The sequence below is a fragment of the Magnetospirillum fulvum MGU-K5 genome (assembly GCF_000442515.1).
Lineage (GTDB): Bacteria > Pseudomonadota > Alphaproteobacteria > Rhodospirillales > Magnetospirillaceae > Phaeospirillum > Phaeospirillum fulvum_B.
Genome location: NZ_AQPH01000010.1, coordinates 1 through 57671, shown reverse-complemented (window position 1 = coordinate 57671; position 57671 = coordinate 1). Strand labels below are relative to the sequence as shown.

Here is a 57671-nt window from a genome sequence, read left to right as displayed (position 1 = left end):
GGCCCGATGGACCAGATTCCGCGTTACATCGCCTGTAAGCACGGCACCGAGACGCCGGATTACATGCATCCGCTGCTTGAACCGATTCTGACCGAAACCTTCGGGATCATGGTCTATCAGGAACAGGTGATGCAGATCGCCCAGGTCCTGTCGGGCTATTCGCTGGGCGGCGCCGATCTGTTGCGCCGAGCGATGGGTAAGAAAATCCGCGAGGAGATGGAAGCCCAGCGCAAGCAATTCGTCGATGGCGCGGTGGCGCGGGGAGTCGACGGAGCTCAGGCCTCGATGATCTTCGACAAGGTCGCGAAGTTCGCCGAATACGGCTTTAACAAATCGCACGCCGCCGCCTATGCCCTGATTGCCTATCAGACCGCGTGGTTGAAGGCCAATTATCCGGCCGAGTTCATGGCCGCGACGATGACCTATGACATGAACAACACCGACAAGCTGAACGGCCTGCGCCAGGAGCTGGATCGGTTAAGCATTCCGCTGTTGCCGCCCGATATCAATACCTCGCGCGCCGATTTCGCGGTCGAGCGGGTTGCCGATGGTCGTTCGGCGGTGCGTTATGCCCTGGCCGCGCTGAAGAATGTCGGCGAAGGGGCGATGAAGGCACTGATCGACGAGCGTGATCGCGGCGAGCGTTTCCGCGATCTGTCCGATTTCGTCGCCCGAATGGATGCCCGCCTGATCAATCGCCGCCAACTCGAAAACCTGATCAAGGCGGGCGTGTTCGATTCGATCGACCGTAATCGGGGACGTCTGTTCCGCAATGCCGACACCCTGGTCCGCACCGCCGCCCAAGCCGCTGAGGACCGCAACAGCAGCCAGATGAGTTTGTTAGGGGGAACCGATCAGCCGACGCTGAAGCTGGAGGCTGGTCCCGACTGGTCGCCGCACGAGAAGCTCAACATGGAGTTCGAGTCGGTCGGATTTTATCTCTCCGCCCATCCGCTCGACGCGTTCGCCAAGAGTCTGAAGCGCCTCAACGTCCTGAAGGTCGCGGAATTGCCGCGTCACCTGATGGCCGGGGGCAAGGGGCGGGTGCGGTTGGCCGGGTCGTTGCTGTCGAAACAGGAGCGGGTCTCGGCCAAGGGGTCGCGCTATGCCTTCCTGCAATTTTCGGATTCCTCAGGCCTGTTCGAGGTCACCTGCTTTTCCGAGACTTTGGCCGCCGCACGCGAGTTGCTTGAGGCGGGCGGAGCCTTGCTGCTGGAGGTTGACGCCAAGCTTGAAGAAGAGCAATTGCGGATGACCTGCCAGCGCATTGCCTCACTCGATCAGGAAGCGGCCAAGGCCGCCGCCGGAATCCGTGTCTTCCTCGAAGACGATGCCGCGATTCCGGCGCTACGCGACCTGATCGACGGTGTGGGACGTGGCCGCAACCGTGTCGCGATCGTCGCCCGGATCGATGGGCGCGAGGTCGAAATGGGGCTGAAATCGACAATCGCGATCACCCCGGCCTTCATGCTGTCGCTGCGTTCGATCGCTGGGATCGCCGAAGTCGAGGAGATTTAGCCGGGCACAGGCAAACGATTACTGGAACAGTAACACCGCCTTGCGCATCGTCATCCATACCCCCCATCCGATCGGAATCCATACCGCTGCCCAGGCCAGCGTCACCTTCCAGGAATGGCGGACCTCTTCGCCCAACGCGGCGACGTCAGTGACGAAATGCTGGTGGGTATCGTCGGCACCTTGTTTCTCGGCGAGTTCCTCCTCCGTCATGTGATGACGATGATGGACCGAGGTGATCATTGCGTTGCAGAGGAAGCCAAGCCCCAGCAGACCGGCCAGGATATACATCGTCACCGTATAGGCTTCGGCGCGGGGGACGCCCTGCTCGAGCTGGTATTCGCGGATATAATTGACCAGCACAGGCCCCAGCACCCCGGCGGTGGCCCAGGCGGTCAGCAGGCGGCCATGGATCGCTCCCACCATTTTGGTGCCGAACATGTCGGCGAGATAGGCCGGAATGGCAGCAAAACCGCCCCCATACATCGACAGGATCAGACAGAAAGCGACGACGAACAGAGCCATACTGCCGCTCTGCGCCGTCCATGGCACCGCACCGTAAAGCAGGATGCCCAGCACGAAGAAGATGGCATAGGTCGGCTTGCGCCCGATCCGGTCGGACAGCGAGGCCCAGAAGAATCGCCCGCCGATGTTGAACAGCGACAACAGCCCGGTGAAGCCGGCCGCGACAGCGGCGATTTGGGCCTTCTGTGCGGTGGACAATTCGGCAAAACCGAGATCGAGGCCGATCAGATGACCGCCGAACACCTCCTGCAACAACGGCGAGGCCATGCCGAGGATGCCGATTCCGGCGGTGACGTTAAGACACAGCACCGCCCATACCAGCCAGAATTGCCGGGTTTTCCAGGCTACGTCGAGATGGACGTGGCGCGTCGTGATTAGCCCGTTCCGGCCGCGATCGGCTGACGGAGACCACCCGGCGGGCGTCCACCCCTCGGCCGGAACGCGATAGCCCAGTGCCCCGGCCATCATGAAGACGAAATAGATCATGGCCAGAGCGACGAAGGTTTCCCACACCCCGACCGAACTCGGGGTGGCGAAGGCGCGCATCAACTGGTCGGCCAGGGGCGCGCCGATCATCGCGCCCCCGCCAAAGCCCATGATCGCCATTCCGGTGGCCATCCCGCGCCGGTCGGGAAACCATTTGATGAGGGTCGAAACCGGCGAGATATAGCCGAGCCCAAGGCCGATTCCGCCGATCACTCCCGATCCCAGCCACATCAGCCAGATCTGGTGGGTCTTGACCCCCAGCGCCGAAATCAACAGACCGCCGCACCAGCAGCAGGCGGAAACGATTCCGGCCATGCGCGGACCGGCCCGTTCGAGCCAGCCGCCCCACAATGCCGCCGACGAGCCAAGGAAGACGAAGAACAGGGTGTACATCCAGCCCAGCAGAGAAATCTTCCAGTCACAGCCAGTGGCGAGCACCTCCTGGAGGAAGCTGTAATCGCGCGGGCAGGCCACCGGTTCGGTGATGCCGACCGCCCGTGACAGCGGCAACCAGAACACCGAAAATCCATAGGCCATGCCGATGCACAGATGAATCGCCAGAGCAGCGGGCGGCACCAGCCAGCGGTTATAGCCCGGGGGCGCGATCGTCCGCTCCCGCGTCAAAAATCCAGGCGGGGCGGTCAACGTCTGTTGGGTCACGGTCTGCTTTCTCCCTTGAGCGACGTCGTATGTGCCCCGACGTTCGGTAAAATCTCAAGAAAACGTTTTTGTGAACTGAAATGTAAAAATTGCTTATCGGCCCGGTCCCGTTCCAGCGGCCCAGGCCAAATGCGGCGCCGCCTCGGCATCGACAGAGGCGTATTATCCCCTGTAAGGCGTGCAAGATCGGCAGACACGCCCCCGCATCTGTCCGTGTTCCATCCGGGTCATCACGGTTTGCGATCCGGTTGGATTATGATTTTCGATTACTGTGCGGGGCGGGTGCCGCGAATGAAAGGGACATGTCCTCGGTCTACCCCGACCGCAGCGTCCGGATCGCGGCATCGCGTTCGAACAGATAGAGCAGAACCCGTAGCGCCTCGCTGCGTTTTCCGGTCAGGTCGGGATCGCGGTCAAGGATCAGGCGGGCATCGTCGCGGGCGACCTCAAGCAGGTCGCCATGACGGTCGAGATCGGCGAGATGGAATTCGGGCAGGCCGCTTTGGCGGGTGCCGAGGATTTCACCACCGCCGCGCAGGCGGAGGTCTTCCTCGGCGATGACGAATCCGTCTTCGGTGGCGCGCAGGATTTCCAGCCGGGCTTTGGCGACCTCACCCAAGGGATGGCCATAGAGCAGCAGGCAACTCGACCGCCCGGTTCCACGGCCCACCCGCCCGCGCAATTGGTGCAACTGGGCGAGGCCAAAGCGCTCGGCGTGTTCGACCACCATCACCGTTGCTTCGGGGACGTTGACGCCGACCTCGATCACGGTGGTGGCGACCAGGATGTCGAGGTCTCCGGCGGCAAAGCGCTCCATCACCGCATCGCGGGCCGGGCCTTTCATCCGTCCGTGGACCAACCCGACCCGGTCGCCGAACCGTTCGGTTAGGGTCAGGTGGCGTTCCTCGGCGGCGGCAAGGTCAAGCTGTTCGGATTCCTCGACCAGCGGGCAGACCCAATAAACCCGCGCCCCACCAGCGACGGCACGGCCAACCGCCGTCACCATCTCGTCAAGCCGGGCCAGCGGCACCACCCGCGTGTCAATCGGTTGACGCCCCGGCGGTTTCTCGTCCAGCCGCGAGGCATCCATGTCGCCATAGGCACTGAGCAGCAGGGTGCGCGGGATCGGGGTCGCGGTCATCACCAGCATATCGACGGCGAAGCCCTTCGCCGCCAGATCGAGACGCTGATGAACCCCAAAGCGGTGTTGCTCGTCGATTACCGCCAGCCCGAGGTCACGGAAGGCGACGTCGTCCTGGAACAAGGCGTGGGTGCCGATCAGCAGATCGATTTCGCCCGCCGCCAGCGCCGCGAGAAGCTTCTCCCGCGCTTTGCCCTTATCGCGGCCGGTCAGCAGTGCAAGCCGAATTCCGGCGGCTTCGGCCAGCGGGGCCAGGGTGGCCAGATGTTGCCGGGCGAGGATTTCGGTCGGGGCCATCAGTGCCGCCTGAGTGCCCGCCTCGATCGCGGTCAGCATCGCCAGCAGGGCCACCACCGTCTTGCCGCTGCCGACATCGCCCTGAAGCAACCTCAGCATCCGCAACGGTTCGGCCATGTCGGCATCGATTTCGGACAATGACCGTTCCTGGGCACCGGTCAGGCGGAAGGGCAGGGCCGCCATCACCTTGGCCCGTAAGACCCCGGCGGGGGCGGCCAGTGAGCGCCCTTTTTGCCGCCGCAGATTGGCGCGGACCAGTGCGAGGGCAAGCTGGGTCGCCAGCAATTCGTCGTAGGCGAGGCGACGACGGGCCGGACCATCCGGGTTCAAGGCTCCGGCATCGTCGGGGCGATGGACCGCCAGCAGCGCCGCCCGCCACGACGGCCAGGTCTGCCGCGCCAGCCAGGCCGGGTCTTGCCATTCCGGCAAATCAGGAGCGCGGGCCAGCGCCGCCGCTGCCGCCTTGGCCAGCGGTCGCTGGGTTAGGCCGGCGGTGAGGGGATAGACCGGCTCGACCACCATCACCTCGGCTTTGCGCTCTGGGAGAACGATGTGGTCGGGATGGGGGAAATTGATTTCGTTGTTGAAATGTTCGACCAGTCCGCTGACGACCCGGATCTCGCCCTCGGGCAACTGGCGGCGCAACCAATCTTCGCGTCCATGGAAGAACACCAGATGGGCAAACCCGGTGTCGTCGGCGACGCGGACCCGATACGGCCGCCTGGGGCCATCGCCGGGAAAATGAGCTTCGACTCGGACCGTCACCGTCGCCACCTGACCGGGTGGGGCGTCGATCAGATTGGGCGAAAAGCGGCGGTCAACCACTGAGGACGGCAGATGCCACAGCAGATCGACGACCTTGGCCCCCACCAGCTTTTCATACAGAGGGGCAAGACGTGGCCCCACTCCTGGCAACGCGGTGATCGGGGCGAACAGCGGAAACAGACATTGAGGGCGCATCGGACGGCTGACAGCGGCGAAGAAGGGTTCTATCCTAACCGGCTCTGATCCCGACGCAATGCCGGAACACGATGTCCGAACCCAGCCAGTCACGATTTAAGCGCCTTTTGTTCCGCGCCCATCACATGGGCTCGAACGAGAACGACATTCTCTTCGGCCGTTTCGCCGCGCGCCGTCTGTCCAGCTTCACGCCGGAACAGCTTGACCGCTTCGAGCTCCTGTTGGGCCAGACCGACAGCGATCTGTTCGATTGGGTCACCGGCAAAAGTCCGGTCCCCGCCGAGTTCGATCACGACGTGATGGCGATGATCCGGACCTTCGTTCAGACCGAAGCGTCAGTCCCTTGACCCTGCCGGAGTCCTTTCTGTCGGGACCGGGGCGGATCACTCTGGCGGGAACGCCCGAGGGCAGCGATGCCCTCGCTTTGGCCGCACTGGCCCGCGCCCACCCCGACCGCGATTTTCTGTTCGTCGCCCGTGATGATGGGCGGTTGGCGCGGATGGTTGAGGCGCTGGCCTTTTTTGCACCCGATCTGACGATCCTTGATTTTCCCGCCTGGGATTGCGTGCCCTATGACCGGGTGTCGCCCCATGTCGATGTGGTGGCCCGGCGGGTCGATACCCTGGCCCGGCTGGCCGAACGGTCGCCAGGGGCGCCGGGTGTGGTGGTATTGACGAATGTCGCTGCCCTGGCGCAGCGGGTGCCGCCTCGCGAATCGCTCTCCCGCGCCAGCCTGACCGCTCGGGCCGGGGCCCGGGTGCCGCTCAGCAAGCTGATCTCGTTTCTCGAACATACCGGCTATGTTCGCTCCGATACCGTGATGGAAGCGGGCGAGTACGCCGTGCGCGGCGGTATCGTCGATCTGTTCCCGCCGGGATCCCCCGAGCCGTTGCGCCTGGATTTTTTTGGCGACGAGATTGAGGCGGTTCGCGCCTTTGATCCGATGAGCCAGCGCACCACCGGCCCGGTCGATGGCTTTGTCTGCCGCCCGGTCAGCGAATTGACCCTGGACGAAACATCGATCGCCCGCTTCCGCGCCGGTTATCGTGAGTTGTTCGGAGTGGTGCAGGGGGCCGATCCGCTGTACGAAAGCATCTCGGCCGGAGTCAAATTCACCGGGATGGAACATTGGCTGCCGCTGTTCCACGACGGTCTCGATACCCTGTTCGCCTATCTGCCCGACGCGGTGGCGGTGCTTGATCCCCAGACCGATCAGGCGTTATCGGCGCGCCAAGAACTGGTGCTGGAATATTACGATGCCCGCCGGACCATTGACGGGTCGGGGCAGGTCGAATCCGGGATGGTCTATCACCCGCTGCCGCCGCCTCTGCTCTATCTTGAAACCGAGGAATGGACCCGGCACTTGGCGGCGTGCCCGGTGTTGCTGCTGTCGCCGTTCGATTCGGTCGAGGCCGAGTCCAGCGCCGTAATCGACATGAAGGGACGGATCGGCCTCGATTTCGGTGAAATCCGGACCCGCCCTGGCACCAATCTCTATGACGGCGTTCGCGAGCGGATCGACGCTGAAATCAAGGGCGGACGCCGAGTGGTGATCGCCGCCTGGACCTCGGGATCACGCGACCGCCTTGGTGCGGTGCTGAAAGATCGCGGCTTAAAGGGAATCGAGACCGTCGAAAGCTGGGCCGAGGCGCAGACGCTTGGGCCGAAGCAGGTTGCCGCCTTGGTGCTGGGGCTCGATCACGGCTTCGTCACTCCCGATCTGGCCCTGATCACCGAACAGGATATCCTGGGCGACCGTCTCGCCCGTCCAGCGCGCAAGAAGAAAAAGGGTGCCCAGTTTATCGCCGAGGCCTCAGCGCTGTCCGAAGGCGATTTGGTCGTCCATGTCGAGCATGGCATCGGCCGTTACGACGGTCTGGTCGCGCTTCAGGTCGCCGGAGCCCCGCACGATTGCCTGCGGGTGATCTATGATGGCGGCGACAAGCTGTTCGTTCCGGTCGAAAATATCGAGGTTCTGACCCGCTTCGGCTCGGATCAGGGCGGGGTCGCGCTCGACAAGCTGGGCGGTACCGCCTGGCAGGCGCGCAAGGCCCGATTGAAAAAGCGGATTCGCGATATCGCCGACCAATTGATCCAGGTCGCCGCGCTGCGTCAACTGCGCCAGAGCGAGAGTCTGGTTCCGGCCGAGGGTCTGTACGACGAATTCTGCGGCCGCTTCCCCTGGGCCGAGACCGAAGACCAGTTACGGGCGATCGAGGAAACCATCGCCGACATGGGATCCGGCCGCCCGATGGATCGCTTGATCTGCGGCGATGTCGGCTTCGGCAAGACCGAGGTGGCGTTGCGGGCCGCCTTCGTCGCCGCGCTCCAGGGCTTGCAGGTGGCGGTGGTGGTGCCGACCACCCTGCTGGCCCGCCAGCATTACCGCACCTTCCGCGACCGCTTCCAGGGGCTGCCGGTGCGGATCGAACAATTGTCCCGGTTGGTCACCGCCAAGCAGGCGTCCGAGACACGGGCGGGACTGGCTCAGGGCACCCTCGACATCGTCGTCGGTACCCATGCCTTGCTGGCGAAGTCGATCAATTTCAAGCGACTGGGGCTGCTGATCATCGACGAAGAGCAGCATTTCGGTGTCGCCCATAAAGAACGGCTGAAGCAGCTCAAGGCCGATATTCACGTCCTGACCCTGAGCGCGACGCCGATCCCGCGCACCCTGCAACTGGCATTGTCGGGGGTGAAGGAAATGAGCGTGATTGCGACGCCCCCGGTCGACCGGCTGGCGGTGCGCACCTTCATCCTGCCTTATGACCCGGTGGTGCTGCGCGAAGCGATCATGCGCGAACGCTATCGCGGCGGACAGGTGTTCTATGTCTGCCCGCGTCTGGCCGACATCGACCATGTCGCCGACCGACTGGCGAAACTGGTCCCTGAAGTCAAGACGGCTGTTGCACATGGCCGCCTGTCGCCCAGTGAACTGGAAGAAGTGATGGTCGCCTTCGGCGATCGGCAGTATGACGTTCTCCTGTCGACCAACATCGTCGAATCCGGTCTCGACATGCCCAGCGTCAATACGTTGATTATCCATCGCGCCGATATGTTCGGCCTTGGCCAGCTTTATCAGTTGCGCGGCCGGGTCGGGCGGGGAAAGGTGCGTGGCTATGCCTATTTCACCCTGCCCAACGACAAGGTGTTGTCGAAGGCGGCGGAGAAGCGGTTGCAGGTGATGCAGACGCTGGATTCGCTGGGGGCGGGGTTCCAGTTGGCCAGCCACGATCTTGATATCCGCGGTGCGGGCAATCTGCTGGGCGACGAGCAATCCGGCCATATCCGCGAGGTCGGAATCGAGCTTTACCAGCAGATGCTCGAAGAAGCGGTGGCAGCGGCAAAGGGCGGTCTGTCCAGCGATGAAGCTGAGGAATGGTCGCCGCAGATCACCTTGGGCAGCCCGGTCCTGATCCCGGAAACCTATGTTGCCGATCTCTCGGTCCGCCTGTCGCTTTATCGCCGGATCGGCCAACTGGATGAACAGGCCGACCTTGACGCGCTGGCCGCCGAATTGATCGACCGCTTCGGCAAGTTGCCGCCCGAGGTAGAAAACCTGCTCGAAGTCGTTGCAATTAAAGCTTTGTGCAAGCAGGCCGGAATCGAAAAAGTCGATTCCGGGCCCAAGGGCGCGGTGGTAACCCTGCGGGGGAACCTCTTCGCCAATCCCGCCGGACTGGTGCAGTATGTCAGCCGTGCCGCCGGGTCCTGCAAAATACGTCCAGACCACAAGCTGGTCTTCCTGCGTGACTGGGACGACCCGGCCAAGCGGGTCAAAGGCTTGCGATCCGTCATCGCCAAACTGGCTGAACTGGCCCGGGCGTAATTTTAGTGAAGTTCAGCCGAACGTCATTCAACCCCAGGACATGAGATGAAATACCCCAAGCCCCCCGGCGTGATCCCGCTCGACAATATCCTGCCCGACGAACCGTTGCTGATGATGGGTGCCGGTCCGGTGCCGATTCCGCACAAGGTCGCCAGCGCAAATTCGGTGGTGATCAATCATCTGGGCGAGACCATGAGTCAGGTGGTCGAGCAGGTCAAGGTGATGTCCCGCTATGTCTTCCAGACCAATTCGGGTCATGTCCTGGGCGTGTCCGGACCGGCTTCGGCGGCGATGGAGATGGCGATCTGTAATCTGGTCGAGCCGGGGACTCAGGTGTTGAGTATCCGTAACGGCCTGTTCAGCGGCCGTCTCGCCGAGATGGCGACCCGGGTCGGTGGCGACGTCACGATCCTTGAGGTTCCTGACAAGCAATCGGTCAGCCCGGAAGCGGTCGAGGCCATGCTGAAGACCGGCGGATTCTCGGTGCTGACGGTGGTGCAGGGCGAGACTTCGAACACGGTGTGGAACCGCGATCTCGCCGAAATCTGTCGGTTGGGCAAGGCCTATGGCTGTCTCAACGTCGTCGATACCGTCTGTACCCTGTCGACGATGCCGATGGAAATGGACGAGTGGGGCGTCGATGCCGTCATCACCGGCGGCCAGAAGGGGCTGTCGTCGATTCCCGGCGTCTCGTTGATTGCCTTTTCCGATGATGCCTGGGCCCGGATCGAAAAGCGCAATGCTCCGATGGCGCATTGGTGTCTCGATGCCCGTCTCGCCGATAAATTCTGGAATCAGAAATCCTATCACTACACCGCCCCGGTTTCGGGTGTTCTGGCGCTGCACGAGGCGCTACGGTTGATCTGCGAAGAAACCCTGCCGGCCCGCTTCCGCCGTCACGCCGTCTGTTCCGCCGCCTTGCAGGCGGGGATCGAGGCGATGGGGCTGGAATTGCTGATCCCGGCTGAAGCGCGGCTGAATTCCGTGGTGGGAATCAGCGTTCCCGACGGGGTCTCCGCCGACCGGATTCGCCACATCATGTCCGAGATGTACCGGGTTGAAATTTCGGGGGCTTTTGGCCTCAACATTCTGCGGATCGGTCAGATGGGCGAACAGAGCCGGACCCATAATCTGTCGCGGACGCTGCATGCGCTGGGGGCGGGGATGCGGGTGGCCGGGGGACGGGTCGACCCGCCCGCTGGTATGGCGGCGATGGAACGGGTTCTTGCCGCGAATATCGAACGGCACTGATCGCTCCAGACGACAAGGGGATGGCCGCCATTGCGATTGAACCCGGATTCGTGGCAAAAGGAAGACCGGATATGACCACATCTTGGGGTATCGCAATGGCGAGACCATCGAAATCTTGGCTGGCAATGTCGGTATCCCTGGGATTGCTGGCGCTGCCCGGTTGTGTCGGTGCCACTGATGGCCAGGCGGCGACCGATGAGACCCAGCCGGCCGCGGTGACGGTCGCCCCGCCGCCGTCCGCTGCCGCCGAAGCGACGGTGGCACCGCCGCCTCGGGCCGAGAGCTTCGACAGCTTTCTTTCGGGCGTACGCACTGATGCCCTCGCCGCCGGGGTGAAGCCAACGACGCTTGACGCCGCACTGGCCGGGGTCACCCATATCGATCGGGTGATAGAACTCGACCGCAAGCAGCCGGAATTTTCTCTCAGCTTTGACACCTATCTCGAGCGGATCGTCACCCCGGCCCGAATCGCCGAAGGAAAGCGCAAGCTGGAGGAAAACCGCGCGCTGCTGACCGCGATCGAACAGCGCTTTGGGGTTCAGCCCCGCTTCGTCGTCGCGCTGTGGGGGATCGAGACCGGGTTCGGTCGCAATACTGGTGGGATGTCGGTGATTTCCTCTCTGGCGACTCTGGCCTATGACGGGCGTCGCTCGGCCTATTTCCGCACTGAATTGATGCAGGCGTTGCGAATTCTCGATCAGGGCCACATCACCCCGTCGGCCATGGTCGGGTCGTGGGCCGGAGCGATGGGGCAATGCCAGTTCATGCCCTCGACCTTCGTCAAATTTGCGGTCGATTGGGACGGCGACGGTCGCCGCGATATCTGGCGCAACCGCGCCGATGCCTTGGCCTCTGCCGCCAATTATCTGTCGTCGGAAGGATGGAAGGACGACCAGACCTGGGGCCGGGCCGTTCAGATTCCAGACGGTTTGTCGCTGGATCTGGCCGGATTGGACAAGACACGGACCCTTGCGGAATGGTCGCGGTTGGGGCTGCGCGCCGCTGACGGCAAGCCACTGCCCCAGCGCGATCTCCGCGCTTCGCTGGTGCTGGCCGAGCCGGGCAAGGGGCCGCCCTTTCTGGTCTATGACAATTTCAGAACGATCATGAAATGGAATCGCTCGACCTTCTTCGCCCTGGCCGTCGGTCATCTTGCAGACCGGATCGGCGACCGTTAAGATTCAAAATTGATGTGTGTGGATGGCCGTGGGAATTGACCAGATGATGCGAAACGCGCGGCAGGCTTCGATACTCGCCCTGCTGATCGCGTCGGGGGTTTCGCTTGGCGGCTGCGCTGAGACGAATTTGTTCGGCCATGCGGCGAAATCGGCGATGTCGTCGGGCGATTCGCCTGCCATCTCATCCTCGGCGGTGCAGAATTACAAAATCGGCAAGCCCTATCAGGTCGCCGGGGTGTGGTATTACCCCCAGGAAGATTTCGATTACGACGAAACCGGCATCGCCTCGTGGTACGGTCCCGACTTCCACGCCAAGCTGACCGCCAACGGCGAGGTGTTCGACCAGAACGCTGTCACCGCCGCCCACAAGACCCTTCAGCTTCCCTGCATCGCCCGGGTCACCAACCTGGAGAACGGCCGCTCGATTATCCTGCGGATCAATGATCGCGGCCCCTTCGTCAATGGCCGCATCATCGACCTGTCGCGCAAATCGGCGCAGTTGCTGGGGATGGAGGGCAAGGGCACCGCGAAAGTGCGGGTTGAGGTCTTAAACGAGGAAAGTCGGGTTCTGGCCGGAAAGTTGAAGCCGGATTCGACCGGAAACGAGCCGAAAGTGGCTACGGCAGCCCCGCGGGGCTCGGTGACCGCCGAAACTCTGCCGCCGCCTCCCGGTGTCGCGGCGCGTCCTGGTGCCGATCAGCCTGCGGCTTCGGCCCCTCCGCCCCGGAGCGAAGTCGCGGCGGCGGAAGCCGATTTGTCCAATCAGGTCGTGAGCACCGTTCCCACTCATCCGACCAGCCTTTATGTCCAGGCTGGCTCGTTTGGTCGTCACGACAATGCGCTCCGCCTGTCTGCCCGCCTTTCTACCGTTGGTAGGTCTCAGATTCAGCAGGCGACGGTGCAGGGACGCACTGTCTATCGTGTTCGCCTCGGCCCGCTCGCCAATGTCGAGGAGGCCGACCGGATGCTTGACGCCGTCGTCGCCGTCGGCCAGACCGACGCCCGGGTGGTGGTCGACTGACGCTGCTTTTGTCCGCATCGGACTGGACAGACCATTCTTCTCCCGCGCATCACGGTTCCGATGCGCTTTGTTCCGTTACCAACTGACAGGTCGAAGACGTTGAAGATGCTCCCGCTTTTCCGCCGGTCGCTGCTTGCGGCCGCAATCGCCGCCGGTCTGGGCCTGGACAATGTCGCGTCCGCCCAGTCCATCGATACCGCCGCCCGTCAGGCGATCATCACTGATTTCGATACCGGAACGGTGATGATGGAAAAGAACGCCGACGAGTTGATGGTGCCGTCGTCGATGAGCAAGCTGATGACCGTATTCATGGTCTTCGAGAAGCTGAAATCGGGGGCTTGGAAGCCCGACGACGCCCTGCCGGTCAGCGAGACCGCCTGGAAACGCCATTACAAATCCGAAGGCTCGATGATGTTTCTGCCGGTCAATTCGACCGCGACCGTCGACGAATTGCTGAAGGGTGTTGTGATCCAGTCGGGCAACGATGCCTGCTCGGTGCTGGCCGAAGCCCATTCCGGCAGCGAGGAAGCATTTGCCGAAGCGATGACCCGCCGGGCCCGTCAGATCGGTCTGACCCGCTCGACCTTCCGCAACGCCAGTGGCTGGCCCGAACCAGACCACATGATGACCGCCCGCGATCTGTCGGTGCTGGCCCGTCATTTGATCGCCGATTTCCCCGATTATTATCCGCTGTTCAGCCAGATGGAGTTCGTCTTCAACGGCATCCGTCAGGGCAACCGCAATCCGCTGCTGTACGGCACCCCCGGCGCCGACGGATTGAAAACCGGCCACACCCAGGCCGCCGGGTTCGGGCTGACCGCGTCGATCAAGCGCGGCGACCGCCGCATCATCATGGTGTTGAACGGCCTGGGCAGCATGCAGCAGCGTGCCGATGAATCCCGCCGTCTGGCCGAATGGGCCTTCCGCGAGTGGGATCGCTATCCGCTGTTCCGCGCTGGCGAAGTGGTGGTTCCCGACGCCCCGGTATGGATGGGCGAGGCCCGGACCATTACCCTGGCGGCGAAATCGGATCTGGCAGTGACGTTGCCGCGTCGGGCGCGAGCGGATATGAAGGTCTCGGTCGTATTCAACGGTCCGATTCCGGCTCCGATCAAGGCCGGAACCGAAATCGGCAAGGTCGTTGTCACTGCGCCCGGCCTCTCGGCGTTGGAAATGCCGCTGGTAGCCGTCGCCGATGTTCCCCGACTCGGCTTTGGCGGCCGTCTGGTCGAAACCATCCGCAGCTTCTTCTCGGGTTCGCAGAGGTAGAATCGTGACTTTGCCGCCGAAACCGGGCCGGTTGATTACCTTTGAAGGCGGCGAGGGGGCTGGCAAGTCGACTCAGGTCGCCTTGCTGGCCGAAGCGCTGCGGTCGCGTGGGGTGACTGTTGTCACCACCCGCGAACCCGGCGGTTCGGAGGGAGCCGAGGCGATCCGCGCCTTGTTGGTTTCGGGAGAAACCAGCCGTTGGGACGGCATTACCGAGGCTTTGCTCCATTTTGCCGCCCGGCGCGACCATTTGCTGCGCACCGTCTGGCCCGCGCTGGAGCGTGGAGAGTGGGTGATTTGCGATCGCTTCGCCGATTCCACTCTGGCCTACCAGGGCTTCGGTCATGGTCTGTCGGCCGAGACGATTGGCAGCCTGTACCGGATCGCCGTTGGTCGTTTCGCGCCCGATCTGACTTTGGTGCTGGACCTGCCGGTCGAGGACGGATTGAAGCGGGCCGGGAGTCGGGGAGGAGCCGAAGACCGTTACGAGCGGATGGGACTGGGCTTTCATCAACGCTTGCGCCAGGGCTTCCTGGGCATTGCCGCCGATAATCCGCGTCGGTGCGCCGTGATCGATGCCGGTCAGGCCCCGGATATCGTGCATCGCGCTATCCTCGCGACGGTCGAAGCGCGGCTGTCTCCACCATGAGCGATGTCCCGCCGCCGCGCGAGTCCGCCGAGCTTTTCGGCCACGAAGCGGCGGAACAGGTCCTGCTTGACGCGTGGTCGTCCGGCCGCTTCCCCCATGCATGGCTGATCTGCGGCCCCAAAGGGATTGGCAAGGCGACCCTGGCCTATCGTCTGGCCCGGTTCGTCCTGGCAGGCGGCGGCGGGCCAAGTCTGTTCGGCGATGCGCCGTCCTCGCTGGCGATTTCTTCCGATCATCCCGTGTTTCGGCGGGTGGCGGCGCGGGGTCATGCTGACCTTGATGTCGTCGAGCGTGGCTGGGCCGACGATCGCCAAACCCGATTGCGCTCCGAGATCGTGGTCGAGGATGCCCGCGGCATCGGATCGTTTCTGTCGCTGACGCCGGCCGAGGGTGGCTGGCGAATCGTCATCATCGATTCAGCCGACGAGATGAACCGCAATGCTGCCAATGCGGTTCTGAAAGTACTTGAGGAACCGCCCCGCAACGCATTGATGATATTGATCTCTCACTCTCCGGGTCGGCTGTTGCCGACGATCCGGTCGCGCTGCCGCCGCCTCACTTTACGGCCGCTTCCCGAAGAGATCGTAACCCAGCTTCTGGCTCACCACCGTCCCGACCTGACCGAGGACGACCGCGCCGCTTTGTCGCGCCTGGGGGAAGGCAGCATCGGCAAGGCGCTGTCGCTGGCCGAGGCGGGTGGTCTCGATCTCTATCGCGAGATCGTCAACCTTCTGTTGACGCTGCCGCGGCTTGATCTGCCTGCGGTTCATGCCTTTGCCGATCGGGTGGCGCGGCCCGAGGCGGGCGAGCTGTTTTCCACCGTCTCCGAATTGCTGTGCTGGTGGCTGGCCCGGATGGTTCGCAATGGGGGCCGGGCCGGTGAGGGCAGGGTAACCGAGGTGGTTTCAGGAGAATCCGCGCTGATCGATCGCTTGCTGGCGGCGGCCTCTCTTGAACAATGGCTGGAGGTATGGGAAAAGATCAGCCTCATGTTCGCCCGAGCAGAGGCCGTTCATCTCGACCGCAAGCAAGTTTTGCTGGGGGCCTTCTTGACCGTGGAGCGTTTGGCGCGCCGCGCGTCTCGCTAGCCGTTAGTCGGGCGTTCACAAGACCAAAGACGGAGGGACCGCCGAATGACCGGGGCCGCAGCCTTTTATGTCACGACACCGATTTATTATGTCAACGACAAGCCCCATATCGGCCACGCCTATACCACTCTGGCCTGCGATGTCATGGCCCGGTTCAAGCGTCTTGACGGGTATGACGTCCACTTCCTGACCGGCACCGACGAGCATGGTCAGAAGGTCGAGAAATCGGCCGAAGTGGCCGGGATCACTCCGCAGGCCCTGGCAGATCTCAATTCGGCCAATTTCCGCGAGTTGGCCCGCCGTCTCGGTTGCTCCAACGACGATTTCATCCGCACCACCGAAGAGCGGCATCATGTCGCCTGCCAGGCCTTGTGGAACGAGCTGATCCGCCGTGACGAGATTTACCTTGGCCATTACGAAGGTTGGTATTCGGTCCGCGACGAAGCATTCTATGCCGAGGATGAACTGATCTCTGGTCCGGGCGGTGCCCGCCTTGCCCCCACCGGCGCGCCGGTCGAATGGGTCAAGGAACCCAGCTATTTCTTCCGTCTGTCGAAGTGGCAACAGCCGCTGCTCGATTGGTACGAGGCCAATCCCGACGCGGTGGCTCCGGCCTCGCGCCTGAACGAGGTCAGAAGCTTCGTTGCTGGTGGCTTGCAGGATCTGTCGGTTTCCCGCACCAGCTTCAAGTGGGGCATCCCGGTTCCCGGCGACGAGAACCACATCATGTATGTCTGGCTCGACGCCCTGACCAATTACATGACGGCGGTTGGCTATCCCAATACGCAAGGTGAGTTCGCCCGTTTCTGGCCCGAAGTGATCCATGTCGTCGGCAAGGATATCGTCCGCTTCCACGCCGTTTATTGGCCTGCGCTGCTGATGGCGGCGCAATTGCCCCCGCCCAAGCGGATTTTCGCTCATGGCTGGTGGACCAACGAAGGCCAGAAGATTTCGAAATCGGTCGGCAATGTGATCGATCCGTTGGGACTGATCGATACCTATGGCCTTGATCAGTTGCGTTTCTTCCTGCTGCGCGAAGTCCCGTTCGGCAATGATGGCGATTTCAGCCACCGCGCCATGATCGGCCGGATGAACAGCGAGTTGGCCAACGATCTTGGCAATCTGGCCCAGCGGGTTTTGTCGATGATCGGCAAGAATTGCGGCGCCAAGGTGCCGACGCCTCAAGCCGAACGGACCGAGGACGATTGCGCGATGCTGGGCGCGGCCGATGGGCTGCTGGCCGCCGTGCGTCCGCTGATCGACCGTCAGGCCTTCAACGAGGTGCTGGAGACGATCTGGGTGGTGATCCGCGCCGCCAACGGCTATGTCGACCGTCAGGCTCCGTGGGCGTTGCGCAAGACCGATCCGGCCCGGATGGAGACCGTTCTGTACGTGCTGGCCGAAACGATCCGGACCGTTGCCACTTTGTTGCATCCGTTCATGCCGACATCAGCCGATCGGATGCTCGACCAGTTGGCGATTGCCGCGGACGGTCGGGTCTTTGCCCGTCTGGGGGAGGCCGGGCGTCTGGTTCCTGGGACTGCCTTGCCCGCGCCACAGGGGGTGTTCCCCCGCTTTGTCGAGGAAACGGCGGACTGACATGCTGGTCGATAGTCACTGCCACTTGGATTTTCCTGATTTTGCCGACGATCTTGATGAGATCGTCGCGCGAGCCGGACGGGCAGATGTCGGGGTGATGCTGAGCATCGGCACCCACATTACCCGCCATCCCCAGGTGCTGGCGATCGCCGAGCGGTTTGAGCAGGTCTATTGCAGCGTCGGCATTCACCCTCACGAAGCGGGGACCGAACCGGCAGCGACGGTCGAGACTCTGCTGGCCTTGGCAGAGCACCCCAAGGTGGTCGCGTTCGGTGAGACCGGGCTCGATTATTACTACGACAAAAGCCCGCGCGACCGGCAGCGAGAGTCGTTTCGGATTCACATCGAAGCTGCCCGCCGCGCTGGTCTGCCGGTGATCATCCATACCCGCGACGCCGATGCCGACATGGCGGCAATTCTCGAAGAGGAGATGGGGCAGGGGGCCTTTACCGGTCTGATCCATTGCTTCAGCGCTGGACCCGACTTTGCCGCCACGGCGTTGCGGTTGGGGCTGTATCTGTCGGCATCAGGGATCATGACCTTCAAGACCGCCGACAGCCTGCGCGAGACCCTGGCATCGGTGCCGCTTGACCGGCTGCTGGTCGAGACGGATTCGCCTTATCTGGCGCCACTGCCGCATCGGGGCAAGCGCAACGAACCGGCCTATGTCGCTCTGACCGCCGCCCGTCTGGCCGAAATCCGGGGAATTTCCCCCGCCGCACTGGCCGAAGCGACCACCGCGAACTTTTTGCGCCTGTTCACAAAGGTCGGGCGATGAAAATCACGATCCTGGGCTGCGGCGGTGCTGCCGGGGTTCCCGGGATTTCAATGGGGTGGGGCAGGTGCGATCCGGCAGAGCCGCGCAATCGTCGCCTGCGCTCCTCGATTTTGGTCGAGAGCGGTCCGACCCGGATTCTGGTCGATACCTCTCCCGACCTGCGCGAGCAATTGCTGTCGGCTCAGGTGCGCAGCCTGGACGCCGTGATCTATACCCACGATCACGCCGACCATCTGCACGGTCTCGACGATCTGCGCGAAATCAACCGTATTATCCGCCGTGCTCTTCCGGTGTGGGCGACTGCCGAAACGCTTGACGCGGTAAGGGGGCGCTTTCCCTATGCCTTCGAGCCGATCGGCGATATCTCCGGACCGATCTTTCGTCCGTTGCTGGATGCCAAACCGATCACCGACCGGTTTCAGGTCGGCTACATCGATGTCCTGCCGCTGGATCAGGATCACGGCTATTGCCGCTCGCTGGGTCTACGCTTTGGTGATATCGCCTATTGCACCGATGTCGTTGCCTTTCCCCCGCAGTCATTTGCCGCGTTGCGTGGCCTCGATCTGCTGATCGTCGGCTGTCTGGTCGATGAGCCTCATCCCACCCACGCCCATGTCGGTCGCGTACTGGAATGGGTTGAAACCCTACGGCCGCGCCGCACCGTGCTGACCCATTTAGGGTCGCGTCTGGATTACCAATCCCTGCGGGCGCGGCTGCCCGAAGGAATCGAACCTGCCTATGACGGCATGATCCTTGAGGTGCCATGCCCGTAACCGACCCCCAGGTGGTGGTGCTGATTCTGCTGCTGGGTGCGGTTCTGGTGGTGCCTTTGTTTCAGCGCCTGGGGATTCCCTCGGTGCTGGGTTATCTGGTCGCCGGGATTGCCCTGGGGCCGTATAACCCCGGCCCGGTTTCGATCAATGCCGAGATTACCCGCCCGCTGGCCGAGCTTGGGGTGGTGTTCTTGTTGTTCGCGATTGGTCTCGACCTGCCATTTGCCCGGCTGCGAACCTTGCGACGGCTGATTTTCGGCCTGGGAATTACGCAGGTCGTCTTGTGTGGAGCAGTGTTTTACGGTCTGGGCCTCGCGTTCGGTCTGTCGCCTCACGCTGCGTTGGTCGTCGGGGTGACGCTGTCTTTTTCCTCGACGGCAACCGTGCTCGCGATCCTGGTCGAACGCAACGAAGCGGTCAGCCATCACGGCCGCATCGCGATCTCGGTTCTGATCCTTCAGGATCTGGCGGTGGTCCCGTTGTTGGTGTTGTTGCCGCTGCTGGCCAGCGCCCCGGACCGGATGGCCTCGGCCCTGGAACTGGCCGGGATCAAGGCTGTGCTGGCAATTCTCGCGATCTATCTGGTTGGGCGGGTGATCCTGCGTCCGGCCTATCGCTACATCGCCAGGATTCGCAATGCCGAGGTGTTCACCGCCGCCAACCTGTTGCTGGTGCTCGCAGTCGGCTGGTTGACCGCCCAGGCCGGAATGTCGATGGCGCTGGGGGCGTTTCTCGCCGGTCTGCTGGTAGCGGATTCACCTTATCGTCATCAGGTCGAAGCCGATATCGAGCCATTTCGCGGTCTGTTACTCGGATTGTTCTTCATGACGGTGGGGATGTCGATCGACTTGCCCTATGTCACCGGTCATCTGATGACGGTCACAGGACTGACGTTTGGCCTCGTTTTCGTGAAGGCGGTTCTGATCGGGCTGTGTGGACTCGCTATCGGGATTGGGAGGATACAGTCCTTTCGGGTTGGGGTTCTGCTGGCTCAAACCGGCGAGTTCGCCTTCGTCGTGTTTTCCCGCGCCGACCAATTGAACCTGCTTGAGCGCGAGCAGTCTCAGACCCTGGTGGCCGCCGTGGTGCTGTCGATGGCGTTGACGCCCGCGCTGGCCGGGCTGGGACGGGCCGTGACGCTGTTCTGGCGCAAGAAAACGGCCCGAGAGATGTTTCCGTCTGCTGCCGAGGGGAAAAGCGGCCACGTCGTCATCGCCGGATATGGGAGAATTGGACGTGCAGTCGCTAGGATTTTGTCGGAACACGATATCGATTACCTCGCGCTCGATCTCGACATCGACCGGGTGGCCAAGGCGCGGGCGAACGGATTGCAGGTTTATTATGGCGATGCGGGGCAGGTCGGCGTACTGCGGTCGGTCGGAATCGAGCGGGCGCGGGCGGCCGTGATCACGGTCAACAAACCTCGGGCCGCCGAACGGGCCGTGGCCCAAATCCGTCAGACGGTCCCCGGTCTGATCATCATTGCCCGGGCGCACGATCTGGCTCAGAAAGAAATTCTGGGCAACGCCGGTGCAACCGCCGTTGTGCCCGAGACAATCGAAGCCAGCTTGCAGCTGGCCGGTCTGGTGTTGCGATCGACCGGTATCGATCCCGACGCTGTGGAGCAGACGTTGCGCCGCCAGCGCCACAGCGTCGATTTGCCATTGGGACCCGTGCCGCGAGACGACAAGACGGTCACTCTGGACTGATCGGTATTGCATATCCTGGCCCCCCTCCTGATTATCGCCATAATATACATTATGCGACAATCGGGTGTTGGCATTTATAGCCTCCCTTCGGGGCAACACCACCCTTCCCGCTCTCTTTTCACGTGATATCAAAGATGTCCGCGCCACGCTGTCCAGGCCAGGGCGAGTGGTCGTGGGTGGCTGCGGACAATCCCTGGCGCGAATGGATTGCCGTTTGCCTGATGCAGCGCGGCCAGATGAGCCTTGGCTTGCACCGCAGCCAACACAGCAGGAAGCGCCGTTCGCGTCACGCGGATGCCTCGCCCTTGAACCAGCCAGTGGTCGGCCCGGTCCATCATTGCTCGGGCTGCGGCAGTCAAATCCTCGCCAGTCGCTCGTCCGGCCAGAATCGCGTCGGCTCCGTCTTCCGGCAACAGCGAGGCCGGTAAAGTCACCCGACCCAGGGCGGCATGATAGGCAATCGAGCGCAGATGCCCCAAAATTCCCCAGGCGGTCGCGATGGCGCGAACGCAATCTCGGTCCGCCTCGCCATCGCTGCCAAGGATCGACAAAGCCAGCATTCCGACACCGACCGGCGCGGCCGCGGCCAGACGTTCCGCCGCGTCGAGATCGGCGGGCGGATCAGGATCGAAATCGTGTTCGCGGGCGATCAGAATCTCGTCGATCTGCTCTGGGTCGAGTTGGTGCCGGGCAATTGCCAGACGCAGCGGCTCGACCAGGGGATGACCGGCCCCACCCTGCCCGGCCAGCAGCGCGTCACGCCACCATTGCAGGCGGATCAGCCCGGCCAGAGGTTCGCGAGCCTGTTCCCGGATTTTCGTTAATTCAACGTTCAGCGCATAGAGTGAGAACAGATCGTCGCGACGGTCCGCCGGTGCGAACAAGGCGGTGACGAAGCGTTCGCGATCATACTGGCGCACCAGAGTGGCGGCATAAGACAGGCCGGTTTTCAGAGGTGGCAAGGGTCTGTCCCTTCCGTGCAAGACGTGTCATATATGCGGCCTCCTCACCGATACGTCTATGGAAGGATTCGCCGTGACCCGCGCCGCAGCCCCTTTGTCTGCCGCTGCCAGCAAGACCGCGAACGAGGAGAATTTCCCGGTCGCGTCGCTTCTGCTGCATAAATCACGCCGCAGTACGGTGATGGCCTATTACCATTTTGCCCGTCATGCCGACGATGTCGCGGATTCTGCCGCCTTGACCGGGGTGCAGAAGGTCGCGGCTCTCGACGCGCTTGAGGCCGCGCTGCGCGGGACGAAGGAGGCGCCAGAGCTGGCGACTGCCCTGACCTACCGCGCCGCCGTGTCCGGCGATCTTGCCCTGATCGACACTGCCGCCGAATTGCTGAACGCGTTTCGTCGCGATGCGCTGCGTAATTACTGCGCTGATTGGGCCGATCTTCTGAGCTATTGCCAGTCTTCGGCGGCTCCGGTCGGCCGTTTCCTGCTGACCCTGCACGGTGAATCGGCCGAGACCTTTCCCGCCAACGATGCGCTGTGCGCCGCTTTGCAGGTGCTGAATCATCTTCAAGATTGCGGCAAGGATCTGCGCGAGCTGGATCGGGTCTATATTCCGCTCGATCTGCTGAACGCTGCCGGCCTGACCCGTGAGGTACTGCGGCAACCCTCCAGCCCGGCCGCATTGCGGACGGTACTCGATCAGATGCTCGACCTGACCGATGGACTGATTGCCGACGCCCGCCCCCTGGTTGGGAAAATCCGCGACGTTCGGCTGCGGCTCCAGACGTCGATCACCGTCCGGGTCGCGGAAGTGCTGTCCAAGCGCCTGCGCAGCGGCGATCCGCTCGCCACCCGGGTCAAGTTGTCTCCGCTCGATTATGCCGGTGTCGTCGTTGTCGGCGTGGCACGCGGTTTAGCGGTCTAAAAGGCGACGGTCTGATGCCCCATCCCACGACTCTTCACGTTGTCGGTGCCGGTCTGGCCGGTCTGGCCGCCGCCACTGCGGCCGCCCGGACCGGAATTCGGGTCTGTCTCTATGAATCTGCCAGCCATGCCGGCGGACGGTGCCGCTCGTTCTTTGACGACAAGCTTGACCGGTTGATCGACAATGGCAGCCACCTCCTGCTGGGCGCGAACAAGATCGCCTTGAGCTATGCCCGCGCCACTGGCGGGATCGAGGCGATGGTCCCTGCCCCGCGCCGGTTCGATTTCTTCGATCTGGCCGACCAATCGCGCTGGACCGTCAGTCCGACCCGTCTGCCCGCCGGATTGGGGGAGATTTTGCGGGCGCTGGGCTTGCCCTGGACTGGGGCTGAGGCCAGTGTCGCCGACCGGTTGGGACAGAGTCCAGGCTTCGCCCGCTTTTGGAAACCGTTGTGCGAAGCGATCTTGAACACCACGCCCGAGGAATCATCGGCGCGGATGTTTTCTTGGACGATGCGCCGCGCGCTGCTGGGCGGTGCGCCCGCCTTATCCCCCTGGACCTTTCCGTTGGGGCTGTCGGCGGCTCTGGTCGCCCCTGCCCTGGCCACGCTAGGCAGTTTCGGTGCTGAAATCCAATTCCGGCATCGCCTGATCGGTGTTACGGCAGGTCGGCTCGATTTTGACGAGGATCGCTCGGTCATCCTCGGCCCGCATGACCGGGTGATCCTGGCCCTGCCGCCGTGGGCGATGGGATCGGTTCTCCCCGGTTGGGATTTGACATTGCCGACCCGCACCATCGTCAATGCTCATTTCCGCCTCGCTCATCCCGCGATTCTGCCCCAGGGCGTTCCATTCCTGGGGCTGGTCAACGGCTATGGTCATTGGCTGTTTCCGCGTGGTGACGTGCTGTCGGTGACGGTATCGGCGGCGGAGGGATTGGTTGATCGCCCGGCTGACGAGATCGCCGCGATCTTGTGGGGCGAAGCCGCCAGTGCGATCGGACTCTCTGCTGCGGATGTCCCTCCTGCGCGGGTGATCAAGGAACGCCGGGCTACCCTCGCCCACGATCCCGCCACCATCCGTCGTCGCCCCGGTCCCGAGACGTCGATCCCCGGCGTTTATCTTGCCGGGGACTGGCTTCGTTCGTCTTGGCCTTGCACGATTGAAGCCGCGATAAGCAGTGGATTATACGCAGCTCAACGGGCATTGGGACAAAAGACCCTATCCTTTGGGCGGTAAGACCCTTCACATCTCTCCAATAAATGCCTATCTTTCCCAGGATGGTTTAGATCCCTTCTAAGCCTAACGAGAACATTCTGAGAGAGCGAGGTATCCCATGGCCTTCGAGCTTCCGCCGCTTCCGTTTGCCATTGATGCGCTGGAGCCGCATATCTCGGCGCGAACCCTTGAGTTTCATCACGGCAAGCATCACGCAGCCTATGTCAACAATCTGAACGGCCTGATCAAGGACACCGATCTGGCGTCCAAATCGCTCGAAGAGTTGATCCATATTGCCGCCGCCGATCTGCCGGCCAAGCAAGGCATCTTCAACAATGCCGCCCAGGTGTGGAACCACACGTTCTTTTGGAACAGCCTGACCAAGGGCGGCGGCGGTCAGCCCAGCCCGAGCCTGCTGGCACGAATCGAGGCTGATTTCGGCAGCTTTGAGGCGTTCAAGACCGAGTTCAAGAATGCTGCGGTGACTCAGTTCGGTTCGGGCTGGGCGTGGCTGGTCGAAGACGGCGGCAAGCTGAAGATCACCAAGACCGCCAATGCCGACCTTCCCCTGGCGCACGGCCAGAAGGCGCTGCTGACCGTCGATGTGTGGGAGCACGCCTATTACCTCGACTGGCAGAACCGCCGCCCGGACTTTGTTCAGGCCTTCCTCGATCACCTCGTCAACTGGTCCTTCGTCGAGGCGAACCTGGGCTGACCGTCCGGTTTTGTTTCGACTGCCCTGCCCCCCTGGAAGTAACCCTTCCAGGGGGTTTTTCATGGGCGACAACATCCCTGAGATTGCCAATCTTTCAGGAATCAGCTTATAAGGGTAAGGAACAAAACGTGATCTTACTAAGATCGTTCGCGGGGGGCTTCCGAGATGAGTGCAACCACGTCGATCCGATCCTGCAATGAAGCGGGAAAGGATATCATTCGCCAGTGCGAGGGATTGCGGCTGAAAGCCTATCTTTGTCCGGCGGGGAAATTGACCATAGGCTATGGCCACACCGGGCCTGACGTCAAAACGGGAATGACGATCACCGAAGAGGACGCCAACACCCTGCTCTCTCGGGATCTGGTCGCCGCCGAGAAAGCGATTGTTGGTGCGGTCAGCGTTACGATCACCGACAACCAGTTTTCCGCGCTGGTATCGTTTGTGTTCAATCTGGGGGCCGGAAATTTTTACGGCTCGACCCTGCTGAAGAAGCTGAACGCAAACGATATCTTTGGTGCTGCTGACGAGTTCCTGCGCTGGAACAAAGTTAATGGACAGGTTCTGGCCGGTCTGACCCGTCGCCGCGAGGCCGAGCGGACGCTGTTTCTCAGCAACACGAATCGGTTGGCATAGACTCGGGGATAAGGTGCCTCGTCGGAAAACGAAAAAGCCCCCAGGAAATCGAAATTTCCTGGGGGCTTTTCATTTGGTGGGCCCGCCGGGACTCGAACCCGGGACCTCTCGATTAAAAGTCGCTTGCTCTACCAACTGAGCTACGGGCCCTCACCAAAGGGCGCTCACCATATTCAGGAGAGCGCCCTTCGTCAATCTCCTGTTTTCATCTTTGGCCGACTATTTCTTAACGTCGGCCAAAATGCGGGCACGGACCAGCTTATCCGGCTTGCTGACGATGCCGTTGTCGCTGGGATCGCCCTTCTTGATCCGGTCGACCAGATCCATTCCCTCCAACACGGTGCCAACGATCGTGTAGCGACCATCCAGGCTGGGGGATGAACCGAGCATGATGAAGAACTGTGAATCGGCGCTGTCCGGGCTGTTGGCGCGGGCCATGCCGACCACGCCGCGCACAAACGGCTCGCCCGAGAATTCGGCCCGCAGCTTGGTGCCAGACCCGCCGGTGCCGGTGCCGGTTGGGTCGCCCCCCTGCGCCATGAAGCCCGCGATCACCCGATGAAAGGGGGTGCCGTCATAGAAACCCTTGCGCACCAATTCCTTGATGCGGGCAACGTGGTTCGGTGCGAGATCGGGGCGTAACTCGACCGTCACCGTTCCGGTGGCGAGGTCAAGCAACAGCGTATCTTCGGGCGTGGCGGCAGAGGCCGACACCAGGGTAGCAAACAGCAGAAATACCGCAGCGGCGGCACCCTTCAAAACAGACATTCTTTCATCACCTCACGGATTGGCGTCTTCGGCGGCATCCGCAGCGACCCGCAGGCTGAGGATCGTGTCCGGATTGTCGACGTTGCCATTGCGCAGAACGCTGCCTTTCTTGATGGCACCAACATGCTCCATCCCTTCGATCACCTGCCCCCAGACGGTATATTGGCCGTCCAGATGCGCAGCCGGTTCAAAGACGATGAAGAATTGCGAATCGGCGCTGTCGGGATTGCTGGCGCGGGCCATCGAGCAGGTGCCGCGGACATGCTTCTCCGCCGAGAATTCGGCCTTCAGCTTGACCCCCGAACCGCCGGTGCCGTTCCCCTTCGGGCACCCGGTCTGCGCCATGAAGCCCTCGATCACCCGATGGAACTTCAGCCCGTCATAAAATTTCTGCCGCACCAGATCCTTAAGACGAGCGACATGATTCGGCGCCAGATCCGGACGCAGTTCGATGACGACCCGTCCCCCCTTAAGCTCCAGGTGCAGAATATTCTCGCTGTCCACGCCTTCCTCCCCTCTTATGGCCGGTCCCCCGAGCCGAACTTGGCATCCAGCCTGGACTTTACAGCCGGGCTGACAAATTGTGAAATATCCCCCCCCAGACGACCGATCTCTTTGACGAAACGCGACGAAATAAACTGGCAGCGTTCCGACGCCATCAGGAAGATGGTTTCGATATCAGGGGCAAGGCGGGCATTCATACCCGCCATCTGAAATTCATATTCAAAATCCGAGACGGCGCGCAGGCCCCGCACGATGAGATTGGCGCCGCATTCCCGGCAAAAATTCATCAGCAGCGAGTCGAACGGCCGCACCTCGATACTGGTGCCAAGTTGGGCGGATAGATCGTCCATTTCGGCGGTGACGATCTCCACCCGCTCTTCCAGAGTGAAGAGCGGTCCCTTTCCGGCGTTTGCCGCCACCGCGACGATCAGGTGATCGACCAGACCGGCGGCTCGGGCGACGATATCAAGGTGACCGTTGGTCACCGGGTCGAACGTGCCGGGATAGAGTCCGACCCGTGTGGTCATGCCGCGTCTCCTCCAGACAGGGGCGGAGCCTCGCCCTCAGCATTTTCGGTGTCGTCGTCGCTTTCCCCTTCGCCGTCGCCGGGTCCCCCCCCAGATCGCACAGCCGGGCCGCCGACACCACCCGTTCGCCCTCGGCCGTGCGCAGCAGCGTCACGCCCTGGGTCTTGCGACCGGCAATCCGAATATCGAAGACCGGCATTCGGATCAATTTACCACCATCGCTGACCAGCATGATTTCATCTTCGTCGGCGATGGGGAACGATGCCACCACCGGCCCGGTCTTGGCGGTCATGTCGATATTGGCGATACCCTGCCCGCCTCGTCCGGTGATGCGGTATTCGAACGCTGAGGTCCGTTTGCCGAAGCCGTTTTCGGTGACGGTCAGGATGAATTGCTCTTCCGCCCGCATCCGCTCGGTCTGCTCGATCGACAATTCGCCCCGCGAGAAGGCATCGCGGGTTTCACTGTCGTAATCGACGTGGGCGAGGATCGACATCGAGATCACCTCGTCGCCCTCTTCCAGCCGCATTCCGCGCACGCCGGTCGAATCGCGTCCCTTGAACTCGCGGACTTCCTGAACGGCGAACCGGATCGCCTTGCCCATCCGGGTGGCGAGCAGCACGTCGTCGCTTTCGGCCGAGCAGGTCTGAACCGAGATCAGCCGTTCGTTCTCGCCCAGCTTCATCGCGATCTTGCCGTTGGCGCGCACTTCGGCGAAATCCGACAGCCGGTTGCGGCGGACGTCGCCGCGCGAGGTCGCGAACATGACATGCAGATCGCCCCACACCGCTTCATCCTCGGGCAACGGCATGATGGTCGAGATCGTCTCGCCTTCGTCAAGGGGAAGCAGATTGACCATCGCCTTGCCCCGCGCCTGAGGCGTGCCGAGCGGCAGACGGTAGACCTTCAGCTTGTAGGCAATACCCGCCGAGGAGAAGAACAGCATCGGCGCATGGGTGTTGGCGACGAACACCTGATTGAGGAAATCCTCTTCCTTGATGTTCATCCCCGAGCGGCCCTTGCCGCCTCGCTTCTGGGCACGATAGGCCGACAGCGGCACCCGCTTGATGTAGCCGGTGTTGGTCACCGTCACCACCATGTCCTCGCGGGCAATCAGGTCTTCGATATCGGCTTCGAACTCGTTTTCTTCGATCATCGTCCGGCGCGGAGTCGCGAATTGCTCGCGGATTTCGGCCAGTTCTTCCTTCATCACCTCAAGACGCCGCGTCCGCGACGACAGGATTTCAAGGAATTCAACGATCTGAGCCCCGATCTCGCGCAGTTCGTCGCCGATCTTGTCGCGTTCAAGCCCGGTCAAACGGTGCAGACGCAGATCAAGGATCGCCTTGGCCTGGATTTCCGACAGACGATAGGTCCCGTCCTCAATCCCCCGTCCCGGCTCGTCGATCAGACGGATCAGCGAATCGACATCGCCGACCGGCCAGGCACGCGCCATCAATTGCTCACGGGCGGTGCCGGGATCGGGCGCGGCGCGGATCAACCGGATCACTTCGTCGATATTGGCGACGGCGATCGCCAGACCGGCCAAGACGTGGGCACGGTCGCGAGCCTTGCCGAGCTCAAAGATCGTGCGGCGGGTGATCACCTCTTCCCGGAAGGTGACGAAGGCGGCAATGATGTCCTTCAAGGTCATCATCTCGGGACGGCCGCCATTCAGCGCCAGGGTATTGACCCCGAAGCTGGTCTGGAGCGGGGTAAAGCGATAGAGCTGGTTCAGCACCACTTCGGCGATCGCGTCACGCCGCAGCTCGATCACCACCCGCACGCCATCGCGGTCGGACTCGTCGCGCAGGTCGGAAATGCCTTCGATCTTCTTGTCGCGGACCAACTCGGCAATCTGCTCGAGCATCCGCGCCTTGTTGACCTGATACGGCATCTCGGTGACGACAATCGCCTCGCGATCCTTGCGGATTTCCTCGAAATGGACGCGGGCGCGTAAGATCACCGAGCCACGCCCGGTTAATTGGGCGGCGCGGATACCGGCGCGGCCGAGGATGGTGCCACCGGTGGGGAAGTCCGGGCCCGGCACCAGTTCGGTCAGCCGGTCCGGGGTCACCTCGGGATCGTCGATATAGGCGCAGCAGGCGTCGATCACCTCGCCCAGATTATGCGGCGGGATGTTGGTGGCCATGCCGACGGCGATACCGCCAGCGCCATTGACCAGCAGGTTGGGGAACCGCGCCGGAAGCACCGTCGGTTCGAATGAAGATTCGTCGTAATTGGCCTGGAAATCGACCGTTTCCTTGTCGATATCCTCGATCAGCGAGTGGGCGACACGGGCCAGACGGGCCTCGGTATAACGCATCGCCGCGGGCGGATCGCCGTCCATCGATCCGAAATTGCCCTGCCCGTTGATCAGCGGCAGCCGCATCGAAAACGTCTGGGCCATCCGGACCATGGCGTCATAGATCGCACTGTCGCCATGGGGGTGATACTTACCCATGACGTCACCGACGATGCGCGCCGATTTACGGAACGGTTTATTGAAGTCGTAACCGGCCTCTTTCATCGCGAACAGAATACGTCGATGGACCGGTTTCAAGCCATCGCGGACGTCGGGAAGGGCCCGGCTCACAATCACGCTCATCGCGTAATCGAGATAAGACCGCTTCATCTCATCTTCGATGGTAACCGGGGTGATATCGAATTGTGGCGACACAGGAGGGGTGGTCAACGATGTCTTCCCATCGGTTGCACAGGACTTCGGACATGACCACACCGGCGCTGACAACCAGGGGTTGCGGCGACCGGTCGGCTATGGAGGCGCACGCTACCAGATATCGTGCAGTGCGACAACCGCGCGGCCATCTTTCCTCTGCCCGGGCGAGAAAAGTGCCCCTTCCGCCGCCCGGTCCCATGCGATAATGTGCGCCGCCTTGATCATTCGCGGGGACAATGCGCCATGGCTGGCAGCGTCAATAAAGTCATTCTTGTCGGCAATCTGGGACGTGACCCCGAGGTGCGGACGTCGCAGGACGGGGCGAAGATCGTCTCTCTCAACATCGCCACCTCGGAATCCTGGAAAGACCGCGCCAGCGGTGAACGTAAGGAAAAGACCGAGTGGCATCGGGTGGTGATCTTCAACCCGAACCTTGCCGATGTTGCCGAGCGCTATCTGCGCAAGGGCAGCTCGGTTTATATCGAGGGGGCGCTTCAAACCCGCAAATGGACAGATCAATCCGGTCAGGAGCGTTACACCACCGAAGTGGTGATCGGGCGGTTCAAGGGTGAACTGACCCTGCTGGGTGGCCGCGATGGCGGTGGCTCGGCCGGTGGTGGTGGATCTGGCGGCGGGTTTGGTGGCGGATATGACGACGCCCCGCCCCGTCAGAGTGGCGGCGGCCGCCAGGGCGGTGGGCAGAGCTGGGAGCCCCCGGCCGATCTCGATGACGAGATTCCGTTCTAACCGACGATCGTTCCAAGCTGTTCATTCGACGGGAGGTTCCACCAGGAGCCTCCCGTTTTTCTTTGCGCGATGGATAACGACCTGGACTCTGACCGGGCGATAGCCTATCGGGAGGCGCGAAGGGCAGAGGTCCCTTTTTATCCATTCTGGCTCGCCATCCGACCCGGATATATGCGGCAGACGCATCGCGTTCCAGTTTCATTTGAGGGGAATACACCGTGCCGAGGTTGGGTCTTTCGGGAAAAATGCTGATCGTTGTCGCGGCCAGCGTCGTCGGGTTCATTCTGGTCGCGAGTCTAGGGATGGTCTTCCTCCATGAATCGATGATAGCGGATCGCATTGCCAAACTGCGCAGTGTCACCGACATCGCCCGCACCCTGACGCAGGCAGAATACGACCGCGCTGTCAGAGGCGAATTCTCGCAGGACGAGGCGCAAAAGCGGGTCCGCGATCAGTTGCGCGCCGTTCGTTATGACGGGGGAGAATACCTGTTCATCTATGCCGAGGATGGGACCTGCATGCTCAGCCCCGGCCGGATCGAGCGCGAAGGTAAAAACGCGCTCGGGATCAGGGATATCAACGGCCTGCCCTTCATCGCCCGGATGATCGAGGTCGCCAAGGCGGGCGGTGGTGCCGTGTTCTATCAATTCACCCGCCCCGGCTCGGAAATCCCGGTTCCAAAAGGCTCATACGCCCAGTTCTTCGCCCCCTGGGGCTGGATGATCGGCTCTGCCGTCGCCATCGACGACATTGAAGCCGAATTCCGCTCCGCCGCGCTGAAATTCTCCGGAATCGTTCTGCTGATCACCTTGCTGACCACGATCCTGGTGATGGCGGTCGCCCGCCACATTGCCCTGCCGCTGAAGCGATTGACCGAAGCCACCACTCAGTTGGCCAACCAGAATTACGCGACCGAGGTGACCGAGACCGAGCGCGGCGATGAGATCGGCTCCCTGGCAAACTCGATCCGATCCCTGCGCGACATCGCCCGTGAAGCCCAGTCTCTGCGCGATGCTCAGGAACAAGTCAAGCGGCAGGTCGAAGACGAACACCGTCGGGCTGCCCTGGCGATGGCGGATTCCTTCGAACGCAGCGTCAAACAGGTCACCGACGTTATCGCCACGTCAGCTCATAGCATGCGCGATGCCGCCCAGAGCCTGACCGGGGTGGCAAATCAGACCTCGGCCCAAGCCGGCGAAGTCGCGGCGGCGGCTGACCAAGCGTCATCCAAGGTGCAGACCGTGGCGGCCGCCTCGGAGCAATTGTCAGCATCAATTCAGGAAATCAGTCGCCAGGTTCGGGATTCGGCAACGATGTCCTCGGATGCGGTGGCCGAGGCAGGACGGTCCGATCATCTGGTTCAAGGTCTGGCCGATGCGGTCGGGCGGATCGGCGAGGTGGTCAATCTGATCAACGATATCGCTTCGCAGACCAACCTGCTGGCCTTGAACGCGACAATCGAGGCGGCGCGGGCGGGAGAAGCGGGCAAAGGTTTTGCCGTCGTCGCCGGTGAGGTTAAGAATCTCGCCAACCAGACCGCCAAGGCGACCGAGGATATCGCGACCCAGATCAACGCGGTCCAGAACGCCACGTCCGAAGCGGTGGTGGCGATCCGTAATATTGGCGGAACAATTGGGCGAATCAATGGGATTGGGGCCGCGATTGCGGCAGCGGTGGAACAGCAACATTCCGCTACCACCGAGATTTCGCACAACATTCAGCAGGCCTCTGCCGGAACCCGTCAGGTGACCGATTACCTTGCCGCGCTGGCGGGGGCGATCGCCGATGTCGAGACGACATCGGGTGGCGTTCTGACGGCCTCGAACACCCTCACCGAACAATCGAAACGATTGGACAAGGAAGTCGGTTCGTTCCTCCACAGCATTAGAGCCTGACGATAAGAGGCTGATATCCAAAACGATATCAGCCTCATCCCTCGCCGATTACAGGTGACGGACCAGATCGGCCCCGACCTCGCTCAGCGTCAGAATACCCATGATAGCAAACAGGATCGCTGCAACGATGTGAACCAGTCGCAACGGAATCCGGGTTGCCGCCGCTTCGCCCAGCAAAACGGCCGGGACATTGGCGGCCATCATCCCCAGCGTAGTGCCCAGGGTCACCAGCAGCAGGTCATCGAAGCGCGCCGCCAGGGCCACTGTCGCGATCTGGGTCTTGTCGCCGATCTCGACCAGGAAGAACGCCACCAGGGTGGCGAGGAAGGGGCCAAACCGTTCCCCAATGCCAGGAGCGTCATCGTCGATCTTGTCAGGCACCAGAATCCAGACCGCCATCGCCAGAAACGACAGACCCAGCGCCCAGCGCATCGTCTCTCCTCCCAGCCAGTCGGCGACCGCAGTTCCGGCCCAGGCGGCAAGGCCATGATTGGCCAGGGTCGCGACCAGGATGCCCAGAATGATCGGAATCGGCCGTCGGAAACGAGCGGCAAGAACCAAAGCCAGCAATTGAGTTTTGTCGCCGATCTCGGCGATCGCCACAATCGCGGCGGAAATAAACAGCGCGTCCATAATAACCTTTGGGGGCTGGGCGGATAGAAAACCAATGGCTTTGCGCCCCGCCCACCCCCCTGGTGTCGGACGCCAAGCCAAAGGTCTCGCCAAGCGACTCTTGCCGAATGCGCCATGAGCTGTGCAGCTCAAGTCTGTTGACGCATCCCTCTCGGATCAGGCCGAGAGAGGCTACTCCCCAATGACGGCGCACACCGTAAATGCATGGCTTCTTATACGCAAGCTCGTTTGCGGTTCAGGTATTTCTTTGGAACAATCTGGAAAATTAGCATAGGGGTGCATATGTCTTCGGATTGATTGCACCTGTTGGTTATGGGTGGAGATGTGACATGATCCCTAAAATGGGAATTTCCGGAAAGTTGCTGATCGTCGTTGCGGGCAGTATCTTCGGCTTTGTTGTGGTTGCTGCCTTAGCGATGTTCTTCTTACGCTCGATCATGGTCGAGGATCGTGTCGCTAAGTTGCACAACTTAGTTGAAGTTGCCCAGGGGATTGCGCAAGACAACTACAACAGATCTTTAAAGGGAGAATTCGATCAAGCCGAGGCACAAAGACTGACTCGCAACATTTTGCGCGACCTTCGCTATGATAAGGACGAATACTTTTTCATCTATGCCGTAGATGGAACGGGAGTAATGATTCCCGGGCATCCCGAGCGCGAAGGCCAAAGCGCTTTGGAAACAAAGGACTCTAACGGCATCTTTATCATTCGCCGCCTGATCGAACTGGCCCAGGCCGGTGGCGGATCGCTGTTTTATCAGTTCCCCCGCGTCGGCTCGGATGTGGCCATCGACAAATTGTCTTACGCCAATCTGTTCGCGCCCTGGGGCTGGATGATGGGCACCGGGATTTATATCGACGATATCCAGGAAATTTTCTGGGATAAGGCACTCCATTTCGCCGGTCTGGTCTTACTGGTTACCCTGCTGTGCGGGGCTCTGGCGCTTGGTGTGGCTCGTCACATCGCCAATGCGTTAAAGCGGCTGTCCACGATCACCAACCGCCTCGCCAATCAGGATTACGATACTGTCGTCACCGAGATCGACCGTACCGATGAAATCGGTTCGCTAGCGGTTTCGATCCGCACCTTGCGCGATGCCGCCCGCGAAGCGGCATCATTGCGCCGCGAGCAGGAAATGTCGAAATTGCGTGCCGAGGAAGAACGTCGGGCTTCCGCAATGCGGATGGCGGATTCGTTCGAAAGCAGCGTCAAGCAGGTTTCCGACGTTATCGCCGCCTCGGCAGGAAGCATGAAAAGTGCGGCGGAATGTCTGACCGATGTCGCCCGCCAGACCTCGTCGCAAGCCACCTCGGTTGCCGCTGCGGCGGAAGAGGCGTCAACCAACGTCCAGACAGTTGCCGCGGCATCAGAGGAATTGTCGGCGTCGATCCGCGAAATCAGCCGTCAGGTCCAGCAATCGGCGACAATGTCGGCCGAGGCGGTATCCGAGGCGCAACGGACCGATCACTTGGTTAAAGGACTGGCGGAAGCGGCGGGCAAGATCGGCGATGTCGTCGGTCTGATCAACGACATCGCGGCCCAGACCAATTTGCTGGCGCTGAATGCCACCATCGAGGCGGCTCGGGCCGGTGAGGCGGGTAAGGGCTTTGCCGTCGTCGCCAACGAGGTCAAACATCTCGCCAACCAGACCGCGCGGGCGACCGAGGAAATCGGGGCCCAGATCGGTGCGGTCCAGGCCGCCACCACCGAGGCGGTGGGCGCGATTAGCATTATCGGCGGCACCATCGGTCGGATCGACGAGATCGGGGCCGGTATCGCAGCCGCCGTCGAGGAGCAGCACGCCGCGACCGCCGAAATCTCGCGTAACATCCAGCAGGCGTCGGAAGGAACCCGTCAGGTCACCGATTATCTGACCCAATTGGCCTCGGCCGTCGGCGAGGTGGGCGAGACATCGAACGGGGTTCTGACGGCGTCGCACGAGTTGGAAACGCAGTCACAGCGTCTCAACAAGGAAGTCGGAACGTTCCTCGACAGCGTTCGGGCCTGAGTGATTTTGCCGACGGAGGATGGCGTGACGGAGGGCTTTATCCCACCCGGGAAACCCTCTACCATCCGCCGCCGGTTCACAGTTTGACGAAGGCTGATCGACAATGAGCGGCGTCATCCGGGTTCGTGGAGCCCGCGAACATAATCTGAAAAGCGTCGATATCGACATTCCTCGCGACAAACTGGTGGTGATCACCGGCCTGTCAGGGTCGGGCAAGTCTTCGCTGGCGTTCGATACGATTTATGCCGAGGGTCAGCGCCGCTATGTCGAGTCGCTGTCGGCTTATGCCCGTCAGTTCCTTGAACTGATGCAAAAACCCGATGTCGAAAGCATCGAGGGACTGAGCCCGGCGATCTCGATCGAACAGAAAACGACCTCGCGCAATCCGCGCTCGACCGTCGGCACCGTCACCGAAATCTACGATTACATGCGCCTGCTGTGGGCGCGCGTCGGCGTACCGCATTCACCGGCAACCGGTCTGCCGATTGAAAGCCAGACGGTCAGCCAGATGGTCGATCGCGTCGAGACGATGGCCGAGGGAACCAGGCTGTATCTGCTCGCCCCCTATGTGCGCGGTCGCAAGGGCGAGTACCGCAAGGACCTGCTCGACCTGCAAAAGAAGGGGTTCCAGCGCGTCAAGGTCGACGGCACCTTGTATGAGATCGACGCCGTCCCGACCCTCGACAAGAAAAAGAAGCACGATATCGACGTGGTGGTCGACCGCGTGGTGATCCAGTCCGGCCTGGGCAACCGGCTGGCCGATTCGATCGAGACCGCTCTCGGCCTTTCGGACGGGCTGTGCATTGCCGAGGATGCCCGAACCGGCGAGCGCACGATTTTCTCGGCCAAGTTCGCCTGCCCGGTCTCGGGCTTTACCATCGAGGAAATCGAACCCCGGCTGTTCTCGTTCAACAACCCGTTTGGGGCCTGCCCCACCTGCGACGGACTCGGCGTCAAACTTTATTTCGATCCCGAACTGGTCATCCCGAACCCCGATTTGTCGTTGCGAGAAGGCGCGATCGCGCCCTGGGCCGGGTCGACCTCGCAATATTACCTGCAAACCCTTCAGGGCCTGTCGGCGCATTACCGCTTTGGCCTCGACCTCCCCTGGTCGGCGCTCCCGGAGCGAGTGCGCGAGGTGATCTTGTACGGATCGGGCACCGAAGAGATTACGATCGAGTACGAGGACGGCTTTCGCGGCTACCACACCAAGAAATCGTTCGAGGGGGTCATCCCCAACATGGATCGCCGCTTCCACGAGACGGATTCGGCCTGGGTGCGCGAGGAATTATCGCGGTTCCAAGGCACGGCCCCGTGCGAAGCCTGCGGCGGCGCGCGTCTGAAGCCCGAAGCGCTGGCGGTTAAAATTCGCGGACTGCATATCAGCCAGACCGCCGAAATGTCGATTGTCGCGGCGCGCGACTGGTTCGGTGAGCTCGACCAACATCTGAAGCCCAAGGACCGCGAGATCGCCCGGCGTATTTTGCGTGAGATCAACGACCGTCTGGGCTTCCTGGTCGATGTGGGCCTCGATTATCTCACCCTTGGGCGTGGCTCCGGTTCGTTGTCGGGGGGCGAGAGCCAGCGCATCCGGCTGGCGAGCCAGATCGGATCGGGTCTGACCGGCGTTCTTTACGTTCTGGATGAGCCTTCGATTGGCCTGCATCAGCGCGACAATGATCGTCTGCTGGCAACGCTGCGTCGGCTGCGTGATATCGGCAATACCGTGATCGTCGTCGAACATGACGAAGACGCGATCCGCAGCGCAGATTACCTGATCGATATGGGACCGGGGGCCGGAATTCACGGCGGTTCGGTCGTTGCCGAGGGCACCCCGGCCGAAGTGATGGTCAATCCGGCCAGCCTGACCGGCCGCTACCTGACCGGACAGACGCGGATCGAGCTGCCGACGCAGCGCCGTCCCGGCAGCGGCGCGGTCTTGTCTCTGATCGGCGCACGCGGCAACAATCTGAAGGATGTTACCCTCACCGTCCCGCTCGGGACGCTCACCTGCATCACCGGGGTGTCGGGGGGCGGCAAATCGACCCTGGTGATCGAAACGCTGTACAAGGCCCTGGCCCGCCGCTTGATGGGAGCGCGGGAACAGCCGTCCCCGTTCGACCGGATCGAAGGGGTCGAACATCTCGACAAGATTATCGATATCGATCAGAGCCCGATTGGCCGGACTCCCCGCTCGAACCCCGCGACCTATGCCGGAGCCTTCACCCCGATCCGCGACTGGTTCGCCGAACTGCCCGAAGCGAAAGCACGCGGCTACAAGCCCGGTCGGTTCTCGTTCAACGTCAAAGGCGGACGCTGCGAAGCTTGCCAAGGCGACGGGCTGATCAAGATCGAGATGCACTTTCTGCCCGACGTCTACGTCCAATGCGACGTCTGCAAGGGACGGCGCTATAACCGCGAAACGTTGGAAATTACCTTCCGCGGCAAAAGCATTGCCGACGTCCTCGACATGACCGTCGAGGAGGCGGCCGAGTTTTTCAAGGCGGTTCCCGCGATCCGTGACCGGATGGTAACCCTACAACGGGTTGGGCTTGGCTATATCCATCTGGGGCAACAGGCCACCACCCTGTCCGGCGGCGAGGCTCAGCGGGTCAAGCTGGCCAAGGAATTGTCGCGCCGGGCCACCGGGCGGACCCTCTATATCCTCGACGAGCCGACTACCGGGCTGCATTTCGAGGATGTCCGCAAATTGCTCGAAGTGCTTCGTGCCCTGGTCGATACCGGCAACACCATCGTCGTAATCGAGCATAACCTGGAAGTGATCAAAACCGCCGATTGGATCGTCGATCTTGGTCCCGAAGGGGGCGATGGCGGCGGTCGCGTCGTTGTCGCGGGAACGCCGGAAGATGTTGCTGCCTGCTCGCAGAGCTATACCGGCCAGCATCTTGCCCCAATTTTGGCCCGCCATGTCGGAACGGGTGATCCCGGTCGCTTCTAGGCGTTTACCGTCAGATCCGGCCTCAGACTCTCAATGTCGGGTATGAAAGGGAAGGGGGTAACCCCTTCTTTTTTATACTTTTTCGCCCGCTAGCGCTGAGCGGGCTCAAGCGAATCCATTAAATCAAGTCAACCTAAGATGACAGTGGTGCAGGGGTCGACTGTCAACCTTGACTTAACAACACAAGTAAAAACTCGCTTTACAGCGATATTTTATCTTGAGACAGTGTGTATAGATCAAACTGTCTTTAGCGTGATGTCTTGATGCTGACGGTTCGCCCCTTACGGTTCATCCGGGTTCTGGTTGCCTTGTCCGGGCTAACCGGACTGGCTGCCTGCTCATCCACGTCGTCCGACTATGGGGCGGGTCAAGACACTCTCTCCCCACCTCCCCCCGTCGTCGCCACGGTGCCAGCCCCTCCTCCGGTCAGTCCGCCCTCGCAGCCAGAGGATCAGCCAATGGTCACCGAGGCTCCTCCGGTCGAGCGGACAGCGCAGCCGATCGTGCTGACGTTCGCCTTCAACAAAGACGAGATCACCGCTTCGACGATGCAGCGGCTGTGGGATGCGGCCCCGGCTCTGAAGGCCGCCAAGCCTGATGAAATCCGGATTTATGGCTACACCGATTCCCGTGGCCCCAAAGCCTATAACCAAGCCTTGTCGGAACGGCGTGCCCGGTCGGTGGCCAAGCAATTGGTCAAACTGGGGGTAACAGCCCCGACGATCGAGATCGTTGGCAAAGGTGCGGACGACCGCGCCGCACTTTCGCCGTCATCGCCTCAGGCACGCCATGACGAGCGCCGGGTCGAAATCACCTGGGGTCCGGTCGATAGTGCGATGACGGGGCCGTCTCCGCAGGGGTTAACTTTGGTTGACGGGGTAGCTCGGACCAACCTGACGTCAACCAAAGTTGACAATGTGATATCAACCTCAGTAAAAACTGGGAATCCGCGCCTGGATCTGACGAAGAGCGACGGCATGAGCGCGGCGGCAGGTTTCGGGATCAAGTCCCCGCGGGCTGTCTTGCAAGGCGGTGGGCAGAACGGCCTCATCCCGGGACTCGATCAGAGTCTCGTCGTCAAACCGCATGATGTCGCCCTTGTATTTCCGTCCCATCGTCCACTTCCGTCGGCGCTGTCTCAGAGCAAAGCCGGATCGTCGCGCCCCCATCCGACTTCGTGCCGGATCATGACGATGGATCGTGGCGATAAAGCGGTCAGTTCGGTGACGTTTTTATGGCAAAGCGCGCCACTGACCCGACGCCAGACCATCCAAACTCCAATCCCCCACCGCCCAGCGGATCAGCCGCAGGGTCGGGAAGCCGACCGCGGCGGTCATCCGGCGCACCTGGCGGTTACGGCCCTCGCGTAGAATCAGCTCGATCCAACTGGTGGGAATGGCGGCACGGCTCCGGATCGGCGGATCCCGCTGCCACAGCCCTTCGGGTTCGGCGATCATCCGGGCTCCGGCCGGACGGGTCGGACCGTCCTTCAGCACGATCCCTTTGCGTAGCGCGGCCAGCGCCGCCGGGGTGGGGATTCCCTCGACTTGGGCCAGATAGGTCTTTGCCATTTTATGGCGGGGGTCGGCGATCCGGGCAATCAGCGGTCCGGAATCGGATAAGACCAGCAACCCCTCGGAATCGCGGTCAAGCCGTCCGGCCGGATACACTCCGGGCTGGTCGATATAATCCTTGAGCGTGCGCCGTCCACCCTCACGATCGGTGAATTGGCACAGCACATCGAACGGCTTGTTAAACAGGATCACCCGTGGCGGCATCGGAAAAGCTCGGTTACAGTGTCGGCCTTTTTCAAAATTCGGAGCATCCCATGTCCGCCCAGATTCGCGCCGCCCATATCCTGCTGATGTACAAGGGCTCGATGCGGTCCCAGTCGACCCGGACCAAGGACGAGGCGCTGTCGGCTATCACCGAGATTCTTGACGAAATTCGTGAAGGCGCTGATTTCGGCCAGATGGCCAAGGAATATTCCGACTGTCCGTCGGCAGAGGAAGGCGGCGATCTCGGTCATTTCGGTCCCGGAGCGATGGTTCCCGATTTCGACCGGGCCGCGTTCGCCCTGGCTGTGGGCGAGGTCAGTGGCGTGGTCGAAACCCCGTTCGGCTATCACCTGATCCATCGCGTCGAATAGGTCGGGTCGGAGCGGGGGCGTGTCCCCCGCTCCGCTTTCCGCCTAGATCATCCCACGAGCAGACCGCGCCGCTTCAGTTCGGCCTCGGTGCTCAGATCGAAGCGGGTTAGCGCGCTATCGACCGTGCGTCCGGTCAGGTCGCGCCACGTCGCAAGGGCGGTCTGGCGATCGAACGGACCCAACACCTGGGCCGGACTGCCCGCCGCGATGGTGGTGAAATCGGTCCCGGTATATTCGCCGCCGACGACGTACCAGCCCCCCTCCCCGGTCTCCGGGCCAGTCTCGCGAATGAAATAGCGCACCATGGCATTGTCGACGGTCTTGCCGGTCAGAGCGCGCCAGCATTCATGAGCCTGACGTTCCTCGAATGGCCCGAAGGTCTCTTCGGACTGGCCGGGAGCGAGAGTGGTAAACGTGGTGTCGGCGTATTCGCCGCCGACGACGTAATATGTCCTGGCCATATGCCCTCCTGGGTCAACTCTCCGCTTATACCCAAAATCAGACTGGGAAGAAATGATCCGGCCGGTAAGTGCACGGCAAAATCTGCCGATGTCTTCCCGCGCCAAGGCCCTGATCTTGGCCGATTAGACCGTGGCACGAAGTCTGCATGTCCTTATCGCAACATGTTAAGGCCATGGAGTGTGTGCCATGCAATCTGTCTCATCGATCCCCAGCCATCTTTTGCTGAACCGTAAGGACGAGCCCAGCAGCCATTCCTCCAACTCGGAAAAGACCGGGCCATCTAGCGCATTCGCGACCTACGCTTTTGGACCGCTCGATACCTCCGACGGTAAAAGCGTCACCGATGGCAAGGCCGTGACCGGAACCAATTCAATCGCGGCGGCAACCGGCGGCAGCATCGGCTGGCTGACCCAAATGACGGCGCAGCAGAAGATGGGGTAGCACCGGCTTACCCCACCCCTGGACAGAAGCCGTCGAAGCGGCTATGTCGGTGGGTATGAGCGAAAAACCAATTCACGTCGTCGGCGGCGGGCTGGCAGGGTCGGAATCGGCCTGGCAGCTCGCGCAGGCCGGCCTCCCCGTCATCCTCCATGAAATGCGCCCCAGGCGCCAAACCCCAGCCCATCACAGCGACGGGCTGGCGGAACTGGTCTGCTCGAACTCGCTGCGTTCGGACGATGCCGACCACAATGCCGTTGGCTTGCTGCATGAAGAAATGCGGCGGGCGGGCTCTTTGATCCTGGCCGCCGCCGATGCCTGCAAGGTCCCGGCGGGAGGGGCTTTGGCGGTTGATCGCGACGCGTTCTCCGCCCATGTCCAGACCGCCCTGACCAACCACCCCAACGTCACCATCCGGCGTGAGGAGGTGACGGGGCTGCCTCCGGAGGAGTGGGAGCGGGTCATCGTCGCGACCGGGCCGTTGACCTCGGCTCCGCTGGCCGAGGCGCTGGCAGGCCTGACCGGGATTGATTCTCTTTCCTTCTTTGATGCGATCGCTCCGATCGTGGTGCGCGAAAGCATCGATTTCTCGAAGGCTTGGTTCCAGTCGCGCTACGACAAGGGCGACGGCTCGGATTACATCAATTGTCCGCTGTCGCGTGAGCAGTACGATGCCTTCATCGACGGCCTGCTGTCCGGCGAAACCGTCCCATTCCATGATTGGGAAAAAGACACCCCCTATTTCGAAGGCTGTCTGCCGATCGAGGTGATGGCCTCGCGCGGGCGCGGCACGCTTGCCTTTGGTCCGATGAAGCCGGTCGGCCTGACCGACCCGAATGGGCCCAAGCCGTTCGCCGTGGTCCAGTTGCGCCAGGACAATGCCCTAGCCACGCTTTACAACATGGTCGGCTTCCAGACCAAACTGCGCCATGGCGAACAGGTTCGCTTGTTCCGGACGATTCCGGGGCTGGAGAACGCCGAATTCGCCCGGCTGGGCGGACTGCACCGCAACACTTTCGTCAACGGACCGCGCGTGCTGAACCGCGATCTGACGCTGAAAGCCCAGCCCCGCCTGCGTCTGGCGGGACAGGTCACCGGCTGCGAAGGCTATGTCGAGAGTGCGGCAATCGGCTTGCTGGCGGGCTGCTTCACCGCCGCGGAGGCGCTAGGGCGGACGTTGTCTCCGCCTCCGCTGACCACCGCCCTGGGGGCCTTGCTCGGGCACGTTACCGGCGGAGCGATGGCCGACACCTTCCAACCGATGAATGTCACGTTTGGCCTGTTCCCGCCGCCGCCCGAACGCGATGAAAATGGGCGCCGGGTCAAGGGGCGCGAGCGCAAGAAGCTCTATTCAATCCGGGCGCGCAACGATATTGCTCCCTGGCTGGAGACCCTGCCCTCCACCCGAGACTAACCGCCGATCCTCAAAAAAACGCTCCCGACCCAACGGGTTGGGAGCGTTTCAAGGACGTGGCCAATGTCAGCCCTGTTTGGCCTCATAGGCGGGAACGAGACGCCCGCAGCCGAGAAGGCGGAAGGACTGCCCCCTCCAAACGATTTTACGACTGGTCATGCAGGCCGCCCACACCACGAAGCACAGGCACTCCCGCACAGGCACAAGCCACAGCGGCATCGGTCGCGCGAACGAGATGCGACGGTTCAGCGTCGCGGTCAAAATAAATCGCAGCAACAAGTACAGAACGACCGCAACGGCCCCGACAATCGAGGGAAACAGTGCCAGTTGCAGCAGATAGATCGGCAAAAGGCAGGTGGCCACCGACAGGACATGATCAAGCGGGCGGGTGACCCAGACGGTCTGTGCCCAGCGGATTTCATGGCGGATCAAGGCGAGCAGACTGGTTTCGTCAACCATTGTCGCGACGGTAAAATGAGACAGATGAACCCGCCATCCCGCCCGGGTCATCAGATCGCCAATCTCATGATCGTCGGCTAAATGATCGGTGACGGCGGCAAAGCCGCCGATCGACTCCAACGCTCTGCGCCGCAGAAGCAACACTGCACCCAACGCGCAATCGATATTGTTGATTGACTTGTCGAGCAGAACAGACGGAATGATCCACCCGTTGATGTTGAGTTCGCCCAGTCGCGATACCCAGCCCGCAGTCGCTTGGCCGGTATAGAGGCAAGAGACCGCTCCGATTCCGTCATCCTTAACCATCGGATCGACAATTGAGCGCAATCCGTCCCGGCCAATTTTGACATCACTGTCGGACACGACGAGATAATCATGGCGGCAGGCCGACATCATATTGATCAGATTACTGATCTTAAGGTTGCTGCCATGCACGGCATCATTGCAGACCAGGGTGATGTCGCGATCGGGGAATTCGGCACGAAGGCGATCAACCACCGCAACAGCGGGATCATCAGCCTTGTGAAGGCCAAAGACGATCTGATACTCGGGATAGTCTTGATCGCAGAACGAGCGGAGGCACTCATAGAGTCGAGGCTCGCTTCCGCACAGCGGCTTCATCACAGAAACCGGAGGGGTTTCGCCATTGGCCGGGGCCTTGCGGCGTTCCTTGAAATTCAAGGCCTGACGGAGGCTTAGTCCTAAAAAAGCCCACCCGGTCGAGGCGGTCAGAACCAAACCAAGGTCAACCGCTTCAACGTTCCAAAAGGCCATACCCACCCCTTTAGCATATAGTTTTGAGACTAACTATACGCTTCCCACCCCAAACGCCAGCGAATTGTAACAGGCGGATACAAACCCGCCCCACTGTTACAAAACGCTTACAAACTGGGTGGCGATGGGCGCGAATGGGATTTTTTATGAAACCTGGATCAATTCGACCCGGTATCCATCGGGGTCTTCGACGAACGCAATGATCGTGTTGCCAAGCTTCATCGGTCCGGGAGCCCGAACGATCTTGGCCCCGGCTTGATCCAAAGCATCGCAGGCAGCGTAAATATCCGGCACACCCAAGGCAAGATGCCCGAACCCAGCCCCCAGATCATAGGAGGGCGTGTCCCAATTATAGGTCAGTTCCACCACGGTCTGCTCGCTTTCTGCTCCATAACCGACAAAGGCCAGGGTAAACCGTCCCTCGGGATAGTCTGTGCGGCGCAGAAGCTGCATTCCCAACAGATTGGTGTAAAACGCAATCGAGCGGTCCAAATCGCCGACTCGGATCATCGTGTGCAGAAAGCGCCAGCCTTTGGTGTCGGGCGTTGTGCTCATTGCTGTTCTCCAATGAAAGTCAGGATCGTCGCGGCAGCCCGAGCGCTGGGGCTGGTTTCTCCCCATCCCAGACGGGTCAGCGCCTCGCGTTCACCGCGATGTTGGTCGGCAACCGCATCGGGATCATCCAGCAACTGGCTCACCGCCTCCGCCAGTCGATCGGGGCGGCAATCGTCCTGAAGCAGTTCTGGCATCACCTGGCGTTCCGCCAGGATGTTGACCAACGAGACGAATTTCAAGTCCAGGCCGAGGAAGCGGGTGGCAACGAAGGCCGATACCGGTGAAACCCGATAGGCGATCACGGCGGGAACTCCGGCCATCGCCAGCTCCAGCGCCACCGTTCCCGATGCGGCCAAAGCAGCCGAGGCGGCGGCAAAGGCATCAAAACGTTCGGCCGCGCCGCGCAGTACCAATGTGGGAAGCGTCCACCCAGCGGCAGCGGCGGCAACTTCGTCCGCAACGGTTTCGACCGTGGGCACTGCCACTACCAAATCGGGATAACGGACGGCAAGCTGGTCCAGAGTGGCGGCAAACACCGGCAACAGGCGCGATGTTTCCGACCGTCGGCTGCCCGGCAGCAGGCAGAGAATCCGTTGATCGGCAACCAGTCCATGCCGGGCACGAAATGCCGCCCCGTCCCCCCGCCCTGCCCCGCCCTCGATCACCGAATGGCCGACATGGATCGAGCGGAGCCCTTCCTTCTCGAACCATGCCGGTTCATTGGGAAACAGGGTCAACAGCAGGTCAAGCACCTGAGCCAACGTCTTGGCCCGGCCTTTTTTCCACGCCCAAACCATTGGGGCAACGTAATGAATACGCGGAACGCGGGACTGACGTTCTTTCAACCCCTTGTGAATCCGCCCGCAGAAGCCCCAGGAATCAATTGTGACCACTGCGCTCGGGACTTTTGTTTCGATATCGGAAAGAGTCTCGCGGATCCGACGGAGGATCAGTGGCAACCGCGGCAACACCTCGACCAGTCCCATCACCGACAGGTCGGCCATGGGGAACAGCGAGTCCAGCCCTTCGGCGCGCATTTCCTCGCCGCCGATACCAGCAAAACGAACAGCCCCTCCGGTTTGCTGTTTGAGGGCAGCCATCAGTCTGGCACCAAGCAGGTCGCCCGACGGCTCTCCCGCGATCAGGTAGATTAGAGGAACGGCGACGGTCATAATGGCGCGATTCCAATAACGAACAAACCAAGGCGACGGGCTTCGGCAGCAACCGCCTCGCGTCCCAATACCAAGGCAGCGCCAGCTTCGACGGCAATGCCGCGCAAACCGGCAGAAGCAGCAGCGGTCACCGTGTTGGTGCCGATTGCGGGAAGATCGATCCGGCGATCCTGACCGGGCTTCTTCAGTTTAACCAGAACACCGCCGACGCCGTCGCGAGCGAGAAGACCGCACCGTTCCAGCAGGCGGTCGGTTCCCTCAATCGCCTCAACGCCCAACACAATCCCTTGCTGGATCACCACCGATTGTCCGACATCGACCGCGCCAAGCGCTCGGGCAACTTCGATTCCACGGGCAATATCGGCTTCAGCCTGGGCGTCCGGGGCTGGGCCGCCATAGAGACCCGGCCTGGCAAGACAGGAGGCAAGGACCTGATCAATCCCGACAACCTGAAAGCCTTCGCTTTCAAGTTCGGTCACGACGGCCCGCAGCAATCCGTCATCGCCCAGCGCCTTCAACCCGATGCGGGCAAAAAAGCGGGCGGTGCGCAAATCGGGAGCCAGTTCAGACAGCGATGGTCGGCGGACAGGGCCAACCATCACCACGTCTGAGACTCCGGCCTGGCGCAGGCTGGCGAACCCACTTCCGGCTTCGCCCAGACGAATCCAATCGGTCGGCAAATCGGCGGCGGCAATCACCGCCGGATCGGCATGGCCGGTCAGGGCGAGGACATGGGCCGGTCGCCCCTCGGCCCGGCACGCAGCGGCGATCAACCCGGGAAGGCAACCGCCGCCCGCAATAATACCGAGCTTGCGGTTAGACGCCATCGCCGGTGAATTTCGGCGTACTGAGCGACCGCGAGGTGTCCGAGCGGATGAAGGCGACGATTTCCATCACCACCGCATTTCCCTGGAACTGATCCTCGACGTCGGACAGCCGTTCCTGCAACGTCCCTTCGGGAGCGAACAGCAGACGGTAGGCGTTCCGCAGGGTATGAATGTCGTCGCGTGAAAAGCCACGACGCTTCAACCCGACGATATTCAGTCCGTTCAGATGGGCGCGGTTGCCAATGACGACACCAAAGGGAATGACGTCGGCCTCGACCCCCGACATGCCGCCGATCATCGCGTGCTTGCCGATGCGGACGAACTGATGAACCGCCGATAAGCCGCCCAGAAAGGCGTAATCGCCGACGGAAACATGCCCGGCCAGGGTGGCATTGTTGGCCATGATGACGTTGTTGCCCAGGATGCAATCGTGGGCAACATGGGCGCTCGCCATGAACAGACAATTATCGCCGACCCGGGTCACCATCCCGCCGCCTTCAGTGCCGGGATTCATCGTGACATGTTCACGAATCTGGTTGTTGGACCCGATTTCCAACACCGAGGGCTCGTCTTTGTACTTCAAATCCTGCGGACGGTGACCGATCGAGGCAAACGGAAAAATCCGCGTACCGGACCCGATCCGCGTCCGCCCCGCGATAGCGACATGGGACAGCAGTTCGACATTGTCGCCCAAGACAACGTCGGGACCAACCATACAGAAGGGGCCGACCACCGCCGACGCGGCGAGTTCGGCTTTGGGATCGACGACGGCGCTGGGATGGATTTGGGTCATTATTCGTCCAAAATCATGGCGGCATACGTCGCTTCGGCGACCAGGGTTCCGGCGACCTTGGCCTCGGCGCGGAACTTCCACACATTCGCGCGGCTACGTTCCTTGAAAACGTGGATCATCAGCTGATCGCCCGGCCCCACCGGCTTGCGGAAGCGGCAGGTGTCGACGCTCATGAAATAGACCAGCTTTCCTTCGGCCGATGGACCCAGCGTCTCGACCACCAAGACGGCGGCGGTCTGCGCCATCGCCTCGACGATCAGAACGCCCGGGAAAACCGGACGAGAGGGGAAGTGCCCCTGGAAAAACGGTTCGTTGATAGTGACGTTCTTGATGCCGACAGCGCTTTCGTTGGCGACGACATCAATCACCCGGTCCACCATCAGGAACGGATAGCGATGCGGGATCATCTGAATGATCCGGTTGATGTCGATGACCTTACCCCGGTCGGTGACGGTGGTGTCCATATCGATCCCTGCCCTCTTTCTAACCTTCCCTGGCCGGCAAAGGAGCCGGCAACCCATGTATTTTCCGTTCTCTAGCCCTTGCGGCGGATCATCCGGCTCAACAAAGCCGAGCTACGCAGCCAGTCGGCCATCGGGACGGCGGGCGAGCCCCCGACAGTCTCGCCGGGAGCAATGTCGCGCATTACCCCGGACTGAGCGGCAATCCGCGCCCCTGCCCCGATATGCAGATGGCCGGTCAGCCCGGCCTGACCACCGGCGGCAACAAAATCGCCAAGATGGCTCGAACCGGAGACGCCAACCTGCGCCACCAAGACGCAGCCGCGGCCGAGATGGACGTTGTGCCCAATCTGGACGAGGTTGTCTATCATACAGCCAGCGCCGATGACGGTATCTGGACCAGCTCCGCGGTCGATCGTCGCATTCGCGCCGATTTCAACGCCATCGCCAATCACGACCCGGCCCAATTGCGGGACCTTCAAATGCCCCTGGGGCCCCATCGCAAAGCCAAATCCATCCTGGCCGATCCTGGCGCCGGGATAGATCGAAACACGGCGGCCCACCAAGGCGTGAGTGACGGTGGCTCCAGCTCCGATCGCGCAATCGTCACCGAGCACAACACCATCGCCAATGACGGCATTGGCGCCGATGCGGCAGCGCTGGCCGATTTCAGCCCGAGCGCCGATCACCGCGCCAGGTTCGATCCGGCATCCTTCGCCGACGGTGGCGGTCGGGTCGACCCAGGCGGTCGGAGCCAGCCACGGTTCGGGCGGCAGCACGGGGTAGAATGCCTGGGCGATCCGGGCATAAGCGCGATAGGGATCGTCGGCCAACAGCAACGCCATTCCCTTCGGGGCCTTGGCAGCCATCGCCGGGGCGACAACGCACAGACCGGCCCGGCTCGCCTGGAAGGCGTCGAGATACTTGCGGTTATCAAGAAAGGAAACGTGCTCGGGACCGGCGGTATCGAGCGGGGCAACATCGACGAAAACGGCCTCGGCCGAAGCCTCACCGCCCGCGACGGCACCAGAGATACCGACCAAAGCCTCAAGAGTGAACGGCCCCGCGACCGTAAAGAAACGTGAATCGGCCATGGCTCTCTACTTTCTACCGGGTTTGGCCGGCGGCGTATCCTCGACCACCGGTACAGGAAAAGAAACAGTCGGCAGCCGACGATTAACCCGCTCGATCACGAGACTGGTCACGTCCATGCTGGGTTCATGCAGGACGACTTGCTGCTTGGGCAGAACCAGGGTTGCCCCCATCTCGCCCGCGATTTCCCCAGTGATGCTCAAAATGACGTTCATCAGTTCGGTGGCGGCCGTGTCAGTCGATTTCTCCAGCGCCCGAACCGCCATCTGGGTTCGCCGCTGAAAGGCGACGACCTGTTGCTCCAGGTCCTTGACCTTCTGGTCATAGGCTTCCTGGGACATCGTTCCCTTCTGCCGGGCCAGATCCTGATCGCTGACCTGAAGACGCTGGCGCGCCGAATTGAAATCGTTCTGGAAGCTCTGCTGGTAATGATCGCGCTGAGTGATCAGGGCCTTTCCGGCCTGGGAGTCCCGTTGGGCCTGCTGGACGTCAACAACAATGATGATGGTGGCGGGGGCTGCGGCGGCTTTCTTGGCCGCCGGAGCGTCGGCAGCGCTGACCACGGAAGCGGCCATGGCCAAAGCAACCACCATCCCACAACAGCTCACCCAGTGTCTGGCCCGGCCAAGCCTGGACAAGCCCCCCATTGATCCTCGCCCTCTGCTCATACTCATCCGTGTCAAACCCCTTTCGAGACGCCCCGCTCCATTCCAATGTTGCGGAGGAGCCTTCCCTGCGGGGTCAGAACTTGGTGCCGAAGTTGAATTTCAGCAATTCCGTCTTGTCATAGCTCTCTTTTAACAGAGGCACACCGATATCGAGAGAAACCGGTCCCATCGGCGACTTCCACGACACGCCGACGCCGCTCGACAGGCGCAACGAACTGCTTTGGCGTACCCCTGTCGAATCTTCGATATCGGACGAACCGACCGTACCGGCATCGGTGAAGACCTGACCGGAAACACCGAACTCGTCGGGCAGACCGATGGGGAAGCGAACCTGGGCCGACCCAGTCAACATCCAGACACCCCCCAGCGAATCGTCGGTGGCAATATCGCGAGGACCGATACCCGCCGTCTCGAAGCCGCGAAGGGTATCCCCGCCGACGAAGAAACGATCGGTAATGTGAACGCGCTCGCCCAACCCGACGATGTAGCCATTGCTGGTCGTCAGGCCCAGAACAACCTGATCGTCGAGGGTGAAGTACTGACCGCCGGACAACGTTCCACGAACGAAATGGATATCACCACCAAGGCCTGCGCCTTCCGCTGCAACTCGAACGAAATAGCCTTCGCCCGGTTCGATCCGGCTGTCACGCTTGTCGTAGGTTAAGCCGGTGGTGATCGACGAGGTCACCCGCGACCCCACCTGATCCAGGATATAGCGTGAGGTGCTGGTGACGTTCGACACCTTGTCCTGCTTCAGGGTGTATTTCCAGTCCTGACGCAAAGGATCGGTGATCTGATAGCCCAGACGCAGGCTGCCGCCGATCGTCTCGGAATCATAGGAACTGTAATTGCTGAGATCGCGGGTAATCGCGAAGGCATCAAAGCCCGCCGCGATCTCGCGATCGAGGAAATACGGTTCAGTGAAGGAGAAGTTCAACTGGGTCCGCTTGCTGGCCAGCGTCGAGGACAACACGACGTCCTGGCCCCGACCAAGCAGGTTGCGTTCGCGGATCGAGGCCTCAATCATCGGACCGATCTGGCTCGACCAACCCACGCCAAAGCTCAACTCGCCGGTCGATTTCTCCTGAACCTCGACCTTGATGACCGTCCGGTCGGGTGCCGTTTCGGACGGCACATTGGTCACCTCGGCCTTCTCGAAGAAGTTGAGGTCTTTCAAACGCTGGCGCGACCGCCGCAACTTCGCGGTGTTGAAGGCATCGCCTTCAACCAGCCTGAATTCGCGCCGGATGACCTTGTCGAGGGTCCGGACGTTTCCGGTGATGTCGATCCGCTCGACGAAGACCCGTGGTCCCTCCTGGATGTCATAGGTGACATCAATGACCTTGGTCTCGCGATTGCGGTTGATCTGCGGGCGGATATCGACGAAGGCATAGCCTTTGGTTCCGACCGCATCGGTCAGTTTCTGGACGATATCCTCGACCTGATCGGCATTGTACCAATCGCCCTCGCGACTGACGATGATCGGCTCAAGTTCTTCGGGCTTCAGATCGCGCAAACCGGCATTGATCGTCGATTTGCCGAACTTGTAACGCTCCCCTTCTTCAATCGTGTAGGTGATGAAGAAGCCTTCGCGATTAGGCGTCAATTCGGCAATCGCCGATGCCACCCGGAAATCGGCGAAGCCGTGCTTCAGATAAAACCGCCGCAGCAATTCGCGGTCATAGGTGACCCGATCGGGATCGTAGGTGTCGTCGGTGGTGAGGAAGCGATACCAGCGCTCTTCCTTCGTCTGAAGGGTTTCGCGCAGCTTGGTTTCATCGTAACGACGGTTGCCGACGAAGGAAATCCGGCGGACATAAGTCGGATCACCTTCGACGATTTCATAGACCAGATCGACGCGGTTCTGTTCAAGCTGAATGATCTTGGGCTCAACCGTAGCGGCAAACCGGCCATTGCGGCGGTACAGATCGAGGATGCGCTTAACGTCGGACTGAACCTTGGACCGGGTATAAACCGTTCGCGGCTTTAACTGGGCTTCCGATGAAAGCTGCTCTTCCTTGATCTTGCGGTTTCCCTCGAAGGCGATGCGGTTGATGATCGGGTTTTCTACAACCCGCACCACCAACTGATCTCCTTCGCGCCGGATCGCGACGTCGGCGAACAGACCTGTATTGAACAGAGCCTTCAGCGAGCGGTTGACCCGTTCGGTGTCGAACAGGTCACCCTCGGTGATCGTCATATAGGATTTGACGGTATCGGCTTCGATACGTTGGGTACCCTGGACGATAACGGAACGCACACGTCCGGCATCCTGCGCCCAGGCGGCGGTCGAGACAGCCAAAAGACCTGCTGCCAGACCGGTCCACTGCAAGAATCGCATCGGGTCCCCCCACGTCAGCCCAGTGTACCAACCCGGTCCAGGGTCACGAGAACATGCGTACCACAGCGTCCCAGACCGGCAGGGCCACGATATCGTTTCTAGTCGCGAAGACCATCAACGCCAATACCAGAAACAGCCCAATTCGAAAACCAAATTCTTGTGCCTTTTCCCCCAGGGGGCGGCCAAGGATCGCTTCGAAGGCATAAAAGAGAAGGTGCCCGCCATCGAGGACCGGGATTGGGAAAAGATTGATCAACCCAAGATTCAAGGACAACAGGATCGTGTAATAAATAACGCTGCTGATACCCAGTTGCGCCGCTTCACCCGCTCCTTTGGCAATGCGGATCGGACCGCCCAGTTCGTCTGAATTGCGGGTTCCGCTAATCATCTGACCGATGCCGACGAAGGTCGAGCGGATCATGCTGCCGGTTTCGGCCAGTGACTCACCCAGGGCCGATACCGGGCCGTGATGAATGATCCGGGTGCTGGCCGGATCAGCAGACACACCGAGGACCGGCACCTTCTCCAAATCGCCGAACAGGCCCTTGCGCGTATCAATCCGGGGCTGGGCCTGGATCGTGAAGGTCTCATCGCCCCGTTTGATCGTCATCTCCAGCGGACGTTCGATCTCAAGGCGGACCACTCGCTGGATATCCTGGAAGCGATCGACCGAGCGGCCGTTGATTGCCAGGATGCGGTCGCCGGTCTTCAGTCCGACTTCTTCGGCGGCGGTGCCGGGATAAATCCCGCCGATCACCGGCTCGGTCACCGGCTGCCCCAGGACCATGAACAGCCCGGCCAAGCCCAGAATCGCGAACACAAAATTAGCCGCAGGACCCGCGACAACGATCGCGGCACGCTGCCCCACCCGCTTGTGCTGGAACGACCAGGATTTCTCTTCGTCGCTCATCGGCTGGTCGCTCTGGGTCGCCGACGCGGCGTCGGCATCGCCATAGAACTTGACGTAGCCGCCGAGCGGGATCAGAGCGATCCGCCAGCGCGTCCCGGCCGAAGTGGTCCGCCCCCACACTTCCGGGCCAAAGCCGATCGAGAACACCTCGACCTTGACCCCGTTGGCGCGGGCGATCAGGAAGTGTCCGAGTTCGTGGACGAACACAACCACGGTGATGATGACCAGGAAGATCACCACGTAATACCACACGCCATGAAGGACGTTGGAGAGCAGAAGAGACAGGTCCATGAGGCTCCGAACCGGTTAAAGGCGCCCGATCACCGACTCGGCAAAGCGCCGCGCCACCTGATCCTGGGCCAGAACGTCGTCGATCGAAAGAAGCTCGCGGTGGTTAACACCTTCAATGGTGCGCTCGACCACGCGGGCGATGTCAAGAAAACCGATCTTACGCGCCAGGAAGGCGGCAACCGACACTTCATTAGCGGCGTTCAGCACGGCGGCAACCGATCCACCGGCGCGCAGGGCCTCGCGGGCCAGACGCAACGACGGGAACAGCGTTTGATCCGGGGCTTCGAACTTCAGGGTTCCGATCGACGCCAGATCAAGGCGGGGGACCGGAGCCGGAATGCGATTGGGCCAGCCCAGCGCATAGGCGATCGGGGTACGCATGTCGGGCGACCCCAACTGCGCCAGAACCGAACCATCGGTATAAGCGACCAGCGAATGGATCACCGACTGGGGATGGACGACGATGTCGATCTTCTCTTCAGGCATGTTGAAAAGATGATACGCCTCAATCAGTTCCAGCCCTTTGTTGAACATGCTGGCGGAATCGACCGAGATCTTCGCTCCCATCGACCAATTAGGATGGGCGACCGCCTGCTCAGGCGTGACCGAGGACATGAATTCACGGGTCTTGCCGCGGAACGGCCCGCCCGAGGCGGTCAGGATGATCTTTTCAACCTGATCGTGCTGCTTGACGTCGAGAACCTGGAAGATCGCCGAATGTTCGGAATCGACCGGCAGCAGGGTTGCACCGTGGGTCTTCACCTCGGCCATCATCAACTGCCCGGCACAGACCAGCACTTCCTTGTTGGCGAGGCCGACGGTGGCACCGCGGCGGATCGCCCGGAGGGTCGGAGCCAGACCGGCGGCACCGACGATCGACGCCATCACCCAATCGGCGGGAAGATCGGCGGCATCGGCGACGGCGGCGGCCCCGGCGGCAACCTCGATCCCTGTGCCGGCCAAAGCGTCCTTCAGGGCAGGATAGGCGGTTTCATCGGCAACGACGGCCAGACGTGCCTTGAGACGGCGCGCCTGATCGGCAAGGATATCGACCCGGGAATTGGCTACCAGCGCCTCGACCCGGTAAAGGTCAGGGCTAGCCTCGACCAATTCGACGGTGTTACAGCCGATCGAACCGGTCGAGCCGAGAATCGTAACCCCACGCCTTGCGCTCATAACCCCCCCACTCACTCTTCAGCTTACTGCCAGATCAGGACCGCTTTGCCCGTGGCGAAGGTCAACGCCGCCACCACGATTGCCGCAGTCAAAAGGCCATCGACGCGGTCGAGGACCCCGCCATGGCCGGGAATGATGTTGCTTGAATCTTTGACGCCCCAGCGCCGCTTGACCCAGGATTCCAACAGATCGCCCGCCTGCGCCACCACAGCGAGAAGTGCGCTGACAAAGCCAACCCAGGCCAGCCCGGCAAGCTGCTCGGTCCAGGCGACGGCGACGCCAACCAAGGCCGCGCAGAGCATCCCCCCCAGCAGACCCGCCCAGGTCTTCTTGGGGCTCACCCGCGGCATCAGCAACGGACCGCCGATCAGGCGACCGAAGGCATAGGCACCGATATCGGTGGCCCAGACGACCAGGAGAAGCCACCAGACCGTCGCCGCGCCGTATTCCGGATCGCCACGCAGCCAGACCAAGGCCAGACACGGCAGACCGATATAAAGCGCCCCCAACCCCGACCAGACCCGGCGGCCGGGAACCGGGCAAACCAGCAGAGCCGAAACCACAAAGGCCCCGGCCACCATATAAAGCGCTGCGTGCGGTGCCGTCACCGCCAGCAGCGAGGCGGTAAAGCACAGAAACGCAGCGGAGCGCGCGGCGTAGCCGTAACCGCCACAGGTGATGCGGTGCCATTCCCAGCACATCAGCGCTGCGGCGATCGCAACCATCAGGGCAAAGGGATAACCACCGTACCAGGCGGCGAACAGGGCTGGCGGAGCCAGAGCCAGGGCGGATAGGGCGCGTGTTTTCAGCACTTGAACAACTTACCTCGCCCCGCCGAAGCGGCGGTCGCGCTGCTGGAAGTCGCGCAAGGCGGTTTCCAGTTCAGCGCGTCCGAAATCCGGCCAAAGGGTCTCGATGAACACCAGTTCGGCATAGGCTCCCTGCCACAGCAGGAAGTTACTGATCCGTTTTTCGCCACTGGTGCGGATGATCAGGTCGGGATCAGGGATGCCCGAGGTGAAAAGATGAGACCCGACAATCGTCTCATCGACGCCATCCGGGGACAGAGCCCCGGCGGCAACCGACCGGGCGACGGAACGCATCGCTTCGACGATTTCCTGCCGCCCGCCATAGGAAAGAGCGAGAACCAGCGTCAGCGCGACGTTGGATTCGGTCCGGGCCTCGGCGTCTTCGATCAGGCGGACGATATCGGGTCCGAGCCGCGAGCGTTCGCCGATCACTTTGAGGCGGATGCCATTCTTATGCAGATTGGCAACCTCATTGCGCAGATAAAGGCGCAACAGCCCCATCAGATCGGCGATTTCGCCGGCCGGACGCTTCCAATTCTCAGAAGAAAACCCATACAGAGTCAGATAGGAGACCCCCATCTCCCGTGCTGCCTCGACCGTGCGGCGGACGGATTCCGCCCCGCGTTTATGTCCAGCGGTTCGAGGCAGCCCCCGCGAGCGCGCCCAACGCCCATTGCCGTCCATGATGATGGCGACATGGGCCGGTGGTGGTGGCAGCTCGGCGGCTTGGGGCGAGGTTTCCATTGGGATCAGACCTGAATGATCTCTTTTTCCTTACTCGTCAGCAACTCGTCGATCTTCTTGATCATCTCGTCAGTGACAACCTGGACTTCCTTTTCGTGCTTCTTGATCTCGTCTTCGGAAAGATGGCCATCCTTTTCCATCTTCTTCAGCGAGTCCATACCGTCGCGACGGACGTTGCGCACGGAAACGCGGGCCGCCTCGGCATACTTGCCGGCGACTTTCTGCAATTCCTTGCGACGCTCTTCGTTCAGCGGCGGGATCGGCACCCGGATCAATTGTCCGTCGGCCTGCGGATTGAGGCCGAGACCGGCATTGGCGATAGCCTTCTCAACGGCCTTGACCTGTCCCTTGTCCCACACCTGAACCGTCAGCATCCGGGGTTCGGGCACGCCGACGGTCCCGCATTGCGACAGCGGCATGGTCTGGCCATAGGCCTCGACCACGACGGGATCAAGCAGATTAACCGAGGCACGACCGGAACGCAGGCCGGAAAATTCTTTCTTAAGAACCTCGACGGCGCTGTCCATGCGCCGAACGATATCCTTCCTGAGATCGCTCCAGGTGGTCGAAACAGACACGATCGAACCCCTTTTCTAATCGTTCGCGATAGTTGTGAAGAGTCCGCAACCCGTGACCACCTGAGCGAAAGCGCCCGGACGGTGCAGGTCGAACACGACGATGGGCATCCGGTTTTCGCGACAGAGCGCGATTGCCGACGTATCCATCACCGCCAGATCGCGGCTCAGAACCTCATTGAAGGTCAGGCGATCGTAACGGACCGCATCCTTGACCTTTTTGGGATCAGCGGAATAGACGCCATCAACCTGGGTGGCCTTCAGAAGGGCATCGCAGCCCATCTCGACCCCGCGCAGGGCGGCGGCGGTATCGGTGGTGAAGAACGGATTGCCGGTCCCGGCGGCGAAGATCACCACCCGCCCCTTTTCGAGGTGACGAATGGCGCGACGGCGAATGAACGACTCGCAGACCGTCGGCATCACGATCGCCGACTGAACCCGGGTCTCGACCCCGTGCTTCTCCAGCGCATTCTGCAACGACAAGGCATTGATCACGGTCGCCAGCATGCCGACATTGTCGGCCGCAGCCCGCTCCATGCCGGTCGAAGCGCCGGATACGCCACGGAAGATGTTGCCGCCGCCGATAACCACACAGACTTCGACGCCGAGATCGCGGACCGATCGCACTTCGCCTGCGACCCGATCAAGAGTGACGGGATCAAGCCCATACTCTTTCGATCCCATCAGGCCTTCGCCGGAAATTTTGAGAAGAACGCGTCGGTACTGAGCGTTGCTGGCCATAGGCTCCCTTTGGGGCTTGGTGGCGCAAAGGCCGGGAAGCGCGGTCGGCTGTGGGTTTTTACACAGGACCGAGCGGCGGCGATCATACACTATTCAGCCAGCCTGTCGCGCCTGTTGTCACGGACGGGGCCACCCCTCCTGGAGAGGGGCGGCCCTTACCGGATAGGAGCGTTAGCGCCCGAGCTGGGCGGCGACTTCGGCGGCGAAGTCGGTCTGCTCTTTCTCGATGCCTTCGCCGAGGGCGAAGCGCGCGAAACCGGCCAGGCGGATCGGCGCACCGAATTCCTTGCCCTTGATTTCGAGCAGCTTGGAGATCTTGTTCTCCTGGTCGATTACGAAGATCTGCTCGCTCAGGCAGACTTCCTCGTAGTACTTGCGGATACGACCTTCGACCATCTTCTCGATGACATTGGCGGGCTTGCCCGACGCCTGGGCCTGCTCGGTCAGGACATTGCGCTCGCGATCAAGCGCCGTGGTGTCAACCGAGGTCGGGTCAAGGAACTGCGGGTTGGCAGCGGCAACGTGCATCGCCACCTGACGGCCCAGTTCGAGCAGCCGAGCCTTATCGGCGGTCGATTCGAGCGCGACCAGACAGCCGATCTTGCCCAGACCGGGGGCAACGGCAGTGTGGACATAGGACGCAACGACGCCGTCGGTCACTTCGAGGCGCAGCGAACGGCGCAGCGACATGTTCTCGCCGATGGTGGCGATCAGAGCGGTCAACTGGTCGCCGACATTCTTGTCCGAGCCGGGGAACGCGGCGGTGCGGACCGCCTCGATATCACCCTGGGCCAGCGCCACCTGGGCGACGGCGGACACGAAGCTCTGGAACTGCTCGTTGCGGGCAACGAAATCGGTCTCGGCATTGACTTCGACAACAACGCCCTTGGTGCCTTCGGCGGCGACGCCAACCAGACCTTC

General features: G+C 61.7%; 52 protein-coding genes, 1 tRNA gene, 1 pseudogene and 1 riboswitch (1 of these 55 running past the window's edge). Of the genes and pseudogenes, 25 read left to right on the top strand and 29 right to left on the bottom strand.

The features are described from left to right. A protein-coding gene (gene dnaE / locus K678_RS04555) for a DNA polymerase III subunit alpha (protein ID WP_021131284.1) crosses the window boundary here: on the top strand, positions 1-1518 show its final stretch. It extends 1947 nt beyond the left edge of the window; only the last 1518 of its 3465 coding nucleotides appear in the window; its start codon lies beyond the left edge, outside the window; the stop codon is at positions 1516-1518. An 18-nt stretch (positions 1519-1536) separates the two neighbouring features. Here the strand turns inward: dnaE and K678_RS04550 are convergent, their stop codons facing one another. Next, on the bottom strand, positions 1537-3186 hold the full coding sequence (locus K678_RS04550) for an OFA family MFS transporter (RefSeq protein ID WP_021131283.1): 1650 nt from the start codon (positions 3184-3186) through the stop codon (positions 1537-1539). A 313-nt stretch (positions 3187-3499) separates the two neighbouring features. Continuing rightward, positions 3500-5584: an ATP-dependent DNA helicase RecG gene (recG, locus tag K678_RS04545; protein WP_021131282.1), complete on the bottom strand. Its 2085-nt coding sequence runs from the start codon at positions 5582-5584 to the stop codon at positions 3500-3502. Between the two features lie 71 nt (positions 5585-5655). Between recG and K678_RS04540 the strand changes: the two genes are divergently transcribed. The 12 genes from K678_RS04540 (at position 5656) to K678_RS04485 (ending at position 20728) form a co-directional block, all read left to right on the top strand. Beyond that, positions 5656-5931 carry a succinate dehydrogenase assembly factor 2 gene (locus K678_RS04540; RefSeq protein WP_021131281.1) on the top strand — a complete coding sequence of 92 codons (276 nt, stop codon included), beginning with the start codon at positions 5656-5658 and terminating at the stop codon, positions 5929-5931. Continuing rightward, positions 5928-9413 (top strand): transcription-repair coupling factor, encoded by a 3486-nt coding sequence (gene mfd, locus K678_RS04535; protein ID WP_021131280.1) that lies wholly within the window; start codon positions 5928-5930, stop codon positions 9411-9413. Before K678_RS04540 ends, mfd begins: the two co-directional genes overlap by 4 nt. Positions 9414-9458: 45 nt before the next feature. Then, positions 9459-10664 carry a pyridoxal-phosphate-dependent aminotransferase family protein gene (locus K678_RS04530; RefSeq protein WP_021131279.1) on the top strand — a complete coding sequence of 402 codons (1206 nt, stop codon included), beginning with the start codon at positions 9459-9461 and terminating at the stop codon, positions 10662-10664. A 125-nt stretch (positions 10665-10789) separates the two neighbouring features. Then, positions 10790-11842, top strand: coding sequence for a lytic murein transglycosylase (locus tag K678_RS04525; protein ID WP_021131278.1), 1053 nt, complete (start codon positions 10790-10792; stop codon positions 11840-11842). Positions 11843-11885: 43 nt separating this feature from the next. After that, complete coding sequence (locus tag K678_RS04520; protein ID WP_039852057.1) at positions 11886-12863, top strand: septal ring lytic transglycosylase RlpA family protein; 978 nt, start codon at positions 11886-11888, stop codon at positions 12861-12863. Between the two features lie 105 nt (positions 12864-12968). Then, positions 12969-14132: a D-alanyl-D-alanine carboxypeptidase family protein gene (locus K678_RS04515; protein WP_021131276.1), complete on the top strand. Its 1164-nt coding sequence runs from the start codon at positions 12969-12971 to the stop codon at positions 14130-14132. Between the two features lie 4 nt (positions 14133-14136). Further along, entirely contained in the window at positions 14137-14781 is a 645-nt protein-coding gene (gene tmk, locus K678_RS04510) for a dTMP kinase (protein ID WP_039852042.1), read from the top strand. Then, on the top strand, positions 14778-15869 hold the full coding sequence (locus K678_RS04505; RefSeq protein ID WP_021131274.1) for a DNA polymerase III subunit delta': 1092 nt from the start codon (positions 14778-14780) through the stop codon (positions 15867-15869). Before tmk ends, K678_RS04505 begins: the two co-directional genes overlap by 4 nt. Before the next feature lie 45 nt (positions 15870-15914). Further along, positions 15915-17468, top strand: a complete 1554-nt coding sequence (gene metG, locus K678_RS04500; RefSeq protein WP_021131273.1) for a methionine--tRNA ligase — start codon at positions 15915-15917, stop codon at positions 17466-17468. A gap of 1 nt (position 17469) precedes the next feature. Beyond that, a complete protein-coding gene (locus K678_RS04495) occupies positions 17470-18246 on the top strand; it encodes a TatD family hydrolase (RefSeq protein WP_021131272.1) in 777 nt (258 codons plus the stop codon). Further along, the gene (locus tag K678_RS04490) at positions 18243-19019 is read left to right on the top strand and encodes an MBL fold metallo-hydrolase (protein ID WP_021131271.1); all 777 of its coding nucleotides are present in this window, start codon (positions 18243-18245) and stop codon (positions 19017-19019) included. Before K678_RS04495 ends, K678_RS04490 begins: the two co-directional genes overlap by 4 nt. After that, entirely contained in the window at positions 19010-20728 is a 1719-nt protein-coding gene (locus tag K678_RS04485; RefSeq protein WP_021131270.1) for a monovalent cation:proton antiporter-2 (CPA2) family protein, read from the top strand. Before K678_RS04490 ends, K678_RS04485 begins: the two co-directional genes overlap by 10 nt. 128 nt (positions 20729-20856) lie before the next feature. Here the strand turns inward: K678_RS04485 and K678_RS04480 are convergent, their stop codons facing one another. Further along, positions 20857-21690, bottom strand: a complete 834-nt coding sequence (locus K678_RS04480; protein WP_021131269.1) for a phytoene/squalene synthase family protein — start codon at positions 21688-21690, stop codon at positions 20857-20859. A gap of 73 nt (positions 21691-21763) precedes the next feature. Here K678_RS04480 and hpnC point away from each other — a divergent pair, with 73 nt between their 5' ends. From hpnC to K678_RS04460, 4 genes are all read left to right on the top strand, one after another. Then, positions 21764-22612, top strand: coding sequence for a squalene synthase HpnC (gene hpnC / locus K678_RS04475; protein WP_231376202.1), 849 nt, complete (start codon positions 21764-21766; stop codon positions 22610-22612). A 14-nt stretch (positions 22613-22626) separates the two neighbouring features. Next, on the top strand, positions 22627-23850 hold the full coding sequence (locus tag K678_RS04470; RefSeq protein WP_021131267.1) for a hydroxysqualene dehydroxylase: 1224 nt from the start codon (positions 22627-22629) through the stop codon (positions 23848-23850). Between the two features lie 97 nt (positions 23851-23947). After that, positions 23948-24544, top strand: a complete 597-nt coding sequence (locus K678_RS04465; protein WP_021131266.1) for a superoxide dismutase — start codon at positions 23948-23950, stop codon at positions 24542-24544. Positions 24545-24709: 165 nt separating this feature from the next. Then, the gene (locus K678_RS04460) at positions 24710-25177 is read left to right on the top strand and encodes a lysozyme (RefSeq protein ID WP_021131265.1); all 468 of its coding nucleotides are present in this window, start codon (positions 24710-24712) and stop codon (positions 25175-25177) included. 74 nt (positions 25178-25251) lie between these two features. Here K678_RS04460 and K678_RS04455 read toward each other — a convergent pair. From K678_RS04455 to gyrA, 5 genes are all read right to left on the bottom strand, one after another. Next, positions 25252-25327: transfer RNA gene (locus K678_RS04455), tRNA-Lys, on the bottom strand. 69 nt (positions 25328-25396) lie between these two features. Next, positions 25397-25945 (bottom strand): peptidylprolyl isomerase, encoded by a 549-nt coding sequence (locus K678_RS04450; RefSeq protein WP_039852039.1) that lies wholly within the window; start codon positions 25943-25945, stop codon positions 25397-25399. Between the two features lie 12 nt (positions 25946-25957). After that, a complete protein-coding gene (locus K678_RS04445) occupies positions 25958-26449 on the bottom strand; it encodes a peptidylprolyl isomerase (protein ID WP_021131263.1) in 492 nt (163 codons plus the stop codon). Between the two features lie 14 nt (positions 26450-26463). Next, the gene (gene coaD, locus K678_RS04440) at positions 26464-26976 is read right to left on the bottom strand and encodes a pantetheine-phosphate adenylyltransferase (protein ID WP_021131262.1); all 513 of its coding nucleotides are present in this window, start codon (positions 26974-26976) and stop codon (positions 26464-26466) included. After that, complete coding sequence (gene gyrA / locus K678_RS04435) at positions 26915-29671, bottom strand: DNA gyrase subunit A (RefSeq protein ID WP_155804453.1); 2757 nt, start codon at positions 29669-29671, stop codon at positions 26915-26917. Before gyrA ends, coaD begins: the two co-directional genes overlap by 62 nt. A gap of 228 nt (positions 29672-29899) precedes the next feature. Between gyrA and ssb the strand changes: the two genes are divergently transcribed. Next, positions 29900-30403, top strand: a complete 504-nt coding sequence (gene ssb / locus K678_RS04430; RefSeq protein WP_021131260.1) for a single-stranded DNA-binding protein — start codon at positions 29900-29902, stop codon at positions 30401-30403. Positions 30404-30648: 245 nt separating this feature from the next. Then, on the top strand, positions 30649-32298 hold the full coding sequence (locus K678_RS04425) for a methyl-accepting chemotaxis protein (RefSeq protein WP_021131259.1): 1650 nt from the start codon (positions 30649-30651) through the stop codon (positions 32296-32298). 48 nt (positions 32299-32346) lie between these two features. On the opposite strand, the gene K678_RS04420 is transcribed toward K678_RS04425, so the two are convergent. Further along, complete coding sequence (locus tag K678_RS04420; protein ID WP_021131258.1) at positions 32347-32931, bottom strand: TMEM165/GDT1 family protein; 585 nt, start codon at positions 32929-32931, stop codon at positions 32347-32349. Positions 32932-32948: 17 nt separating this feature from the next. Then, a riboswitch (yybP-ykoY riboswitch) is annotated at positions 32949-33123 on the bottom strand. A gap of 137 nt (positions 33124-33260) precedes the next feature. Between K678_RS04420 and K678_RS04415 the strand changes: the two genes are divergently transcribed. Together K678_RS04415 and uvrA are read left to right on the top strand one after the other, a co-directional pair. Next, positions 33261-34940 carry a methyl-accepting chemotaxis protein gene (locus K678_RS04415; protein ID WP_039852036.1) on the top strand — a complete coding sequence of 560 codons (1680 nt, stop codon included), beginning with the start codon at positions 33261-33263 and terminating at the stop codon, positions 34938-34940. Positions 34941-35043: 103 nt separating this feature from the next. Further along, complete coding sequence (gene uvrA, locus K678_RS04410) at positions 35044-37899, top strand: excinuclease ABC subunit UvrA (protein ID WP_021131256.1); 2856 nt, start codon at positions 35044-35046, stop codon at positions 37897-37899. 451 nt (positions 37900-38350) lie between these two features. Here the strand turns inward: uvrA and K678_RS18965 are convergent, their stop codons facing one another. Then, entirely contained in the window at positions 38351-38491 is a 141-nt protein-coding gene (locus K678_RS18965; RefSeq protein WP_196802538.1) for a hypothetical protein, read from the bottom strand. On the opposite strand from K678_RS18965, the pseudogene K678_RS19920 reads away from it, so the two are divergent. Beyond that, positions 38448-38606, top strand: a pseudogene (locus K678_RS19920) (OmpA family protein); the annotation flags it as partial. The gene K678_RS18965 and the pseudogene K678_RS19920 overlap by 44 nt on opposite strands. A gap of 222 nt (positions 38607-38828) precedes the next feature. On the opposite strand, the gene K678_RS18960 reads toward K678_RS19920, so the two are convergent. Both K678_RS18960 and K678_RS04400 read right to left on the bottom strand, forming a co-directional pair. Further along, the gene (locus tag K678_RS18960) at positions 38829-39014 is read right to left on the bottom strand and encodes a hypothetical protein (RefSeq protein ID WP_039852034.1); all 186 of its coding nucleotides are present in this window, start codon (positions 39012-39014) and stop codon (positions 38829-38831) included. Positions 39015-39131: 117 nt separating this feature from the next. Next, positions 39132-39677 (bottom strand): pseudouridine synthase, encoded by a 546-nt coding sequence (locus K678_RS04400; protein ID WP_021131254.1) that lies wholly within the window; start codon positions 39675-39677, stop codon positions 39132-39134. 50 nt (positions 39678-39727) lie between these two features. On the opposite strand from K678_RS04400, the gene K678_RS04395 reads away from it, so the two are divergent. Next, positions 39728-40048 (top strand): peptidylprolyl isomerase, encoded by a 321-nt coding sequence (locus K678_RS04395; RefSeq protein WP_021131253.1) that lies wholly within the window; start codon positions 39728-39730, stop codon positions 40046-40048. Between the two features lie 47 nt (positions 40049-40095). On the opposite strand, the gene K678_RS04390 is transcribed toward K678_RS04395, so the two are convergent. Then, on the bottom strand, positions 40096-40509 hold the full coding sequence (locus K678_RS04390) for a DUF4170 domain-containing protein (protein ID WP_021131252.1): 414 nt from the start codon (positions 40507-40509) through the stop codon (positions 40096-40098). A 187-nt stretch (positions 40510-40696) separates the two neighbouring features. Between K678_RS04390 and K678_RS04385 the strand changes: the two genes are divergently transcribed. Then, complete coding sequence (locus K678_RS04385) at positions 40697-40951, top strand: hypothetical protein (RefSeq protein ID WP_021131251.1); 255 nt, start codon at positions 40697-40699, stop codon at positions 40949-40951. A 55-nt stretch (positions 40952-41006) separates the two neighbouring features. Beyond that, positions 41007-42362 (top strand): methylenetetrahydrofolate--tRNA-(uracil(54)-C(5))-methyltransferase (FADH(2)-oxidizing) TrmFO, encoded by a 1356-nt coding sequence (gene trmFO, locus K678_RS04380; RefSeq protein WP_039852053.1) that lies wholly within the window; start codon positions 41007-41009, stop codon positions 42360-42362. 66 nt (positions 42363-42428) lie between these two features. Here trmFO and hpnI read toward each other — a convergent pair whose 3' ends face one another. The 16 genes from hpnI to tsf form a co-directional block, all read right to left on the bottom strand. Beyond that, the gene (gene hpnI, locus K678_RS04375) at positions 42429-43595 is read right to left on the bottom strand and encodes a bacteriohopanetetrol glucosamine biosynthesis glycosyltransferase HpnI (protein WP_021131249.1); all 1167 of its coding nucleotides are present in this window, start codon (positions 43593-43595) and stop codon (positions 42429-42431) included. A 144-nt stretch (positions 43596-43739) separates the two neighbouring features. Continuing rightward, entirely contained in the window at positions 43740-44150 is a 411-nt protein-coding gene (gloA, locus tag K678_RS04370; protein ID WP_021131248.1) for a lactoylglutathione lyase, read from the bottom strand. Beyond that, a complete protein-coding gene (gene lpxB / locus K678_RS04365; RefSeq protein ID WP_021131247.1) occupies positions 44147-45322 on the bottom strand; it encodes a lipid-A-disaccharide synthase in 1176 nt (391 codons plus the stop codon). The genes gloA and lpxB overlap by 4 nt, the downstream gene beginning before the upstream one ends. After that, complete coding sequence (locus K678_RS04360) at positions 45319-46149, bottom strand: LpxI family protein (protein WP_021131246.1); 831 nt, start codon at positions 46147-46149, stop codon at positions 45319-45321. The genes lpxB and K678_RS04360 overlap by 4 nt, the downstream gene beginning before the upstream one ends. Next, on the bottom strand, positions 46139-46942 hold the full coding sequence (gene lpxA, locus K678_RS04355; RefSeq protein WP_021131245.1) for an acyl-ACP--UDP-N-acetylglucosamine O-acyltransferase: 804 nt from the start codon (positions 46940-46942) through the stop codon (positions 46139-46141). The genes K678_RS04360 and lpxA overlap by 11 nt, the downstream gene beginning before the upstream one ends. Then, a complete protein-coding gene (gene fabZ / locus K678_RS04350) occupies positions 46942-47406 on the bottom strand; it encodes a 3-hydroxyacyl-ACP dehydratase FabZ (RefSeq protein WP_021131244.1) in 465 nt (154 codons plus the stop codon). The genes lpxA and fabZ overlap by 1 nt, the downstream gene beginning before the upstream one ends. Positions 47407-47477: 71 nt before the next feature. After that, the gene (gene lpxD / locus K678_RS04345) at positions 47478-48497 is read right to left on the bottom strand and encodes a UDP-3-O-(3-hydroxymyristoyl)glucosamine N-acyltransferase (RefSeq protein ID WP_021131243.1); all 1020 of its coding nucleotides are present in this window, start codon (positions 48495-48497) and stop codon (positions 47478-47480) included. A gap of 6 nt (positions 48498-48503) precedes the next feature. Then, complete coding sequence (locus tag K678_RS04340; protein WP_231376201.1) at positions 48504-49070, bottom strand: OmpH family outer membrane protein; 567 nt, start codon at positions 49068-49070, stop codon at positions 48504-48506. Between the two features lie 166 nt (positions 49071-49236). Then, the gene (gene bamA, locus K678_RS04335) at positions 49237-51423 is read right to left on the bottom strand and encodes an outer membrane protein assembly factor BamA (RefSeq protein WP_231376200.1); all 2187 of its coding nucleotides are present in this window, start codon (positions 51421-51423) and stop codon (positions 49237-49239) included. Between the two features lie 124 nt (positions 51424-51547). Continuing rightward, positions 51548-52705 carry an RIP metalloprotease RseP gene (gene rseP / locus K678_RS04330; protein ID WP_021131240.1) on the bottom strand — a complete coding sequence of 386 codons (1158 nt, stop codon included), beginning with the start codon at positions 52703-52705 and terminating at the stop codon, positions 51548-51550. Between the two features lie 15 nt (positions 52706-52720). Next, positions 52721-53881 carry a 1-deoxy-D-xylulose-5-phosphate reductoisomerase gene (locus K678_RS04325; protein ID WP_021131239.1) on the bottom strand — a complete coding sequence of 387 codons (1161 nt, stop codon included), beginning with the start codon at positions 53879-53881 and terminating at the stop codon, positions 52721-52723. A 23-nt stretch (positions 53882-53904) separates the two neighbouring features. Next, positions 53905-54693, bottom strand: coding sequence for a phosphatidate cytidylyltransferase (locus K678_RS04320; RefSeq protein WP_021131238.1), 789 nt, complete (start codon positions 54691-54693; stop codon positions 53905-53907). Between the two features lie 9 nt (positions 54694-54702). Next, positions 54703-55434: an isoprenyl transferase gene (locus tag K678_RS04315; RefSeq protein WP_021131237.1), complete on the bottom strand. Its 732-nt coding sequence runs from the start codon at positions 55432-55434 to the stop codon at positions 54703-54705. Between the two features lie 5 nt (positions 55435-55439). Then, positions 55440-56012 carry a ribosome recycling factor gene (gene frr / locus K678_RS04310; RefSeq protein ID WP_039852032.1) on the bottom strand — a complete coding sequence of 191 codons (573 nt, stop codon included), beginning with the start codon at positions 56010-56012 and terminating at the stop codon, positions 55440-55442. Between the two features lie 15 nt (positions 56013-56027). Further along, positions 56028-56750 carry a UMP kinase gene (gene pyrH / locus K678_RS04305; RefSeq protein WP_021131235.1) on the bottom strand — a complete coding sequence of 241 codons (723 nt, stop codon included), beginning with the start codon at positions 56748-56750 and terminating at the stop codon, positions 56028-56030. Positions 56751-56921: 171 nt separating this feature from the next. Then, positions 56922-57671: translation elongation factor Ts (gene tsf / locus K678_RS04300; RefSeq protein ID WP_021131234.1), on the bottom strand; the 750-nt coding region annotated here is incomplete at its 5' end.

Excerpts from the sequence above, each read along its gene's own strand:
- recG (WP_021131282.1), bottom strand. The coding sequence starts at position 5,584 with ATGCGCCCTCAATGTCTGTTTCCGCTGTTCGCCCCGATCACCGCGTTG.
- K678_RS04540 (WP_021131281.1), top strand. The coding sequence starts at position 5,656 with ATGTCCGAACCCAGCCAGTCACGATTTAAGCGCCTTTTGTTCCGCGCC.
- K678_RS04530 (WP_021131279.1), top strand. The coding sequence starts at position 9,459 with ATGAAATACCCCAAGCCCCCCGGCGTGATCCCGCTCGACAATATCCTG.
- K678_RS04525 (WP_021131278.1), top strand. The coding sequence starts at position 10,790 with ATGTCGGTATCCCTGGGATTGCTGGCGCTGCCCGGTTGTGTCGGTGCC.
- K678_RS04520 (WP_039852057.1), top strand. The coding sequence starts at position 11,886 with ATGATGCGAAACGCGCGGCAGGCTTCGATACTCGCCCTGCTGATCGCG.
- K678_RS04515 (WP_021131276.1), top strand. The coding sequence starts at position 12,969 with ATGCTCCCGCTTTTCCGCCGGTCGCTGCTTGCGGCCGCAATCGCCGCC.
- K678_RS04505 (WP_021131274.1), top strand. The coding sequence starts at position 14,778 with ATGAGCGATGTCCCGCCGCCGCGCGAGTCCGCCGAGCTTTTCGGCCAC.
- metG (WP_021131273.1), top strand. The coding sequence starts at position 15,915 with ATGACCGGGGCCGCAGCCTTTTATGTCACGACACCGATTTATTATGTC.
- K678_RS04495 (WP_021131272.1), top strand. The coding sequence starts at position 17,470 with ATGCTGGTCGATAGTCACTGCCACTTGGATTTTCCTGATTTTGCCGAC.
- K678_RS04490 (WP_021131271.1), top strand. The coding sequence starts at position 18,243 with ATGAAAATCACGATCCTGGGCTGCGGCGGTGCTGCCGGGGTTCCCGGG.
- K678_RS04485 (WP_021131270.1), top strand. The coding sequence starts at position 19,010 with ATGCCCGTAACCGACCCCCAGGTGGTGGTGCTGATTCTGCTGCTGGGT.
- K678_RS04470 (WP_021131267.1), top strand. The coding sequence starts at position 22,627 with ATGCCCCATCCCACGACTCTTCACGTTGTCGGTGCCGGTCTGGCCGGT.
- K678_RS04465 (WP_021131266.1), top strand. The coding sequence starts at position 23,948 with ATGGCCTTCGAGCTTCCGCCGCTTCCGTTTGCCATTGATGCGCTGGAG.
- K678_RS04460 (WP_021131265.1), top strand. The coding sequence starts at position 24,710 with ATGAGTGCAACCACGTCGATCCGATCCTGCAATGAAGCGGGAAAGGAT.
- K678_RS04450 (WP_039852039.1), bottom strand. The coding sequence starts at position 25,945 with ATGTCTGTTTTGAAGGGTGCCGCCGCTGCGGTATTTCTGCTGTTTGCT.
- coaD (WP_021131262.1), bottom strand. The coding sequence starts at position 26,976 with ATGACCACACGGGTCGGACTCTATCCCGGCACGTTCGACCCGGTGACC.
- ssb (WP_021131260.1), top strand. The coding sequence starts at position 29,900 with ATGGCTGGCAGCGTCAATAAAGTCATTCTTGTCGGCAATCTGGGACGT.
- K678_RS04425 (WP_021131259.1), top strand. The coding sequence starts at position 30,649 with ATGCTGATCGTTGTCGCGGCCAGCGTCGTCGGGTTCATTCTGGTCGCG.
- K678_RS04420 (WP_021131258.1), bottom strand. The coding sequence starts at position 32,931 with ATGGACGCGCTGTTTATTTCCGCCGCGATTGTGGCGATCGCCGAGATC.
- K678_RS04415 (WP_039852036.1), top strand. The coding sequence starts at position 33,261 with ATGATCCCTAAAATGGGAATTTCCGGAAAGTTGCTGATCGTCGTTGCG.
- uvrA (WP_021131256.1), top strand. The coding sequence starts at position 35,044 with ATGAGCGGCGTCATCCGGGTTCGTGGAGCCCGCGAACATAATCTGAAA.
- K678_RS18960 (WP_039852034.1), bottom strand. The coding sequence starts at position 39,014 with ATGGGACGGAAATACAAGGGCGACATCATGCGGTTTGACGACGAGACT.
- K678_RS04400 (WP_021131254.1), bottom strand. The coding sequence starts at position 39,677 with ATGCCGCCACGGGTGATCCTGTTTAACAAGCCGTTCGATGTGCTGTGC.
- K678_RS04395 (WP_021131253.1), top strand. The coding sequence starts at position 39,728 with ATGTCCGCCCAGATTCGCGCCGCCCATATCCTGCTGATGTACAAGGGC.
- K678_RS04390 (WP_021131252.1), bottom strand. The coding sequence starts at position 40,509 with ATGGCCAGGACATATTACGTCGTCGGCGGCGAATACGCCGACACCACG.
- K678_RS04385 (WP_021131251.1), top strand. The coding sequence starts at position 40,697 with ATGCAATCTGTCTCATCGATCCCCAGCCATCTTTTGCTGAACCGTAAG.
- trmFO (WP_039852053.1), top strand. The coding sequence starts at position 41,007 with ATGAGCGAAAAACCAATTCACGTCGTCGGCGGCGGGCTGGCAGGGTCG.
- hpnI (WP_021131249.1), bottom strand. The coding sequence starts at position 43,595 with ATGGCCTTTTGGAACGTTGAAGCGGTTGACCTTGGTTTGGTTCTGACC.
- gloA (WP_021131248.1), bottom strand. The coding sequence starts at position 44,150 with ATGAGCACAACGCCCGACACCAAAGGCTGGCGCTTTCTGCACACGATG.
- lpxB (WP_021131247.1), bottom strand. The coding sequence starts at position 45,322 with ATGACCGTCGCCGTTCCTCTAATCTACCTGATCGCGGGAGAGCCGTCG.
- K678_RS04360 (WP_021131246.1), bottom strand. The coding sequence starts at position 46,149 with ATGGCGTCTAACCGCAAGCTCGGTATTATTGCGGGCGGCGGTTGCCTT.
- lpxA (WP_021131245.1), bottom strand. The coding sequence starts at position 46,942 with ATGACCCAAATCCATCCCAGCGCCGTCGTCGATCCCAAAGCCGAACTC.
- fabZ (WP_021131244.1), bottom strand. The coding sequence starts at position 47,406 with ATGGACACCACCGTCACCGACCGGGGTAAGGTCATCGACATCAACCGG.
- lpxD (WP_021131243.1), bottom strand. The coding sequence starts at position 48,497 with ATGGCCGATTCACGTTTCTTTACGGTCGCGGGGCCGTTCACTCTTGAG.
- K678_RS04340 (WP_231376201.1), bottom strand. The coding sequence starts at position 49,070 with ATGGCCGCTTCCGTGGTCAGCGCTGCCGACGCTCCGGCGGCCAAGAAA.
- rseP (WP_021131240.1), bottom strand. The coding sequence starts at position 52,705 with ATGGACCTGTCTCTTCTGCTCTCCAACGTCCTTCATGGCGTGTGGTAT.
- K678_RS04325 (WP_021131239.1), bottom strand. The coding sequence starts at position 53,881 with ATGAGCGCAAGGCGTGGGGTTACGATTCTCGGCTCGACCGGTTCGATC.
- K678_RS04315 (WP_021131237.1), bottom strand. The coding sequence starts at position 55,434 with ATGGAAACCTCGCCCCAAGCCGCCGAGCTGCCACCACCACCGGCCCAT.
- pyrH (WP_021131235.1), bottom strand. The coding sequence starts at position 56,750 with ATGGCCAGCAACGCTCAGTACCGACGCGTTCTTCTCAAAATTTCCGGC.